54 protein-coding genes (2 of these 54 cut by a window edge) are annotated in these 56,058 nt (G+C 60.5%); 23 read left to right on the top strand and 31 right to left on the bottom strand.

Annotation, left to right across the window (positions count from 1 at the left end):
* The 4 genes in view from RGAI101_RS03125 to RGAI101_RS03140 are tightly spaced (at most 27 nt apart) and all read right to left on the bottom strand, a layout consistent with a single transcriptional unit that may run on beyond the window.
* Positions 1 to 136, bottom strand: the 5' portion of a protein-coding gene (locus RGAI101_RS03125) for a beta-ketoacyl-[acyl-carrier-protein] synthase family protein (RefSeq protein WP_008229447.1). 1,073 nt of this gene lie to the left of the window's left edge; the window shows 136 of its 1,209 coding nt (coding positions 1-136); the start codon lies at positions 134 to 136; its stop codon lies beyond the left edge, outside the window.
* Positions 137 to 139: 3 nt separating this feature from the next.
* Complete coding sequence (locus RGAI101_RS03130; protein ID WP_008228598.1) at positions 140 to 397, bottom strand: acyl carrier protein; 258 nt, start codon at positions 395 to 397, stop codon at positions 140 to 142.
* A 22-nt stretch (positions 398 to 419) separates the two neighbouring features.
* Positions 420 to 1,505 (bottom strand): UDP-3-O-(3-hydroxymyristoyl)glucosamine N-acyltransferase, encoded by a 1,086-nt coding sequence (lpxD, locus tag RGAI101_RS03135; RefSeq protein WP_008227799.1) that lies wholly within the window; start codon positions 1,503 to 1,505, stop codon positions 420 to 422.
* A 27-nt stretch (positions 1,506 to 1,532) separates the two neighbouring features.
* The gene (locus tag RGAI101_RS03140) at positions 1,533 to 3,140 is read right to left on the bottom strand and encodes a L,D-transpeptidase family protein (protein WP_037228953.1); all 1,608 of its coding nucleotides are present in this window, start codon (positions 3,138 to 3,140) and stop codon (positions 1,533 to 1,535) included.
* A gap of 355 nt (positions 3,141 to 3,495) precedes the next feature.
* Here RGAI101_RS03140 and RGAI101_RS03145 point away from each other — a divergent pair, with 355 nt between their 5' ends.
* Positions 3,496 to 4,041 carry a YcbK family protein gene (locus RGAI101_RS03145; RefSeq protein ID WP_008227349.1) on the top strand — a complete coding sequence of 182 codons (546 nt, stop codon included), beginning with the start codon at positions 3,496 to 3,498 and terminating at the stop codon, positions 4,039 to 4,041.
* 84 nt (positions 4,042 to 4,125) lie between these two features.
* Here the strand turns inward: RGAI101_RS03145 and RGAI101_RS03150 are convergent, their stop codons facing one another.
* The 3 genes from RGAI101_RS03150 to RGAI101_RS21850 form a co-directional block, all read right to left on the bottom strand.
* Complete coding sequence (locus RGAI101_RS03150; RefSeq protein WP_037227236.1) at positions 4,126 to 4,563, bottom strand: YqaA family protein; 438 nt, start codon at positions 4,561 to 4,563, stop codon at positions 4,126 to 4,128.
* A 265-nt stretch (positions 4,564 to 4,828) separates the two neighbouring features.
* A complete protein-coding gene (locus tag RGAI101_RS03155; RefSeq protein WP_008225520.1) occupies positions 4,829 to 5,047 on the bottom strand; it encodes a DUF1127 domain-containing protein in 219 nt (72 codons plus the stop codon).
* Between the two features lie 86 nt (positions 5,048 to 5,133).
* Positions 5,134 to 5,301, bottom strand: coding sequence for an RSP_7527 family protein (locus RGAI101_RS21850; protein ID WP_198133738.1), 168 nt, complete (start codon positions 5,299 to 5,301; stop codon positions 5,134 to 5,136).
* A 281-nt stretch (positions 5,302 to 5,582) separates the two neighbouring features.
* Between RGAI101_RS21850 and RGAI101_RS03160 the strand changes: the two genes are divergently transcribed.
* Together RGAI101_RS03160 and RGAI101_RS03165 are read left to right on the top strand one after the other, a co-directional pair.
* Complete coding sequence (locus RGAI101_RS03160; RefSeq protein WP_037227238.1) at positions 5,583 to 5,915, top strand: TfoX/Sxy family DNA transformation protein; 333 nt, start codon at positions 5,583 to 5,585, stop codon at positions 5,913 to 5,915.
* Positions 5,916 to 5,971: 56 nt separating this feature from the next.
* Positions 5,972 to 6,382, top strand: coding sequence for a DUF4112 domain-containing protein (locus tag RGAI101_RS03165; RefSeq protein WP_008227465.1), 411 nt, complete (start codon positions 5,972 to 5,974; stop codon positions 6,380 to 6,382).
* 57 nt (positions 6,383 to 6,439) lie between these two features.
* On the opposite strand, the gene ndk is transcribed toward RGAI101_RS03165, so the two are convergent.
* Positions 6,440 to 6,862, bottom strand: a complete 423-nt coding sequence (ndk, locus tag RGAI101_RS03170) for a nucleoside-diphosphate kinase (protein ID WP_008227651.1) — start codon at positions 6,860 to 6,862, stop codon at positions 6,440 to 6,442.
* Between the two features lie 104 nt (positions 6,863 to 6,966).
* Here ndk and RGAI101_RS03175 point away from each other — a divergent pair, with 104 nt between their 5' ends.
* From RGAI101_RS03175 to RGAI101_RS03185, 3 genes are all read left to right on the top strand, one after another.
* Positions 6,967 to 8,829, top strand: coding sequence for an ABC-F family ATP-binding cassette domain-containing protein (locus tag RGAI101_RS03175; RefSeq protein WP_008228357.1), 1,863 nt, complete (start codon positions 6,967 to 6,969; stop codon positions 8,827 to 8,829).
* Between the two features lie 78 nt (positions 8,830 to 8,907).
* Positions 8,908 to 9,564 (top strand): MarC family protein, encoded by a 657-nt coding sequence (locus RGAI101_RS03180; protein WP_008226423.1) that lies wholly within the window; start codon positions 8,908 to 8,910, stop codon positions 9,562 to 9,564.
* A gap of 51 nt (positions 9,565 to 9,615) precedes the next feature.
* Positions 9,616 to 10,200 (top strand): retropepsin-like aspartic protease family protein, encoded by a 585-nt coding sequence (locus tag RGAI101_RS03185; RefSeq protein ID WP_008229192.1) that lies wholly within the window; start codon positions 9,616 to 9,618, stop codon positions 10,198 to 10,200.
* Between the two features lie 18 nt (positions 10,201 to 10,218).
* Here RGAI101_RS03185 and RGAI101_RS03190 read toward each other — a convergent pair whose 3' ends face one another.
* Positions 10,219 to 10,680 (bottom strand): DNA polymerase III subunit chi, encoded by a 462-nt coding sequence (locus RGAI101_RS03190; RefSeq protein WP_008226250.1) that lies wholly within the window; start codon positions 10,678 to 10,680, stop codon positions 10,219 to 10,221.
* Between the two features lie 3 nt (positions 10,681 to 10,683).
* On the bottom strand, positions 10,684 to 12,156 hold the full coding sequence (locus RGAI101_RS03195; protein WP_037227240.1) for a leucyl aminopeptidase: 1,473 nt from the start codon (positions 12,154 to 12,156) through the stop codon (positions 10,684 to 10,686).
* 136 nt (positions 12,157 to 12,292) lie between these two features.
* On the opposite strand from RGAI101_RS03195, the gene lptF reads away from it, so the two are divergent.
* From lptF to rsmA, 6 genes are all read left to right on the top strand, one after another.
* Positions 12,293 to 13,423 (top strand): LPS export ABC transporter permease LptF, encoded by a 1,131-nt coding sequence (lptF, locus tag RGAI101_RS03200; RefSeq protein ID WP_008229242.1) that lies wholly within the window; start codon positions 12,293 to 12,295, stop codon positions 13,421 to 13,423.
* On the top strand, positions 13,420 to 14,517 hold the full coding sequence (gene lptG / locus RGAI101_RS03205) for an LPS export ABC transporter permease LptG (RefSeq protein WP_008226223.1): 1,098 nt from the start codon (positions 13,420 to 13,422) through the stop codon (positions 14,515 to 14,517). Before lptF ends, lptG begins: the two co-directional genes overlap by 4 nt.
* A gap of 1 nt (position 14,518) precedes the next feature.
* Entirely contained in the window at positions 14,519 to 16,663 is a 2,145-nt protein-coding gene (locus RGAI101_RS03210) for an LPS-assembly protein LptD (RefSeq protein WP_008226267.1), read from the top strand.
* The gene (locus RGAI101_RS03215) at positions 16,651 to 17,886 is read left to right on the top strand and encodes a peptidylprolyl isomerase (RefSeq protein ID WP_008227289.1); all 1,236 of its coding nucleotides are present in this window, start codon (positions 16,651 to 16,653) and stop codon (positions 17,884 to 17,886) included. Before RGAI101_RS03210 ends, RGAI101_RS03215 begins: the two co-directional genes overlap by 13 nt.
* Positions 17,883 to 18,866: a 4-hydroxythreonine-4-phosphate dehydrogenase PdxA gene (pdxA, locus tag RGAI101_RS03220; protein ID WP_008226668.1), complete on the top strand. Its 984-nt coding sequence runs from the start codon at positions 17,883 to 17,885 to the stop codon at positions 18,864 to 18,866. The genes RGAI101_RS03215 and pdxA overlap by 4 nt, the downstream gene beginning before the upstream one ends.
* Before the next feature lie 82 nt (positions 18,867 to 18,948).
* The gene (rsmA, locus tag RGAI101_RS03225) at positions 18,949 to 19,791 is read left to right on the top strand and encodes a 16S rRNA (adenine(1518)-N(6)/adenine(1519)-N(6))-dimethyltransferase RsmA (protein WP_008228989.1); all 843 of its coding nucleotides are present in this window, start codon (positions 18,949 to 18,951) and stop codon (positions 19,789 to 19,791) included.
* A 93-nt stretch (positions 19,792 to 19,884) separates the two neighbouring features.
* On the opposite strand, the gene RGAI101_RS03230 is transcribed toward rsmA, so the two are convergent.
* The 7 genes from RGAI101_RS03230 to RGAI101_RS03260 all read right to left on the bottom strand — a co-directional run bounded on the left by RGAI101_RS03230 (position 19,885) and on the right by RGAI101_RS03260 (position 26,424).
* Positions 19,885 to 20,598 carry a DUF4167 domain-containing protein gene (locus RGAI101_RS03230; RefSeq protein ID WP_008228094.1) on the bottom strand — a complete coding sequence of 238 codons (714 nt, stop codon included), beginning with the start codon at positions 20,596 to 20,598 and terminating at the stop codon, positions 19,885 to 19,887.
* A gap of 216 nt (positions 20,599 to 20,814) precedes the next feature.
* A complete protein-coding gene (gene prmC, locus RGAI101_RS03235; RefSeq protein WP_037227242.1) occupies positions 20,815 to 21,657 on the bottom strand; it encodes a peptide chain release factor N(5)-glutamine methyltransferase in 843 nt (280 codons plus the stop codon).
* The gene (gene prfA, locus RGAI101_RS03240; protein ID WP_037228959.1) at positions 21,654 to 22,709 is read right to left on the bottom strand and encodes a peptide chain release factor 1; all 1,056 of its coding nucleotides are present in this window, start codon (positions 22,707 to 22,709) and stop codon (positions 21,654 to 21,656) included. The genes prmC and prfA overlap by 4 nt, the downstream gene beginning before the upstream one ends.
* Positions 22,710 to 22,861: 152 nt before the next feature.
* Positions 22,862 to 23,293: a DUF1499 domain-containing protein gene (locus RGAI101_RS03245; protein WP_008226194.1), complete on the bottom strand. Its 432-nt coding sequence runs from the start codon at positions 23,291 to 23,293 to the stop codon at positions 22,862 to 22,864.
* A 52-nt stretch (positions 23,294 to 23,345) separates the two neighbouring features.
* Positions 23,346 to 24,293 (bottom strand): agmatinase, encoded by a 948-nt coding sequence (gene speB, locus RGAI101_RS03250; protein ID WP_037228962.1) that lies wholly within the window; start codon positions 24,291 to 24,293, stop codon positions 23,346 to 23,348.
* Positions 24,290 to 25,255: an agmatinase gene (speB, locus tag RGAI101_RS03255; RefSeq protein WP_008226096.1), complete on the bottom strand. Its 966-nt coding sequence runs from the start codon at positions 25,253 to 25,255 to the stop codon at positions 24,290 to 24,292. The genes speB (RGAI101_RS03250) and speB (RGAI101_RS03255) overlap by 4 nt, the downstream gene beginning before the upstream one ends.
* Positions 25,255 to 26,424 carry a M20 aminoacylase family protein gene (locus tag RGAI101_RS03260; protein WP_008225163.1) on the bottom strand — a complete coding sequence of 390 codons (1,170 nt, stop codon included), beginning with the start codon at positions 26,422 to 26,424 and terminating at the stop codon, positions 25,255 to 25,257. The genes speB (RGAI101_RS03255) and RGAI101_RS03260 overlap by 1 nt, the downstream gene beginning before the upstream one ends.
* Before the next feature lie 63 nt (positions 26,425 to 26,487).
* Between RGAI101_RS03260 and mazG the strand changes: the two genes are divergently transcribed.
* The 4 genes from mazG to RGAI101_RS03280 all read left to right on the top strand — a co-directional run bounded on the left by mazG (position 26,488) and on the right by RGAI101_RS03280 (position 30,226).
* The gene (gene mazG / locus RGAI101_RS03265) at positions 26,488 to 27,312 is read left to right on the top strand and encodes a nucleoside triphosphate pyrophosphohydrolase (RefSeq protein WP_037227244.1); all 825 of its coding nucleotides are present in this window, start codon (positions 26,488 to 26,490) and stop codon (positions 27,310 to 27,312) included.
* Between the two features lie 72 nt (positions 27,313 to 27,384).
* Positions 27,385 to 28,326 carry a nucleoside hydrolase gene (locus RGAI101_RS03270; protein WP_008228415.1) on the top strand — a complete coding sequence of 314 codons (942 nt, stop codon included), beginning with the start codon at positions 27,385 to 27,387 and terminating at the stop codon, positions 28,324 to 28,326.
* Positions 28,323 to 28,772: a GNAT family N-acetyltransferase gene (locus tag RGAI101_RS03275; RefSeq protein ID WP_008228343.1), complete on the top strand. Its 450-nt coding sequence runs from the start codon at positions 28,323 to 28,325 to the stop codon at positions 28,770 to 28,772. The genes RGAI101_RS03270 and RGAI101_RS03275 overlap by 4 nt, the downstream gene beginning before the upstream one ends.
* Positions 28,773 to 28,813: 41 nt before the next feature.
* Entirely contained in the window at positions 28,814 to 30,226 is a 1,413-nt protein-coding gene (locus tag RGAI101_RS03280; protein ID WP_008225684.1) for a protein adenylyltransferase SelO, read from the top strand.
* On the opposite strand, the gene RGAI101_RS03285 is transcribed toward RGAI101_RS03280, so the two are convergent.
* Positions 30,223 to 31,116, bottom strand: a complete 894-nt coding sequence (locus RGAI101_RS03285; protein ID WP_008225919.1) for a DMT family transporter — start codon at positions 31,114 to 31,116, stop codon at positions 30,223 to 30,225. The two genes, RGAI101_RS03280 and RGAI101_RS03285, sit on opposite strands and share 4 nt — an antisense overlap.
* A gap of 140 nt (positions 31,117 to 31,256) precedes the next feature.
* Here RGAI101_RS03285 and RGAI101_RS03290 point away from each other — a divergent pair, with 140 nt between their 5' ends.
* Entirely contained in the window at positions 31,257 to 32,078 is an 822-nt protein-coding gene (locus RGAI101_RS03290) for a DUF533 domain-containing protein (protein WP_008226501.1), read from the top strand.
* A gap of 61 nt (positions 32,079 to 32,139) precedes the next feature.
* Here the strand turns inward: RGAI101_RS03290 and mfd are convergent, their stop codons facing one another.
* Both mfd and RGAI101_RS03300 read right to left on the bottom strand, forming a co-directional pair.
* Complete coding sequence (mfd, locus tag RGAI101_RS03295; RefSeq protein ID WP_037227247.1) at positions 32,140 to 35,628, bottom strand: transcription-repair coupling factor; 3,489 nt, start codon at positions 35,626 to 35,628, stop codon at positions 32,140 to 32,142.
* Positions 35,629 to 35,660: 32 nt separating this feature from the next.
* Entirely contained in the window at positions 35,661 to 36,188 is a 528-nt protein-coding gene (locus tag RGAI101_RS03300) for a hypothetical protein (protein ID WP_008227198.1), read from the bottom strand.
* Positions 36,189 to 36,341: 153 nt separating this feature from the next.
* Between RGAI101_RS03300 and hemB the strand changes: the two genes are divergently transcribed.
* Both hemB and RGAI101_RS03310 read left to right on the top strand, forming a co-directional pair.
* A complete protein-coding gene (gene hemB, locus RGAI101_RS03305; RefSeq protein WP_008226617.1) occupies positions 36,342 to 37,340 on the top strand; it encodes a porphobilinogen synthase in 999 nt (332 codons plus the stop codon).
* 143 nt (positions 37,341 to 37,483) lie between these two features.
* Positions 37,484 to 38,050, top strand: coding sequence for a YSC84-related protein (locus RGAI101_RS03310; RefSeq protein WP_008226248.1), 567 nt, complete (start codon positions 37,484 to 37,486; stop codon positions 38,048 to 38,050).
* Between the two features lie 66 nt (positions 38,051 to 38,116).
* Here RGAI101_RS03310 and RGAI101_RS03315 read toward each other — a convergent pair whose 3' ends face one another.
* On the bottom strand, positions 38,117 to 38,980 hold the full coding sequence (locus RGAI101_RS03315; protein WP_037228964.1) for an NAD(P)-dependent oxidoreductase: 864 nt from the start codon (positions 38,978 to 38,980) through the stop codon (positions 38,117 to 38,119).
* 99 nt (positions 38,981 to 39,079) lie between these two features.
* Between RGAI101_RS03315 and RGAI101_RS03320 the strand changes: the two genes are divergently transcribed.
* The gene (locus RGAI101_RS03320) at positions 39,080 to 41,548 is read left to right on the top strand and encodes a penicillin acylase family protein (RefSeq protein ID WP_037227250.1); all 2,469 of its coding nucleotides are present in this window, start codon (positions 39,080 to 39,082) and stop codon (positions 41,546 to 41,548) included.
* The gene (locus RGAI101_RS03325) at positions 41,545 to 42,108 is read left to right on the top strand and encodes a pseudouridine synthase (protein ID WP_008227372.1); all 564 of its coding nucleotides are present in this window, start codon (positions 41,545 to 41,547) and stop codon (positions 42,106 to 42,108) included. The genes RGAI101_RS03320 and RGAI101_RS03325 overlap by 4 nt, the downstream gene beginning before the upstream one ends.
* Positions 42,109 to 42,178: 70 nt before the next feature.
* Here the strand turns inward: RGAI101_RS03325 and RGAI101_RS03330 are convergent, their stop codons facing one another.
* The 5 genes from RGAI101_RS03330 to trkA all read right to left on the bottom strand — a co-directional run bounded on the left by RGAI101_RS03330 (position 42,179) and on the right by trkA (position 47,316).
* On the bottom strand, positions 42,179 to 42,580 hold the full coding sequence (locus RGAI101_RS03330; RefSeq protein ID WP_008227738.1) for a DUF2177 family protein: 402 nt from the start codon (positions 42,578 to 42,580) through the stop codon (positions 42,179 to 42,181).
* A 108-nt stretch (positions 42,581 to 42,688) separates the two neighbouring features.
* Positions 42,689 to 43,987 carry a GTPase HflX gene (gene hflX / locus RGAI101_RS03335; RefSeq protein ID WP_050763172.1) on the bottom strand — a complete coding sequence of 433 codons (1,299 nt, stop codon included), beginning with the start codon at positions 43,985 to 43,987 and terminating at the stop codon, positions 42,689 to 42,691.
* A complete protein-coding gene (gene hfq / locus RGAI101_RS03340) occupies positions 43,984 to 44,223 on the bottom strand; it encodes an RNA chaperone Hfq (RefSeq protein WP_007119530.1) in 240 nt (79 codons plus the stop codon). The genes hflX and hfq overlap by 4 nt, the downstream gene beginning before the upstream one ends.
* Before the next feature lie 140 nt (positions 44,224 to 44,363).
* On the bottom strand, positions 44,364 to 45,899 hold the full coding sequence (locus RGAI101_RS03345; protein ID WP_008229139.1) for a TrkH family potassium uptake protein: 1,536 nt from the start codon (positions 45,897 to 45,899) through the stop codon (positions 44,364 to 44,366).
* 40 nt (positions 45,900 to 45,939) lie between these two features.
* Positions 45,940 to 47,316 carry a Trk system potassium transporter TrkA gene (gene trkA / locus RGAI101_RS03350; RefSeq protein WP_037227254.1) on the bottom strand — a complete coding sequence of 459 codons (1,377 nt, stop codon included), beginning with the start codon at positions 47,314 to 47,316 and terminating at the stop codon, positions 45,940 to 45,942.
* Positions 47,317 to 47,451: 135 nt separating this feature from the next.
* Between trkA and RGAI101_RS03355 the strand changes: the two genes are divergently transcribed.
* The gene (locus RGAI101_RS03355) at positions 47,452 to 47,922 is read left to right on the top strand and encodes a hypothetical protein (protein ID WP_037227257.1); all 471 of its coding nucleotides are present in this window, start codon (positions 47,452 to 47,454) and stop codon (positions 47,920 to 47,922) included.
* Positions 47,923 to 47,933: 11 nt separating this feature from the next.
* Here RGAI101_RS03355 and ntrX read toward each other — a convergent pair whose 3' ends face one another.
* From ntrX to dusB, 5 genes are all read right to left on the bottom strand, one after another.
* Entirely contained in the window at positions 47,934 to 49,346 is a 1,413-nt protein-coding gene (ntrX, locus tag RGAI101_RS03360) for a nitrogen assimilation response regulator NtrX (RefSeq protein WP_008226985.1), read from the bottom strand.
* The gene (locus tag RGAI101_RS03365) at positions 49,339 to 51,561 is read right to left on the bottom strand and encodes a sensor histidine kinase NtrY-like (RefSeq protein WP_008226583.1); all 2,223 of its coding nucleotides are present in this window, start codon (positions 51,559 to 51,561) and stop codon (positions 49,339 to 49,341) included. Before RGAI101_RS03365 ends, ntrX begins: the two co-directional genes overlap by 8 nt.
* Before the next feature lie 132 nt (positions 51,562 to 51,693).
* Entirely contained in the window at positions 51,694 to 53,061 is a 1,368-nt protein-coding gene (locus RGAI101_RS03370) for a response regulator (protein ID WP_008228528.1), read from the bottom strand.
* A gap of 1 nt (position 53,062) precedes the next feature.
* Positions 53,063 to 54,178 (bottom strand): two-component system sensor histidine kinase NtrB, encoded by a 1,116-nt coding sequence (locus RGAI101_RS03375; RefSeq protein ID WP_008226540.1) that lies wholly within the window; start codon positions 54,176 to 54,178, stop codon positions 53,063 to 53,065.
* A complete protein-coding gene (gene dusB, locus RGAI101_RS03380) occupies positions 54,175 to 55,161 on the bottom strand; it encodes a tRNA dihydrouridine synthase DusB (protein ID WP_008226681.1) in 987 nt (328 codons plus the stop codon). The genes RGAI101_RS03375 and dusB overlap by 4 nt, the downstream gene beginning before the upstream one ends.
* A gap of 179 nt (positions 55,162 to 55,340) precedes the next feature.
* Here dusB and RGAI101_RS03385 point away from each other — a divergent pair, with 179 nt between their 5' ends.
* Positions 55,341 to 56,058: the 5' portion of a bifunctional 2-C-methyl-D-erythritol 4-phosphate cytidylyltransferase/2-C-methyl-D-erythritol 2,4-cyclodiphosphate synthase gene (locus tag RGAI101_RS03385; protein ID WP_008225974.1), read on the top strand. 422 nt of this gene lie beyond the right edge of the window; the window shows 718 of its 1,140 coding nt (coding positions 1-718); its start codon is at positions 55,341 to 55,343; its stop codon lies off the right edge, out of view.

Genomic DNA, 56,058 nt, shown 5'->3' on the forward strand with positions numbered 1-56,058 from the left:
TCGACAGGCGTTCGACATCACGAAATTCAAGCGGACCAATGCCGCAGACGCCTTCGCGCATCGCGGCCAGCGTGGCGGGCACAGTCAGGCCAAGCGCGTTGATCGTGCCGGCCCCGGTAATGACCACACGTTTCATTTGTTATCCCTGCTCGGCCTTCAGCCGCTGAATGCCCGCGACAATGCTGGCCACGCTTGAGATGTCGAAATCCGATGCGTCAGGTTGATTGGCGTTGAAAGACACCGAGATATCAAAGGTTTCCTCGATGGCAAAGATGCTTTCCACAACGCCCATGCTGTCAATGCCCAGCTCGCTCAGCGTGCTGTCGGGGGTGACATCGGCCGGGTCAAGCATCGCCTGTTGCGCGATGATTTCTATGACCTGGGATTCAATCTGCATATTTTACCTCGTAAATCCGATCTTAGGCATCCGTGTCGGGGAACTGCTTTTTCAGCGCGGCCATGTCGCGGATCAGGCGGGGCAGACGGCGCAACGCCTTATAGCTTTCGATCTGTTTGGACATTTCGGTGCCGGGATAGCCCAACATGGACCGGCCCGCTGGCGCGTTAGACATAATCTTGGTGCCGCCGCCTGCAATCACGCCGTCGCCTATGAAAATGTTGTCGCTGACCCCGACCTGCCCGCCAAGCACGACGTTGTCGCCAATCGTTACCGACCCCGCGACGCCCACCTGACCGCACAGCAGACAGTTCCGCCCGACCACGACGTTATGCCCCAGATGCACCAGGTTATCGAGCTTGGTGCCGTCGCCAATCACGGTGTCGCGGATCGTGCCGCTGTCAATCGTGCAGTTCATCCCGCATTCCACGTCATCGCCAATGGTCACACTGCCCAGCGAATGGATACGCGCCCATTGTTGCGCTTTTGTGTCGCCACGATCACCAAGGGTCTTGCGGGTCTGTTCAACGGTGCTGGGTTCCGGCGTGACAAAGGAAAACCCGTCGCCGCCAATACGCGCGCCGGGCTGTGCGATAAAGCGGTCACCGATCTGGACTCGCGCGCCGATGCTGACATGATCGCGCAGATAGGCGTTTGTACCCAAGACGGCATCGGTTCCGATATGGCATTGCGGCCCGATGACGCTGCCCGCGCCGATCCGTGCGCCCGCGGCGATGATCGTCAGGGGGCCGACCGACACATCGTCTGCAAGTGTCGCGGTCGGATCAATGATGGCCGAGGGGTGGATGCCAGCGCCAAACCCCTGCCCCGGATCCATCATTCGCGTCAGACCCGACATCGCATAGCGTGGCCGATCCGGCAGGATCGCTGCCTTCAGGCCCAAAGCTTCCCAGTCTGCGTCTGTCCAAAGCATCGCCGCCTGTGCCGAACCTTCCGACAGGGCCGCAGCGTATTTCGGGTTCATCGCCAGGGCGAGATCGTCGGCCCCCGCTTGGGCAGGTTCCGCGACCCGCGTAATCATCAGCGATGTATCCCCGACGGCGGTCGCGCCCAGAGACGCGGCGATCTGTTCGATGGTATAGCGCATTGGCTGTCTCCCCTTGTCGGGGATGGATTACCCCTGAACGGCCCCCAATGCCACCCCTGCCTTGCTGAGGGCATTCCAGATCTTGGCATCGCGGCCATAGATATCGGCGCGATATTGCGTATGCCCCCGAGGCGTGGTGAAGGCTGTGCGATAGATCAGGTGTACCGGCAATTCATTGTCCAGATGGACAAAGGTTTCCCTGCCTGTCGCCAGCTTTGATTTGAAAAACCCAACCGGATCAGAGGTTTGCGCTGCCAGCAACGTATAGGCGAAATCAAACGGATCGGCCAGCCGCACACAGCCATGGCTGAAGGCGCGCATGTCACGGGCGAACAGGCTTTTGGAGGGCGTGTCATGCAGATAGATGTTGTATTTATTGGGAAAAATGAACTTTACCAGCCCCAACGCATTGGACCTGCCCGGGCGTTGGCGCATCGAAAACGGAAACGTCTGCTCGGTATAGCTGCTAAAGTTCACGGCTCCGCGCGGGACGATACGGCCACTGCGGTCGATCAGATCAATGTGACCCGCCGCATTGGGATTGTTCTTCATCGAAGGCAGATATTCCTTGGTCACGATGGACCGCGGCACATTCCATGTCGGATTGATCACGATATATTCCATCGTGTCCGAAAACTCCGGTGTATAGCGACCGTCCTTGGTGGCCCCCACGACAGACTTTGTTTCAAAGGTGACGCGCCCGTTGTCGATGATCGCGGCGGTAAAGGCGGGGATATTGACCAGAACATGACGCGCGCCACGTTCTTTGTTCAGCCAGCGTTCCCGCTCCATCGCGACGATCACGGATTTCAGCCGCGTCTCGACGCTTTTGTTCAGCTCGGTGATGGTGCCGGACCCGGCAACGCCATCGGTGTTCAGCCCGTGGTCCTTTTGGAATTCGCGAACCGCGGCTTCCATCGTGGCGTCATAGCTGATCCCGTTGGTCCGCTTGAGGTAGCCCATTCTGATCAACCGGTTCCGCAATGACACGACCGCAGCACCCTGCGCGCCGGGTTTGAGCGTCGAGGCCGATACAACGGGCCCCCATCCGCCAGTCGCCAAAAGCTTTTCCATCTCCAGCTTTTCACGCATCAGCGCGTTATATTCCATTGTCCGTGGCCGCAGGTTGCGCAGGAATGGCATGGGGTCGGATTTGATGAAATCGGTAAGATACGCCTGACGGTCGCGGTATGGCACTTCGCGCACCATCGACGAATCTATGCGCGACGGGATCAGGATGCCGGTTTGCAAATCGCGCGCGTATTGCAGAAAGACGCGGGTCATCTCGACCTCGGCCAAGCCACGGTCGCGCGGGGTGCGCGCGGCAGCAAGTATGTTCATTAAGCCTTGGGGATCATAGCGCGCGACTGGCAGCCCGTGCAGGTCAGCCGCCTTGATCGCGGCCATCAAAGCGGCGCGGCGGTCGCGCTGCGTGTCATTGGCGTCGGTCCAGATCGGGGCATAGTCGCTGCTCCGGTAATGGGCTGCGATATCTTCGTCCCGTGCTGCCGCCTCGGCGACGGCCTGTTTGAAGGCGGTGACCTGGGCAAATGCGGGCCCAGGAGCGGCGAAAAGCATTGCGGCCGTCGCGGCAGCCCCTGCAAGTAGAGAGAGTTTTACATAAATACGTGGCATGACATCGAACATCTTTAACATCGAATCCCTCGAAACTACGGGTCTAATAGGTCCACTAAGGCCAGATGCCACCAGATCTTGTCCAATAACATTGTCTGTGAGGTCGCAACTAAGGAAAGGATGATGCCTATTGGCATCGCCTGTGTTGCAAAAATGTCTGCGCATCACCCTCTGCGCAAATTTTCGCCTAAATTTGTTGTCACTTGGAACCTTTTCGATTCAGCGCTTGGTTAAGGAATCGGCCTATGCAATAAAACCGATGCATATGGGGATAGGCGAAAGCTTCCGTGTAACATCATGGAACAACAGGCAGAAACGGGAAATTAGACATATGACTGGTATAAATTCTTCGGGCATGACCCGCCGCGCTTTGCTGGGCGCTTTCGCGGCAACCACAGTTGCAGCGGCACCAACTTTTGCAAGTGCGGCAGGTTTCTTGCGCGGCGCAGGCGATATTCGTCGGATCAAGATGTTTTCCGGACGTACCGGCGAACGCATCGACATGATCTATTGGATCGAAGGCGATTATGTTGCCGACGCGGTCAAGGAAGTGAACCATTTCATGCGCGACTGGCGCACCGACGGGATCAAATCCATTGATCTGCGTACCATCGATATCATGGCGGCTGCGCATAACCTGATGGATGTGAACGAACCCTACATGTTGCTGTCCGGCTACCGCAGCCCCAAGACCAACGCGATGTTGCGGTCTAAATCACGCGGTGTTGCAAAGAATTCACTGCACATGCGGGGACAGGCGGCTGACGTGCGATTGGCCTCGCGTTCGGTCAATCAGATGGCAAAAGCCGCTGTTGCCTGCCGCGGCGGTGGTGTCGGGCGATATTCCGGATCAAACTTTGTCCACATGGATTGTGGCCAGGTCCGCAGCTGGGGCGGTTGAGCGCCGGAAATTGAGTGAGATCAAAGCGCCATTTGGCGCTTTTCTCTTTTTTAGAGGGTCCCTGCTGCCCCAACGTGCAGGTCGTCATGCGGGTGGAAACCACGCCAGCGTCAGCACCGCCAACGCCAGATAGCGTAGACCTTTGGCGATTGTGATGATTGCCATGAACGACCACAGCGGTTCACGCAAAACACCGGCGATGACGGTCAGACCGTCCCCGACGATTGGAAGCCAGCTGGCCATTAGCGACCAACGGCCATAGCGGCGATACCAGTTTTCGGCGCGCGCCATCTGCGCGTCGGTGGCAGGAAACCAGCGTTTGTGCTTGAAGCGCAGGGCCACCCGCCCGAGAATCCAATTCACGACCGATCCAAGAACATTGCCGACCGTCGCGACCAACAGCAGAATCGTCAGGGAATGCTGGTTGTTCAACATCAGCGCCACCAAGAGCGCTTCGGATTGCATGGGCAGAAACGTCGCTGCGATAAACGCCGCTGAAAACAACCCGAGATAGGCAATCATCGGCGTGCCATCTGGATTGAACTCGTGGTGTTTTGCGTCAAGCGCCGCGCTCCTTGCTTGTGTCGTCTGTCCTAAGGTTTGTGGTACCGCAGCCCGCGCCCAACCGACACCCCTCAAACCGCCGCAGGGTCTATTGCGTCCCGATAGTGTGGTCACTGACGCATTGCGTCACCTGAACGGGATTAAAGATAAGGTGGCCCACAAAATAAAACCGCCGCAAAACGGCGTGTTTTGCGGCGGCGAATGGCTTGGGAGGAAGCTGTTCTTAGCGCAGGGCTTTGGCCTGCGATGCGATGTGGCGGATTTCACCGCGTGCGACGCCGATATCGGCAAGGTCGCGATCGTTCATCGCGGAAAGTTCTTTATACGTCTGGCGCACTGCGCGCTGATCGGCGCGGTGGCTGTTGTAGGCCTCGAACGCGTTGCCAAGTTTGGCCATCAGGCCGGCGGCGCGGGGGGCGGAATATGTTGTCGTGTAGCTCATTTTCTTTTCTCTTTCTCGGTTTCACGGTGGCATACCCACCGTGATCGGATTGTTTTAGGTATCGGTATCAGGCTGCCTGCTAAGGCTTAAGCGGCAGCTGCCTGACGTGGTGCGCGCCGGAATGGTGCGGCGACCTTGCGTGCCAGCGAACCGGCAAAGGCTGCGATGTAGGCGCTACGCAGGGCATGTGCTTCGCGCAGGATGCGGTCTACTTCGACGGGTGTGGCGGTCTCGTTATCAAGTACGTAGTTCATTTTCATTTTTCCGTTTCTGGGCTTCATTGCCCGTGACCGTCATATGTGCCTGATCCTCCGCTGGTGCAAACCATAGGCGGTATGCGCCCGGTGCATGGCTTTAGCCCCCGTGAGGGCCGCCCATTTGGCGTGCCATTGAAGTCTTTGCGAAACATGTTGAACCAGCCTGAGAGCCTTACAGCCCACCCATCGCGGTCCCGCGCGCCCGATCGGCCGATATTTACCACATTCGGCTGCATCTGAAAGTGACAGACGCGCAGCCTGCCGATAAGACTGACGCCATGACCGATCCTGTTTCCTCCATCCGCAATCTTGGCCCCGCGTTCGAAAAATCCTGCATCAGCGTCGGCATTACCACGGCGCAGCAACTGCGGGATCTGGGCGCAGATACAGCCTATGAGATGCTTCTGAAAGTTGGGCAGCGCCCTCATTTCATTGGATATTATGTGCTGGTCATGGCACTTCAGGGCCGTCCCTGGAACGATTGCAAAGGCGCTGAGAAGAAGGCGCTGCGGGTCAAATTCGACGCGCTCAAGGCCCGTGCCCATGACCCGCAGGCGTCCGAATTTGAACGCATGATGGATATGATCGGCGTGCGCAGCGCCAAGACCTAGGAACCCAATGGCGCTGACGGGGTTAATGTTCCAACGCACAACCCGTTAGGAACACAATGCCCGTATCCCATGACATCGACCGTGACCTTGACCGGTTGCAAGCGCTCGCCCGCCGGATGGACTACGCCTTTCGCATTCCGCTGCTGGGCGTCCGGCTGGGATGGGATTCGATTCTGGGTTTGATCCCGGGCGTCGGCGACGCGCTGGCGCTTGCCCCGGCGGGATACATCATGAAAGAGGCGCATCGCCTGGGTGCCAGCAAATCCGTTCTGGCCCGCATGGGCGCAAATGTCGGCATCGACCTTGTGATCGGGGCGGTCCCATTGGTCGGTGACCTGTTCGATATCGGCTGGAAATCGAACTCGCGCAATGTTGCCCTGCTCAAGGACCACCTTGGCCGTCAACCGGCCGCCGCGATGGATGCGCAGGGTGAATTGTCCTCGCATCACCCTACCCTGCGCGGCTGAGGCATAAAAAAAGGGCCGCAGTTTCCTGCAACCCTCTTTGTCTTCGAAGCGGTTGGATTAACCGACCAGTTCCAGACCCGAGAAGAAATACGCAATTTCTACTGCGGCGGTTTCAGGTGCATCCGACCCGTGGACCGAGTTTTCGCCAACTGATTCAGCAAATTCGGCGCGGATTGTGCCGGGGGCTGCGTCTGCTGGGTTTGTGGCACCCATGACTTCGCGGTTTTTCGCGATGGCGTTGTCGCCTTCCAGAACCTGCGCAACGATCGGCGCGGAAGCCATGAATTCGCACAGTTCGTCATAGAAAGGACGCTCGGCGTGCACTTTGTAAAACTCACCGGCTTGTGCTTTTGTCAGGTGGATACGCTTGCTTGCGATGATGCGCAGGCCTGCGTCTTCGAATTTCTTGGCAATCGCGCCGGTCAGGTTGCGGCGTGTTGCGTCTGGTTTGATGATCGAAAATGTGCGCTCAAGGGCCATGATAGCTCTCCTAATGGGGGTTGATTTGGGCGCTCCCTAACATGGTGCCTGCCCCATGAAAAGCCGTGATTGACGCGGGGCGAGACATGGTTCACACCGCGCCCATGTTACGCATTTCAGAAATCAACTATTCCGTCGAAGGCCGCCCCTTGTTTGAGGAAGCCAGCGCCGTCATTCCCGAAGGTCATAAAGTGGGCCTCGTCGGCCGCAATGGCGCGGGCAAAACAACCTTGTTCCGGATCATTCGCGGCGAACTGGGGCTGGACGCAGGCGACATATCGCTGCCATCCCGGGCCAAGATCGGTGGCGTCGCCCAAGAGGTGCCCTCCTCCGATGTGTCGCTGATCGACACGGTGCTGGCCGCCGACGTGGAACGCGCATCCCTGATGGCCGAAGCCGAAACGACCAAGGACCCCGCGCGGATTGCCGAGGTACAGACCCGCCTTGCCGATATCGACGCATGGTCCGCCGAAGGGCGCGCGGCTGCGATCCTCAAGGGGCTCGGCTTTGACGATCACGACCAGCAACAGCCTTGTTCGGCCTATTCCGGCGGCTGGCGCATGCGCGTCGCCTTGGCGGGCGTCTTGTTCGCGCAGCCCGATGTGCTCCTGCTCGATGAACCGACCAACTACCTCGATCTTGAAGGCGCGCTGTGGCTGGAGAACTACCTGTCCAAATATCCGCACACCGTGATCATCATCAGCCACGACCGGGGCCTGCTGAACCGTGCCGTCGGTGGCATCTTGCACCTCGAAGACCGCAAGCTGACCTATTACCAGGGCAACTACGACCAGTTCGCCAAAATGCGCGCTGAAAAACGGGCGCAGCTGTCCGCCGCCGCGAAAAAGCAACAGGCGCACAAGGCGCATATGCAGGCTTTCGTGGACCGCTTCAAAGCCAAGGCATCCAAGGCAAAGCAAGCGCAATCGCGCATGAAAGCCATTGAAAAGATGGTGACAATCACCCCGCCCGAGGAAGCGGCGCGCAAGGTGTTCACCTTCCCGCAGCCTGACGAACTGTCGCCACCGATCATCAGCATCGAAGGTGGCTCGACCGGCTATACCGAAGGCCAGCCCGTCCTGTCGCGCCTCAACCTGCGCATCGACCAGGACGACCGCATCGCCCTGCTGGGCCGGAACGGTCAGGGCAAATCGACCCTGTCGAAACTGCTGTCCAACCGTCTGGTGTTGTTCGAAGGCAAGGCGGTGAACTCCAACAAGCTGCGCATCGGGTTCTTTGCCCAGCATCAGGTCGACGAACTGATCATCAACGAGACACCGTTGCAGCATATGATCACCGCCCGTCCCGGGGTGATGCAGTCCAAGCTGCGCGCGCAACTTGCCGGTTTCGGCCTTGGTCCCGACCAGGCAGATACCGAAGTAGGCCGCCTGTCCGGTGGTCAAAAGGCCCGCCTGTCGCTGCTGCTTGCCACGCTAGACGCGCCACATTTGCTGATCCTCGATGAACCGACCAACCACCTCGACATCGAATCCCGCGAGGCCCTGGTCGAAGCGCTTACCCGCTACTCCGGTGCCGTGATCCTTGTCAGCCACGACATGCACCTGCTGTCGATGGTTGCCGATCGTCTGTGGCTGGTATCGGACGGGACAGTCAAACCCTACGAAGACGATCTCGAAGCCTATCGCAAGATGCTGCTTACAGTCGAAAAGCCTGTCAGCAAGAATGCCAAGCCGATCAAAGAGGTCCCCAAACCCAAACGGGCATCGCGCGAAGACATCCTTACCCTGCGTTCGGAAGTCCGGACAGCCGAAGCCCGTGTGACCAAGATCAACGACATGCGCGACAAGCTGGCCAAGAAACTTGCCGACCCTGCCCTTTACGAAAAGGAAAAAGTCGGCGAACTTGAAGTCTGGAACAAGAAATACGCCGAAGTCATGGCCGCGCTCGAACGTGCCGAATCCATCTGGATGGCCGCACTCGAAAAACTGGAGACAGCCTCAGCCTGACACCTAATCTAATTCCGGCCTGGCTTCTCTGGCTCACAAATATCCCGGGGGTCCGGGGGCTGGCCCCCGGGAATACATATGTTGACACTCGACATCGCCTTCATGATCACGGCCTTCGCCACCATGATCGTCATCATCGACCCTTTCGCGATCGGGCCGATGTTCCTGGCGCTGACCCCCGGCATGACACCGGTCCAACGTCGCCGCATCGCATGGCGCGGTGTTTTTATCGCAGGTCTGATCCTGCTTGTTTTTGCTGCCTTCGGCGAAGCCGTCCTGGGATTTATCGGCATCTCGATGCCCGCCTTTCGCGTCGCTGGGGGGGTCCTGTTGTTTCTAACCGCGCTTGAAATGCTGTTCGACCGCCGGACCAAACGGCGCGAGCAAAACACCACCGACCCCGATCACGACCCTGACGATCATGATCACGACGATCCATCGGTCTTTCCGCTGGCGATTCCGCTTATTGCGGGTCCGGGTGCTATCGCCTCTGTGATCCTGCTGACAGGTGAAAAACCGGGCGTCGAAGGGTTCATCACCGTGATGGGCATCACCTTCGCAGTATTGGTTCTGATGGGGATCACAATGCAGGCCAGCGGGTATCTGGAACGCGCCTTGGGCAAGGTTGGCATCAATGTCATCACCCGCCTGCTTGGCATGTTGCTGGCCGCACTGTCCGTGCAATTCGTGCTGGATGGGCTTAGCGCATTTGGTTTTGGTCCCGGCGCGGGCTGACAAGTCCCATATCAGCCCCCATATAGATGCTGTGCAAAGAGGGGTGCCACCATGCCAGAGTTCGAAACAGGCCGTCTGATCTATCTCTTGCTGCTGTTGTTGATGGTGGCCGGATGGTTTTTCATGCAAAGCCGCGAGGGGCTGAACAAGACGCTGCAACAGGCGGCTGTCTGGGGCATGATCTTTGTCGGCGTCGCAGCGGGCTACGGGCTTTGGGGCGATATCAGCCGCAGTTCGGCCGTGCCGCAGCAAAGCTACGAGGCTGGCATCGGCAGCGTCACCATTCCGCGCGCGCGCGACGGGCATTATTATCTGACGGCACAGATCAACGGCGCGTCTGTCCGGTTTGTCGTCGATACCGGGGCCACGGATATGGTGCTGACGCGAGCAGATGCGCAGCGCGTGGGCCTGTCGCCGGATCAGCTGAACTATCTTGGGCGCGCCAGCACGGCCAATGGCGAAGTCCGCACCGCCTTTGTGCGTCTGAAAGAGGTCCAGCTTGGCGAGGTGCGCGATTTTGACGTGTCGGCGGTGGTAAACGACGGCGAGATGCAGCAAAGCCTGCTTGGCATGGGCTATCTGCAACGCTGGGGCCGGATCGAGATCGCGAATAACGAACTGATCCTCACGCGTTAAGATCACGCCGTAACCCGTTCATGTTTCTGCTTTTTTCTCCCACCGGCCGGATTCCTCCGACCAGTATTGGGCCGATGCGCCCGCGGCTTTCAGCGCTTTCCACTGGCCCCGTGCCTTGTTCAGGGCGATGTCATCTTCGCCATCGAACAGGATGCAGACCCGATCCAGTGCTGCAACCTCGGCCGCCGAAACCTCGGCCCCGTGGATGGAAAACACGCATGAGGCACCGTTGGGGATATCAGCACTGGTGGTCAGCAATATCGGCTGTGCGGCGTCATGCGGTCCCCCGGCCATCCCGTGCGGCAAGAACCCGTCTTCGGGCCCTTGCCGCCAAAGTGCTGCATCCATCTGCGCCAGGACCGCCGCATCCGTACCCCGCACCGCGACACGCCAGCCCGCCCCTTGGGCCTTGCCCAAAAGCATGGTCAGCGTTTCAACCAAAGGGCGTCGGGTGAGGTGATAGAAATAGGCGGCCCCCATGGTTTACTCGGTTTCGAAGTTGTCGGAAATCAGTCGGTTCAGCGATGCAACGCCCCAGCCCGTTGCCCCCACGGGTGCCAAAGCCGTCTCGTTTTTGACAGAGGCAACACCGGCGATATCCAGGTGAATCCAGGGCGTTTCATCCTTGACGAACCGCCCCAGAAACTGCGCTGCAGAGATTGAACCGCCCGCGCGTCCGCCGATGTTCCTCATATCCGCGATCCGGCTTTTCAGCAGCTTGTCATAGCCGTCGCCCATCGGCATGCGCCATGCGCCTTCGTTTTCGGTTCCGGCGGCTTTCAAAAAGGCGTTGCACAGCGCGTCGTTGTTGGAAAACACGCCGGCGTTTTCATGGCCCAGGCCGATGATGATCGCACCTGTGAGGGTCGCCAGATCAATCATCCCCACCGGTTTGAACCGCTCTTGCGCGTACCACATCACATCGCACAGCACCAAACGGCCCTCGGCGTCAGTGTTGACCACCTCGACCGTGTCGCCCTTCATGGATTTTATCACATCGCCGGGGCGCGTGGCAGCGCCGGACGGCATATTCTCGACGATGCCCACCAGCCCGACCACATTGGCCTTGGCCTTGCGCAGGGCAAGGCTGCGCATCACGCCTGCCACGACGCCCGCGCCGCCCATGTCCATCGTCATGTCTTCCATGCCCGCACCGGGTTTCAGGCTGATCCCGCCGGTGTCGAACACCACGCCCTTGCCGACCAGCGCCAGCGGTGCCGCGTCTTTTTCGCCGCCGTTCCATTTCATGACAACCACATAGGACGGGCTGTCCGAGCCCTGCCCGACCGACAACAGCGTGCGCATCCCCAGTTCTTCCAGCTTGGCGTCGTCCAACACCTCGACTTCAAGCCCGATGGATTTCATTTCGGCCAGACGGTCGGCAAATTCCGTGGTGGTCAGGAAGTTCGCAGGCTCGTTTGTCAGATCGCGGGTCATGAAGGCACCGTCGGCGATGGCCAGCAGCGGTGCGGCGGCGGCTTCCACTTCTTCCGGTTTGCTGGCCATGACGGTCACGGCACCCTTGCGCGGCTTGCCGTTGCTCTTGCGATCTTCAAAGGTGTAGTCGCGCATCGCAAGGCCGAAACACAGCTCTGCCGCCTTGCGCAGACCGCCAGCCAGCACCAGCAGGTCCGACGTGCCGCGTTTCTTGGCGAGGTTGGCACCTGCCTTGCGCAGATCCGTCACATCGGCGTTGTTGGCAAGCTTCACCACATCGACGGCTTCGGCGGCCATACCGGTGGGGTATCCCATGCTCAGCACATCGCCGGATTTCAGCTCCGCGAAGGCGGCGCTTTGCACCAGACGTTCCAGCGCGCCCTTTGTCAGCTTGTTGATCCGCCGCGCGGCCGGGTTCATCTTGCCGGTCGCGTCCACGGTCACGGCCACCCGGCCATCATGATCGGCGATCTTTTCGATGTCGGTCTGCGCGAAGGTCATTGGCGTCAATGAAGTCATGGGGGCACCTTTGTTATCTGATTTGCCCACAGACCTAGCGCGCCATGCACGGTAAGGCCAGATAGCAGTTTTCGCGGCTGGAGTTTTCCTTTATCATCACTGAAAAATGGCTGTGCAAAGATCCAAGGGAAGCAGATTGTCAAAGTTTGACCGCTATATGTTGTCCCAGTTTCTGACCCTGTTCAGCTTTTTCGCGCTGGTTCTGGTGGCGATTTTCTGGATCAACCGTGCCGTTATCCTGTTTGACAGGCTGATCGGGGATGGCCAGACCGCTCTGGTATTCCTTGAATTCACGGTGTTGGGATTGCCGCGTCTGATCACCACCGTCCTGCCCATCGCGACATTTGCGGGGGCCGCCTATGTGATAAACCGGATGACCAGCGAATCTGAACTGACGGTCTTGCAGGCCACCGGTACCGGTCCTTGGCGCTTGGCACGGCCGGTTTTTGCCTATGGAATTTGCGTCGCGTTGATGATGTCGGTGCTGACCCATGTGCTGGTGCCGATGACCAAGGCCGAGTTGAACCAGCGCGAGGCCGAGATTTCACAGAACGTCACTGCCCGCCTGCTGACCGAGGGGACGTTTCTGCATCCGACTTCCAAGGTGACCTTCTACACCCGTCTGATCGGCAATGACGGCGTGCTGCGCGATGTTTTCCTGTCGGACCGGCGCAACCCGGACGAAGGCGTGATCTATACCGCCGCAGAGGCTTATCTGGTGCGCAATGGCAATGGGACCACGTTGATTATGGTGGACGGTCTGGCGCAGCGGTTGCAGGTCGAGGGCAAGCAGTTGGCGACCGCGAAGTTCAGGGATTTTTCCTTTGATATCTCGGCGCTGGTCAGCAACAGCACCGATGAAAGCCAGTCCATCGACAGCATGGTGACGTTTGATTTGCTGAAAAACTGGGATGATCTGGCCGCGAAAACCGGACAGACCCACGGCGATATCGCCGAAGAGGTCAACGCCCGTTTTGCCGACCCCCTTTTCTGCATCATCGCGGCGATGATTGGCTATGCGACGCTGATCATGGGGGGATTTTCCCGCTTTGGCGTCTGGCGCGAGATCGTGATCGCCTTTGGCTTGCTGATCGCCATCGACGGTTTCAGCAGTACCCTTGTCGAGACGGTGCGCCAAGATGCCAGCCGCTGGCCCGTATTGTATGTTCCCAGTCTGGTCGGTGCCATGCTGGTTCTGGCAATGATCTGGCAGACTGCCCATCCGGGTTGGACAAAGCGCCTGCGCGCACCAAAGGTGGCCCCATGATCCTGCATCTCTATTTCGCGCGGCGTTTCGTGACCGGATTTGTGCTGATCTCGGCCGTTTTGTTCGCGCTGTTGATCCTTGTGGATATGGTCGAACAGGCGCGTAAATTCGCGGAGCATGACATCGGCTGGCAGCGTCTTTTCGGCATGACATTGCTGAACACGCCCGAAACCCTGAACCTGATTTTACCGTTGATCATGATCCTGGCCACGGTGGTCTTGTTTCTGTCTTTGGCGCGGTCGTCGGAACTGGTGGTCACCCGAGCCTCGGGGCGTTCAGCGCTTAGTGCGTTGCAGGCACCGGTCTGGGTGGCGTTCATCATCGGGATCATGGCGGTGGGAATGCTGAACCCGATCGTGGCGGCGACGGCGAAACGCTATATCCAACTGTCCGAAAGCATCCGCGCCGGTGGGGTATCCACCCTGTCGATCAGCGACGAAGGCCTGTGGCTGCGTCAGGGCGGCGATCAGGGCCAGACAGTCATTCGGGCGTGGCGGTCCAACGCGGATGCATCGGTGCTGTACGATGTGACGTTTCTGACCTACGCGGCCCAGGGCGGCCCGATCCGCCGGATCGAGGCATCAAGCGCTGCGTTGGAAGACGACGGCTGGGTGCTGACCGGGGCGAAATCCTGGCCGCTTGAACTGGGCGTGAATGCCGAAGGCAACGCAGAAGTGTTTGAAACGCTCACCCTGCCCTCGACCCTGACGCTGGACCGTATCCGCGAAAGCATCACCGACCCCGGCGTCGTGTCGATTTATGACCTCCCCGGATTTATCCATCAACTTGAACTGGCCGGGTTTTCGCCGCGTCGACACAAGGTCTGGTTACAGACGGAACTGGCGCGCCCGTTCTTTCTGGTGGCGATGGTTCTGGTTGCGAGCGCTTTCACCATGCGCCATACGAGGTTCGGCGGCACAGGCGTTGCGGTGCTGGCGTCGGTACTGTTGGGGTTCGGTTTGTATTTCATTCGCAGTTTTGCGCAGATTCTGGGTGAGAACGGCCAAATCCCTGTGGTTCTGGCCGCTTGGGCACCGCCTGTTGCATCGATCCTGCTGGCCATTGGCCTTCTTTTGCACGCCGAGGATGGCTAGAATGCGCCTGATTGCTTTCATCGTACTGACATTGCTGCCCCTGCGGGCCTTGGCACAAGACATGACCGAGCCGGCCGCGATGCTGGTGGCGGATGATCTGTTCATCACCCGCGACCGTGTTCTGGTGGCCCAGGGCAACGTCGAGGCCTTTCAGGGTGACATCCGTATCCGCGCCCAGGCGATCCGCTATGACGGCCAGACAGGATCGCTGATCATCGAAGGACCTATCGTGCTGAATGACGGGTCGGGCACGGTAATCTTGGCAGACGCCGCCACCTTGGATCAAGGCCTGCAAAACGGTTTGTTGCGCGGCGCGCGGATGATCCTGAACGAACAGCTTCAACTGGCCGCCGTGCAGATCGACCGCGTCGATGGCCGTTACAGCCAGCTCTATAAAACTGCCGTGACGTCGTGCAAGGTTTGCACCGACGGCGAAGTGCCCTTGTGGCAGATCCGGGCGCGCCGCGTGATCCATGACGAGGCGGCGCAACAGCTTTATTTCGACGATGCGACCTTTCACATCCGGTCCGTCCCGGTGTTCTATCTACCCCGCCTGCGGCTGCCCGACCCGACGCTGGACCGCGCCACGGGGTTCCTAGCCCCCCGCGTGCGGACCACCTCGCAGCTCGCGACCGGCCTGAAAATTCCGTATTTCATCAAGCTGGGTGAAAGCCGCGACCTGACCCTCACTCCCTATATCTCAACCGCGACACGGACCCTGGAATTCCGCTACCGGCAGGCTTTCACCAGCGGCCGGATCGAATTCAACGGGGCCTATTCCCGCGATGACCAGCTTCCTGACGAGAGGCGCGGCTATCTTTTTGGCACGGGCGCTTTCGACATGGGCGGCGATTACAAGCTGAGCTTCACCATCGAGACCGTCAGTGACGAGGCCTATTTTACCGAATACGGCTATTCCGACGAAGACCGCCTGCGCAGCGATGTGACCCTGTCGCGGACACGGCGCGACAGCTATTTCCGCACCAGCTTGTACAATTTTGAATCGCTGCGCCCCGGCGAGGTGAATGCCACCCTGCCCACACTGGTGATCGACAGCGAATTCGAACAGCGGTTTTTCCCCAAATCCGTTGGCGGAGAAGTCCGCCTGTCCCTGCAGGCCCACAGTCACCGGCGCAGCTCCGACCGGGATACCGACGGGCCGGATGCGGATCTGATCACCGACGGGCGCGATATGGCGCGGATCAACGGCAAGCTCGAATATCTGCGCCGTTTCACCCACGGATCAGGTGTCGTGATGGATGCGCGCACCGGTGCGACGTTCAACTTCTTCGACATCAGCCAAGACCGCAGCTTTGCCCAGAACCACTATGATCTGGCTCCTTTCGCGGCGCTCGCCCTGAGCTATCCGATGGTCCGGCGCGGTGCCGGGGATGTCACGCAGGTCCTGACCCCGCTGGCGCAGATCGGCTGGACGGGGGGCGACCGTCTGGACATCCCCAATGACGAAAGCAGTCGCGTTGAATTTGACCAGGGCAATCTGCTGACCCTGTCCCGCTTTCCCCGCCCTGATCGCCGGGAACGCGGTGCCGTGGCCGCTGTCGGCGTCAGCTGGTCTCGGATCGATCCGGCCGGTTGGGATGCGCATCTATCGGCGGGTCAGGTGTTTCGGGATATTTTTGACCCTGCGTTCTCTGACACTTCAGGGCTGTCCGGTACCCGCTCCGACGTGTTGCTGGCGGGTCAGATCCGCAACAGCGCGGGCATGTCCCTGACCGCACGTACACTGATCGATACCGATTTCGAGATTTCCAAGGCAGAGCTGCGCGGCGCATGGTCGTTCAATAAAGCCAGCCTTGCGGGGACCTATGTCTGGCTCGAGGCCGACCCCGATGAAGACCGCGCGCTGGCCGTGTCTGAGGTCTCCCTTGATGGGACCTATGACATCGGCAAGCATTGGACGGCCAGTGCCGATCTGCGCTATGACGTCGAAAACAACGACGCCGCGACTGCAGGGCTGGGGCTGACCTACAACAACGAATGCGTCAGCGTCGACCTTTCGGTCCGCCGGCGCTATACCTCTTCAACAAGTGTTGAGCCCTCGACAGATATCGGGTTTAACATCGGTCTGCGGGGCTTCTCGGCCTCCAGCGGAACAGAAAGATATGTGCGATCATGTGGGAAGTAACCAAGATGAACCTGAACCGTCTGACACGCAGCATCGGCCTGATCGGCCTTGCCCTGATGACAGCGACACCGCTTGCCGCGCAGAACCTCTTTGCGCCTGTCGCGCGCGTCAATGAATCTGTCGTGACAGAATTCGAGGTCCAGCAACGCCAGCGCTTCTTGCAGCTGCTCAATGCGCCCGGTGCCACGCGCGACGGGGCGCTGACGTCGCTGATTGACGAACGCCTGCGCAACGAGGCCGTGGCCGAGGCCGGTATCGCCCTGACCCCCGAAGGGATCGAGGACAGCCTGACCGAATTCGCCGCCCGCGCCAACCTGAGCACGGCGGAATTCACCTCCGCCCTGGAGCGGTCCGGTGTGGCCAAAGAGACGTTTCGCGATTTCGTCGTGAATTCCGTCGGCTGGCGTGAATTGATCCGCGCGCGTTACAATGCGCGGGTGCAGATCACCGACGCCGAAATCAATCGCGCGCTTGGTGCCACCCGTGGGGGCGGCGTGCGCGTGCTGCTGTCCGAGATCATCATCCCCGCCCCGCCCAAAGATGCGGCACGGGTAAACGCACTGGCTGAACAGATCGCACAAAGCCGGTCCGCGGCCGAATTTTCTGGCTTTGCCAGCCGTTACTCCGCGACCGCATCGCGCGGCCGGGGCGGTCGGCTGGAGTGGCAAGACTTGTCAAGCCTCCCCCCGAGCCTGCAACCTTTGATCCTTGGCCTCGCACCCGGAGAGGTGACCGCACCGCTGCCGATTCCAAACGCCGTCGCCTTGTTCCAACTGCGTGATATTCAGGAAACAGGGGCCGCGACACCGGTCTATTCCGCCATCGAATATGCGGCTTATTACATTGCAGGTGGCCGCAGCGAGGCTGCCTTGGCTCAGGCCCAGACCCTGCGCGGTCGCGTCGACACGTGCAATGACCTTTACGGGGTTGCCAAGGGCCAGCCTGCAGAGGTGCTTGAGCGCGTTACCAAGGCACCTGCCGAAATCCCCCAGGACATCGCGATCGAATTGTCCAAGCTGGACCCGGGCGAGGTCTCGACGGCCCTGACCCGTGCGAACGGACAAACCCTGATGTTCCTGATGATGTGTGACCGCACCAGTGCTTCCAATCAGGATACGTCGCGCACCGATGTGGCCAACGCCCTGCGTCAGGAACGTCTGTCGGGCTATGCCGACCAGCTTTTGGAACAGCTTCGGGCGGACGCGCGCATCGTGCGCAAATGACGTCGCCGGACAGTTTTTCCGACAGACCTGTCGTTATCTCCTGCGGAGAGCCGTCGGGCATCGGTCCCGAAGTGGCCGCCCGCGCGTGGGCAAAACTTGCCGGAGAACTGCCCGTGGTCTGGTTGGGTGATCCGCGTCATCTGCCCCGCGACATCCCCCATGTGGTGATCGACCGGATGGATCACGCGCTGAGCGCAGGCAAGGACGCGCTGCCGGTCATTGCCCACCCTTTCATGGCCGACGCCGTTCCCGGCCAGCCCGATCCGGCCAATGCCCAGGGCGTCATCGACGTGATTGCCCGCGGTGTGGCCATGGTACGGGCCGGTCAGGCCTGTGCGCTGACCACGGCTCCGATCCATAAAAAGGCGCTCAAGGACGGGGCCGATTTCGCCTATCCCGGGCATACTGAATATCTCGCGGCTCTCGCCGATATCGACGATGTGGTGATGATGCTGGCATCGGATCAGTTGCGCGTGGTACCTGCCACCATCCACATCGCCCTCGACCAGGTCCCGACGGCGCTGACCCCTGCCCATTTGCGCCGCGTGATTGAAATAACCGCCGCAGGCCTGCAACGCCAATTCGGGATTGCCAAACCGCGCCTTGCCATCGCGGGGCTGAACCCGCACGCAGGCGAAGGCGGCACCATGGGCCGGCAGGAATGCGACTGGATGATCCCTCTGATCCGGGACATGCAGGCCGAGGGCTATGATCTCATCGGTCCCTTGCCCGCCGACACGATGTTTCACGCCGCCGCCCGCGCGCGCTATGACGCTGCAATCGCAATGTACCATGATCAGGCCTTGATCCCGATCAAGACCCTCGACTTTGACCGCGGCGTAAACGTCACCCTTGGCCTGCCCTTCATCCGCACGTCGCCTGATCACGGCACGGCCTTTGACATCGCAGGCCAGAACATTGCGAACCCCAGCAGCATGATCGAGGCCATTCGCCTTGCATATAAGATGGCGCAGTCGTGATGCTTCTCTGGCTCTTAAATATCCTCGCCGAAGGCATAAATCCCTTCTGGCGCACGCTTTCCTCAAACACATCAGGCGACACATGAGCACCATAGACAGCCTGCCGCCCCTGCGCGATGTGATCAACACCCATGACCTCAAAGCGCGTAAATCGCTGGGCCAGAACTTCTTGCTTGATCTGAACCTGACCGCAAGGATCGCGCGCCATGCAGGCGACTTGACCGCCTGCGACGTGCTGGAAATCGGCCCCGGCCCCGGTGGCCTGACCCGGGCGTTGCTGTCCGAGGGCGCGCGCCATGTGCTGGCGATTGAAAAGGACGCGCGCTGCCTGCCTGCGCTGGCCGAAATCGCCGATGCCTATCCCGGTCGCCTGACTGTGATCGAAGGGGATGCGCTTGATATTGATCCGCTGGCCCATCTAAAGCCGCCGATCCGGATTGCGGCGAACCTGCCCTATAACGTTGGAACGGAGTTGCTGGTCCGCTGGCTCACCCCGCCGGACTGGCCGCCGTTCTGGGAAAGCCTGACGTTGATGTTCCAGCGCGAGGTGGCCGAACGGATCGTGGCCAAGCCGGGGTCCAAGGCCTACGGTCGCCTGGCACTGCTGGCGCAGTGGCGGGCGGATGCGCGCATCGTGATGCACTTGCCCCCCGAAGCGTTCACCCCCGCGCCAAAGGTGTCTTCGGCCGTGGTGCATCTGACTGCCTTGCCAGAGCCCCGCTTTCCTGCGGACCCCGCCATCTTGTCGCGCATCGTCGCCACCGCGTTCAATCAGCGGCGCAAGATGCTGCGGTCCGCGCTGAAGGGCGTTGCCCCCGACATCGAAGACCGCCTGATCGCAGCGGGTCTGAAACCTACAGACCGCGCCGAACAGATCCCGCTTGAGGGGTTCTGCGCTTTGGCCCGCGAAATTGCGAAGCTCTGAAGGGGTCAGTAGACACTCCAGCGCGCTCAAATGCAAAAAGGCCCCGACAATCGTCGGGGCCTTTTTGCTGTCGTTATGTAAAACCGAAACGGATTATTCGGCGGCCTTGGGTTGATCGCCTGTCGCTTGATCAGCGCCTGCCCCGTCACCACTGTCACCTTCCGCCTTGGGTTGCGGCTTGCGGCGTGGCGCGCGGCGGGGTTTCGGCTTGCTTTCCGGCGTATCGACCAGATTGCTTTCCTCTGCGCTGCTTTCATCCGATGTGCTTTCAGACTGGCCGGCGTCCTCTGCGGGCTTGGAGCGGCTGCGGCGACGCTTGGGCTGCTCGGCTTGGTCCTTTGGCGCGTCTGGTTGCGCGTCACTTGGTTGAGCATTCACAGGCTGATCGCTTTCATCATGGCCCTGCTGATTCCCTTGGCCCGCGTTTGCAGCCTCACGTTCCTGACGTTCGGCACGCTCGCGGTCACGTTCCGCCTGACGTTCCCGGTTCTGGCGTTCCTGTTCTTCCTGACGCTCGCGCTGCTGGCGCTCCTGCTCCTCGCGGCGCTGGTCGATTTCGCGCTGCGCTTCGGACAGCATGCGCAGGTAATGTTCGGCATGTTGTTGAAAGTTTTCAGCCGCCACGCGGTCATTGCTCAGCTGTGCGTCGCGTGCCAGCTGGTTATATTTCTCAATGACTTGTTGCGGCGTGCCGCGCACTTTGCCTTCGGGGCCAGAACTGTCGAACACGCGGTTGACGACATTGCCACCCTGCGGTTGACGGTTGCGATTGTTCTTGGACCGGGACCGTGATCTGGAAGATTTCATGTAATCAGTTCAGCCTTGTTATGCTGGGCTTCGATAAAAAGCTGCCGGATACGTCCGTATCCTACGAGAGCGAGCCTTACGGTTTGTTGGGCTTAACGCCGCGCGGGACCACCAAATGGCATCCACCGCTGCAACACCCTTGAATAAACACGGCTGTGGTTTTGGGGCAAGTGTAAACTGCGCAAAATCTGACCGAACCGCGATTTTTTGCCGCGTTTATGCCGGAGTGTCCGCCCAAAGGACACGGTCGCGCCCGTCGAGGTCTGGCAGAATGCGCACACGGCCCCAGCCTGCGTCCCTGAAAATCTGTGCAACGTCCGGCCCCTGCTGCCAGCCGATTTCGGCCAAAACCCGTCCCGTGGCCGTCAGATAGCCTTGCGCCTGGGATGCGATGACACGGTAGGCGCTTAGCCCGTCCAGCCCATCGGTCAGGGCCATTTCGGGTTCATGCAACCGCAATTCGGGTGCGACGCCTGCCATTTCGCTTTTCGCAAGATAAGGCGGGTTCGCCACGATCAGATCAAAGCGGCCTTCGGCGGCGGCAAACCAGTCTGATTGCCGGATATCAGCGCGCGCCGCCACACCGTGCAAGACCGCATTGGCGCTGGCTTGCAGGCAAGCCGCCTCGGACAGATCAAGGCCCAATCCGCGTGCCTCTGGGCGTTCGGCCAGAAGCGTCACCAGAATGCAGCCTGATCCCGTCCCAAGGTCCATGACGGTGTCAAACGCTTCGGACAGGGCCAGTTCGATCAAGGTTTCGGTCTCAGGGCGCGGATCCAGCACATCGCGGCTGATCTTGAAATCGCGCCCGTAAAACGCGCGTTGCCCGACCAGATGGGAAACCGGCACCCGAACGGCGCGCAAGGCGATCAGGGTTTCAAAGCGTTCGGCGATCTCGGGAGCGATTTCTTCGGGGGCAATCAAGGTAACACGTGACGCATCGACCGACGCCGCATGGGCCAGCAGAATCCGCGCATCCCGCGCAGGGTCCGGCACCCCGGCGGCGCGCAACCGTGCGGCAGCCGATGCCATGGCCTGGGCTGCGGTGGGCGCGCTCACTGTCCCATCTCCGCCAGCATGCGGGCCTGGGCGTCGGCGGTCAGCGCATCGATGATCTCGTCCAGATCGCCCTGCAGGATCGCATCAAGCCGGTAGAGCGTCAGATTGATCCGATGATCGGTCATGCGCCCTTGGGGGAAGTTATAGGTGCGAATCCGCTCTGAGCGATCGCCAGATCCCACCTGCGCCGCCCGGTCGGCAGATCGTTCGCTGTCCACGCGCTGGCGTTCGGCATCATACAGCCGCGCCTTGAGCACCTGCATCGCGATCTCGCGGTTGCGGTGCTGGGATTTCTCTGACGAGGTCACGACAATCCCGGTGGGAATATGCGTGATGCGCACGGCGGAATCGGTGGTGTTTACGTGCTGTCCGCCGGCACCCGAACTGCGCATTGTATCAATCCGCAGGTCATTGGGATCGACATGAATATCGACATCCTCGGCTTCGGGCAGCACAGCGACCGTCGCCGCCGACGTATGTATCCGACCGCCACTTTCGGTCGAGGGGACGCGCTGGACGCGGTGCACACCGGATTCGTACTTCAACCGGGCAAAGACGTTCTGCCCCTTGATATGGGCGACGACCTCTTTGACGCCGCCAAGTTCGGTCAGTTGTTCCTCGATCAGGTCAAACTTCCAGCCCTGGGCTTCGGCATAACGCTGATACATCCGCAACAGATCAGCCGCGAACAAGGCCGCCTCGTCGCCGCCAGTGCCGGGGCGAATCTCGAGCATGGCAGGTTTGGTGTCAGCAGCATCCTTGGGCAGCAGCGCAAGTTGCAGGCTGGCCTCGGCCTTGGGAATCTCCGCCTTCAGGCGCGGCAATTCCTCTTCGGCCAGCTCTGCCATCTCGGGGTCCTTGAGCATGGCGCGCGCGTCGTCCATGTCCTGCAAAAGCTGACGGTACCCTTCGATCTGTTCCACAACGGGACGCAGATCAGCGTATTCCTTGGCAAGCTTGGCAAAATCCGCGCCGTCTGACCCGGCAGACATCGATGCCTCCAGAAACTGGAAACGTTGGGTAATCTGGGCAAGGCGGTCCATTGGGATCATCGCGTTTCTGTCGCTGATGATGACGGTTTGGTCAAGGGCCGCTTTGGGCCGGAGGTGCAATCAGCGGTCAGTTTCCAGCCTTTTTATGCCTGTTCGTTGATGCGCAACCATCGGCGAACACAGCTTTTAGCTGGGTCGCGCGGGCGGCTGCCCTAGGCCGCTAACCCGATGCTGGTCAAAACCTGTTCCAAACGCTTGCGGTTGACGCCCATATCCGACTGACCAAAGCGCAAGCGTCCATAGACCACGACGCGGGTTTGCGTGCCTGCATCCTCAGTCGCGATCGTGGTGAAATCGGGAAACCCCCACAGCAGGGACCGTGTGACATAGACGGTTTGTCCCTGCGCCTGCCCCAGCTTTTGCGTCCTTGGCAGGGCCAGCATCGCTTGGTCGAACTTCCGTGCCACGTCCGATCCGTCTCCGTCCACCAGTCGCACCGCCCTGAACCCGCCGGCAGACGGATAATCCCCGGGCGCATCGGGGCTTTCCGAGACGGTCCAGTCTGCAGCCTGCGCCGGGGCAAGCCGGACATAGGCCTGCAAGCCTACGAAGACCGCCACGATAATCCAAAACAATACCATCATACTCTTTCCCTTCATTTTGCCCTGAAAACTCCCCGCGGAGTGTCCCGTCTGTTCAGCGGTATGCAACGCCGGGCAGAACACACAAGATTTCAAACAGGATATTCGCCCCCGTCAGCGCGGTATTTCCTGAGGTATCATAGGGCGGTGATACTTCGACCAGATCTGCCCCGACAATGTTCAACCCCTTGAACGCCCGTATCAATTCCATCGCCTGCGGCGTGGTCAGGCCACCAATCTCCGGTGTGCCCGTGCCGGGCGCAAAGGCCGGATCAAGGCTGTCGATGTCATAGGTGATATAGACTGGCGCATCGCCGATATCGCGGCGGATTTCAGCGCCCAGGGGCGACAGGCTGCGGTGCCAAAGATCATGCGCGGGGAACTGCTGAAATCCCCAACCGGCGGCTTCGGTGAAATCATCCGCACCGTACCCGGTCCCCCGCAGACCGATCTGATAGGTCTTTTCCGGGATGATCAGCCCTTCTTCATGGGCACGGCGGAACACCGTACCGTGGGTTTCACGTTCGCCGAACATCTCGTCATTCACATCCGCATGGGCGTCGACGTGGATCAGCGCGACCGGCCCGTGCCGTTTCGATATCGCGCGCAGGATCGGCAAGGTGATCGAATGGTCGCCGCCAATCGCCAGGGGCATCACGTCGTAGTCCAGGATCGCGTCGTAACTGTCTTTGATGATGGTCAGACTCTCAGACAGCGAGAAAGTGTTGATCGCCAGATCGCCGATATCGGCCACCTGCAATCCGTCAAAAGGGGCCGCCCCTGTGGCCAGATTGTAGGGCCGCAGCATGGCGCTTTCCGACCTGACCTGTTTGGGGCCAAAGCGCGTACCCGACCGCCAGGATGTGCCGATGTCCAGCGGAACGCCCAGAACAGCGACGTCCAACCCCTTGAGATCATTTGCCGACGGCAGCCGCATAAAGGTGCTTGGCCCCGAAAATCGCGCCAGATCGTTGCCACTGATTGGTTGGTTTTTGTCGGTCATGCGGTGCGCATCCTCCATCCCAGCAGGCAAAGAATTTCCGTCGCCACATGCGCGCCTGCAATCGCCGTGGCTCCGGTGGTGTCGAAGGGCGGCGATACTTCGACCACGTCCCCGCCCACGATGTTGATGCCCGCCAGATCGCGCAGCATCATCGCGCATTGTGCTGACGTCAGCCCGCCCCAAACCGGCGTCCCCGTGCCCGGCGCAAAAGCCGGATCAAGCGCGTCGATGTCAAAGGTGAGATAGCAAGGTCGGTCGCCAAGTATCTGTTTTATCTTTGAAACTGCCGCTTGTGGACCTTTCTCGTGAACCTCGCGGGCGTCAATCGTTGTCACCCCCAGCGTGTCCGGATTTGTTGTCCTGATCCCGACCTGAACCGATGTATGCGGGTCAACGATCCCGGATTTCACAGCCTTGTAGAACATGGTGCCGTGGTCGATCCTGTCCATGTCATCATCTGGCCATGTGTCAGAATGCGCATCGAATTGCAGCAGGCTGATCGGCCCGTATTTTTCGGCATAGGCTTTGAGGATCGGAAAGCTGATGTAATGATCACCCCCCAGCACCACACTTGCGGCACCTGCGTCCAGTATCCCCTTGATATGCTTGGTCAAAGCGGCAGGAAACTGGCTGGTGTGGCCATAGTCAAAAGCCAGATCGCCATAATCCGCGATGGCAAATTCGCTTAGCACGTCGAAATCCCAGCCATAGGGCGGATCATAGGGTTGCAACGTCGACGCCTCGCGGATCGCGCGCGGCCCAAGGCGGGTGCCGGTGCGGTTGGTTACCGCCTGGTCGAAAGGCACGCCCGTCACGGCGATGTCGACGCCGGTCAGGTCCTTGGTATAGCGGCGACGCAGGAAGGATGTCGCCCCGCCAAAGGCGTTCTCAAAACTTGGGCCCTTTAACTCTTCACGGGTAAAGGCCTGATCTATCTGTGTTTTTGCGTCTTCAAGAGCCATTAGTGACCCGCCGCCGGTTGAAGCTGTTCGACCAGCTGCACAAAGAACGAGGCCCCCACGGGGGCAACATCATCGTTGAAGTTGAATTTAGGATGGTGAAGGCCCGCACCCTCGCCAGCGCCCAGAAACAGATAGGCCCCGGGGCGTTCTTCCAGCATATAGGCGAAATCCTCGGCTCCGGCTACACGGGCGAATTCCGCGTCGACATGCGTATCGCCCACGATACTTCGGGCCACATCGGCAGCCAGTGCCGTCTGCTCGGGGGCATTCACGGTGCTTGGATACCCTTCTTCGTAATCAAGCGTCGCGGTCACGCCGTAACTTGCCGCCTGCCCCTGAATGATCGCTTCCATCCGCGTGCGGATCAGCGTTTGTACGTCCTTGTCGAAAGTTCGCACAGTTCCGTTGATCATGGCGGTGTCCGGGATGATGTTGCTGGCCGATCCGGTGTGGATCTGCGTCACCGAAATCACATGTTCTTGCGCCGACAGAACGTTCCGGCTCGAGATCGTCTGGATTGCCTGCACGATCCCGCAGGCCGCAACGACCGGATCGGCAGTCTCGTGCGGCATGGCACCATGTCCGCCACGCCCGTTGATCTGGATGGTAAAGGAATCGACCGCCGCCATGATCGGCCCCGGCGTGGTGAAAAACGCCCCGAATTCGGCCCCGGGCATGTTGTGGATGCCATAGACGTGCGCGATGTCGAAACGGTCCATCATCCCTTCGGCACACATCACCTGCGCCCCGCCGCCGTCTTCTTCGGCGGGTTGAAAGATCAGCGCCACGCGGCCTGCGAAATTGCGCGTCTCGACCATATATTTAGCGGCCCCCAGCAGCATCGCGGTATGGCCGTCATGGCCGCAGGCGTGCATTTTTCCGGGATGGGTCGATGCGTATTCGACGCCCGTTTCCTCGAGGATCGGCAGTGCGTCGAAATCCGCGCGCAACCCGATCGTCGGGCCCGCACCGGTCCCGTTGATGATCGCCACAATGCCCGTCTGCGCGATGCCTTCGTGAATTTCATCAACGCCGAATTCTTGCAGCCGTTCCTTGATAAAGGCGGCGGTCTTGGGGCAGTCAAAGCCAAGCTCCGGAATCGTATGCAGATGTCTGCGCCATTCTGCCATCAAAGGGGCAAAATCAGCGATGCGGTTGACGACGGGCATTGGGTGGACTCCTGCATGTATCTTGGTCAGGTTGCATCTGACACCAGACACAAGGGCGCTGCAATGGGCGAGAAGACGAAAGATGCATTGATCCACGATCAAAGCGCGGGAATTGAGCGGTTGTTGGAGATCATGCGCCGGTTGCGTGACCCCGAGACAGGTTGCCCCTGGGATATCGAGCAGGATTTCGGCAGCATCGCCCCATATACCATTGAAGAAGCTTACGAAGTTGCCGATGCGATCGAACGCCGCGACTGGCCCGAGCTGGAGGGGGAGTTGGGCGATCTGCTGCTGCAAACCGTCTATCACACAGCGATGGGCGAAGAGGACGGGCATTTCACCTTTCAATCAGTGGTGCGCAACATCAGCGACAAGATGGTGGCGCGACATCCACATGTGTTTGGCGATGAATCGCGCGACAAATCGGCGGACCAGCAGACGGCGGATTGGGAAAAGATCAAGGCGGCTGAACGCGCTGGCAAGGCCCAAGGCGGCGCGCTGGACGGGGTCGCCGTGGGGCTGCCCGCCTTGCTGCGTGCGTACAAGCTGCAAAAGCGCGCGGCACGTGTGGGGTTTGACTGGCCGGATACCGGCGATGTCGTCGCAAAAATAGCCGAGGAAGCCGCTGAACTGGTCGAAGCCCGCGACACCCTGACCCAGGCCGAGGTCGAAGAGGAATTCGGCGACCTGATGTTCGTGATGGCCAATCTGGGGCGGCATCTGGGCCTTGACCCCGAAGCGGCCTTGCGCGCCGCTAACGCCAAATTCATTCGCCGCTTTGAAGGGGTCGAAGCACGGCTGTCGCAGATCGGCAAGTCCCCCGCCGACAGCGATCTGGCCGAAATGGACGCATTGTGGGATGCGGTGAAACGGGCGGAACGCAGCTAGCCGCACGGGACCTCGCTGGACAAGCACGCCGGCTTGCGGCATGGCGTTGACGAACGACAGGAGACCAATTTTATGACCCCGCGCAAGATCATCATCGACACCGACCCCGGCCAGGACGACGCCGTCGCGATCCTCCTGGCGTTCGCCAGCCCCGAAGATATCGAGGTGTTGGGGATCACCTGCGTTGCGGGCAACGTGCCGCTGGATCTGACCACGCGCAATGCCCGGATCGTCTGCGAATTGGCGGGCAAGACAGATGTAAAGGTTTTTGCCGGCTGCGACCGTCCCCTGGGCCGCGAGCTGGTCACGGCTGAACATGTGCACGGCAAGACCGGCCTTGACGGGCCCGTGCTGCCCGAGCCCACGATGCCGCTTCAGGACGGTCACGCCGTTGATTTCATCATCGACACACTGCGCGACCATGCCCCCGGCACGGTGACACTGTGCCCGCTGGGGCCGCTGACGAATATCGCCACCGCGCTGGAAAAAGCCCCCGATATCGCCAACCGCATTGCCAAGATCGTTCTGATGGGCGGCGGCTATTTCGAAGGTGGCAACATCACGCCAGTTGCCGAATTCAACATTTACGTCGATCCGCAAGCCGCTGATATTGTGTTTAAATCTGGCGTTCCTATTGTGGTCATGCCGCTGGATGTCACCCACAAGGCGCTGGTTACCGCCGCGCGCAACGATGCCTTCCGCAATATCGGCAGCCCCGTGGGCGTCGCCGTGGCAGAGATGACCGAATTCTTCGAACGGTTCGACAAGGAGAAATACGCCTCAGAGGGTGCACCGCTGCATGACCCTTGCGTGACCGCCTATCTGATCCGGCCCGACCTGTTCACCGGCCGCCATGTGAACGTCGAGATCGAAACGCAATCGGAACTGACCATGGGTATGACCGTCGCCGACTGGTGGGGCGTCACCGACCGCGTGCCCAATGCGACCTTTATGGGTGACATCGACGCCGACGGTTTCTTTGGCCTGCTGACCGAACGGCTGGCCCGGTTGTGAGCGCTGCCTTCACCCTTGCCAAACCCGAGCATCTGGATCGCCTGATCGCGCTTGTCGCGGCCTTTCACGCCGAGGCGGGGATCCAGCAGACCGACGAGGCGCGTCGTGCTGGCCTTGCCCCGCTGGTCGACGGCATCCCGCATGGCATCGCGTATCTGATCGGCCCTGCCCGTGCGCCCATCGGCTATGTCATCATTACCTTTGGCTGGTCTGTGGAATTTGGCGGTCTGGACGCGATTGTCGATGAAATCTATGTGCGCCCCGGCGTGCGTGGCCGCGGGATTGCGTCCGAGGCGCTGTTGGCCCTGCCCAATGCCCTGTCCGGTGGCGGTGTGAAGGCTGTCCATCTCGAGGTGGACAAGAGCAACGAAATCGCCCAGAAACTTTATGCCCGCGCCGGGTTCAAACCCCGTGACAACTACATGTTCATGACGCGCAAACTCTGATCGGGCTGGCGAAGCAGGCCACTGGCCCCTATATCTAGGCCATGACATTCAGCGCACCCTTTGATAACAGCTTTGCCGCCTTGCCGGCCGGCTTTTATACCCGCATCACCCCGACCCCCGTGGCCGACCCCAAGCTATTGGCGTTCAATGACAGTTTGGCCAAAACTCTGGGGCTGGCCGATGCCGGGGCCGACGATCTGGCGTTTACCTTCGGGGGCAACGAACTGCCCCAAGGTGCGGACCCGTTGGCCCAGCTTTACGCCGGCCACCAGTTCGGCAATTACAATCCGCAGCTTGGCGATGGTCGCGCGATCCTGCTGGGGGAAGTCGTGGACAGTGACGGCAACCGTCGCGACATCCAGCTTAAGGGGTCAGGCCCGACGCCTTATTCACGCGGCGGTGACGGGCGGGCGTGGCTTGGCCCCGTGCTGCGCGAATATGTGGTGTCCGAGGCCATGCACGCCCTTGGCATCCCGACCACCCGCGCCTTGGCCGCCGTCGCCACGGGCGAGGATATCTACCGCGAAACCGCCCTGCCCGGTGCCGTGCTGACCCGCGTCGCGTCCAGCCATCTGCGCGTTGGCACGTTTCAGGTGTTTGCCCATCGCGGCGAAGTTGAAAACCTGCGCACTCTTACCGATTATGCCATCAAACGCCACTATCCGCAGGCCGACGGGCCCATGGGGCTGCTGCGCGCCGTCTGTGCGGCGCAGGCAGACCTGATTGCAGCATGGATGTCCGTGGGCTTTATCCACGGGGTGATGAACACCGATAACTGTTCAATTTCAGGCGAAACGATTGATTATGGCCCCTGCGCCTTCATGGATGCGTTTCACGCCAACCGCGTGTTCAGTTCGATTGACCGTCAGGGGCGCTATGCGTTTTCAAACCAGCCGCAAATCGCGGTGTGGAACATGGCGCAGCTTGCCACCGCGCTGATCCAGCAGATGGACGTGGCAGATGACGCCATCGCCGAGGCAACCGAAATCGTTCATGCCATGCCCGGTCTGATCGAGGCGGCCTGGTTGAAACGGTTTGCGGCCAAGATTGGCATCGCAAAGGCGGAACCCGATGATGCCGCCCTGATCGAAGACCTGCTGGCCCTCATGCAAAGGGACGGTGCGGATTTCACCAATGCGTTTCACGCGCTTTCCGGCGATGCAGCCCAAGATCAGTTTGCCGACCGCGACGCCTTTGCCGTCTGGCAATCGAAGTGGCTCGCGCGCATTGCGTCGGAACCGGATCCAAAGGCGGTGATGCAAGCCGCCAATCCGGCGATCATCCCGCGCAACCACCGGATCGAACATATGATTCAGGCTGCGGTTGCAGGCGACATGGCCCCGTTTGACCGGCTGTTGAAGGCGCTCGCGACACCATTTGAGACGACGGATGCCGATCTGCATACCCCGCCGACGGAACAGGAAATCGTGCCTGCCACTTTCTGCGGTACCTAGGCGTTTGGCAGGCGGGGCTTTCGGTTGATCAGGTAGATACCCGCCGCCACCAACACCAGCGCCGCCCAGACCGACCATGCCACATGTTCGGACAGCAGCAACCATCCCAGGATCACGGAAAACACCGGTGACAGGAAACTGAACGATGCCACGCTTGAGGCGGGATAGACCGACATCAGCCAGAACCATGCGAGAAAGCCAAGGCTCGCCACGGCGATGATCTGAAACCCCAGCCCCGCCAGATGGATCATCTGCACATCGCGGATCAAGGGGCCGAACAGCGGGGCGATCAGCACCAGAATGGGCCCGGAGATCGCAACCTGACACATCAGTTGCTGCGCAGGCGGCACCTTTTCAAGCGGGGTTACCCGCACCAGCAGCGCAATGCCCGCCCAGCAAAAGGCCGATGTCAGCGCCAGCAGATCCCCCGTCCAGCTGACATGTCCGCCGCTGCGATCGCTCAGGGCGACGGCGACGCCGGACATCGCCAGAATGAGGCCGATGATCTTGAGCCGCGTCAACCGTTCACCGGGGATCAGGAAGTTCGCCGCAATCGTCAGCCAGACCGGCATCGAATAAAAGATGATCGAGGCGCGGCTGACGGTCGTGCCGTCCAATGCCATGAAAAGGCACGTAAATTCAAAGGTGAACAACAGTCCCGATACGACGGCCCAGCCTCTGGCTGACTTTGGAAAGGCAAAACTGACACCGCGCAGCTTCATCCAGATCACCAGAACCACAATCGCGCCAAGCGATCGCAGACCGGCCGAAAAAACCGGGTTAAAGCCACCATTGGTGACCTTGATCACCACCTGATTGAAGGCAAGGTTCAGCGCGAAGGCGATTAGCGCGAAGGCTCCGAAAGTATCGATATGCGTTTTACGTTCCATCCGATCAAAAGCGCGGGTTGGCGGGGGCTTGTCAATCGGTTTGACGCGATCCCTACGGCAACCTTGCGTCTATTCGGTTGTGTCGCCCCTTACATTCCAACACACTCGCGCTAGAATTTTACCCAAAGGGGACACGTGAAATGAGCTTGATGAAAACATTAGCCAAGGTCGCCATCGGCGTTGCCGTGGCCAAAGGGGCCAGCGCGATGATGAAAAACAAAAGCGCCAGCGCAGGCGGGTCCTCATCGGGGGGCAGCTTGCAAGACATGTTGGGCGGCCTTTTGGGCGGCGGCACAAGTGCTGGGTCCAGCGGTGGTTTGGGTGGTCTGCTGAACCAGTTGGGCACCCGCAGGGGCACCTCGACCGGTGGTCTGGGCGGGCTGCTGGGCCAGATGACCGGCAGTTCGGGAAACAGTGCCGGTGCTTCTTCCGGTGGATTGGGCGGTCTTTTGGGAGGATTGGCGGGTGCCGCAGGTGCAGGCGGTTTGCTGGCCGGCCTTGGCGGGGCGACCGGCGGCAAGCCCGAACGCGAAGAGGCCGATTTCGGTGCCGTATTGAATTCGCAGTTCGACAGCAATTCCTCCCCCGCGATCACACCCTCGCAGGATCAGGAGGTGCTGGCCGCGCTGATGATCGCCGCGATGATCCAGGCTGCGAAATCCGACGGTACCTTTGACGAGGCTGAGCGTGAAAAACTGTTGAACCACCTTGGCGATGTCGATGCGCAGGAAGCGGCCTTTGTGCAGGCGCGAATGGATGCGCCGATTGATATCGACGGGCTGGTTGCACAAACCCCCGAAGGCATGGGGCCACAGATTTACGCGATGTCGCTGCTGGCAATTGATCTGGATACCCAGGAAGAGGCGCAATACCTGCACAAACTCTGCCAGGCCTACGGTATGGCACCTGCCGAAGTGAACGAAATTCACGCGCAGATGGGTGCGCCGTCGCTCTATACCTGACGGGTGCAAAGCATCAGGCTTGAGACTGTCACACCGGACCTAAGCCGGAGCCCGCAACGGCTCAGGCTTTTGCTTTTTTCTTCTGCTTTTCCTTGGCGATGACATGTTCCGCCAGATCGCGCGCGATGGCAAAGGCCCCTTTGATCTTGTCGGCGTCGGTCGCCCAGTCCCGCTTGACCACAATCTTGTTGTCCTTGACCTTGGCCAAGCCGCGCTGGTCCTGGATAAAGCTGACAAGCCCCTCGGGCGATGCGAATTTATCGTTGTGGAACTGGATCGTCACGCCTTTCGGTCCGCCGTCCAGCTTGGCGATCCCTGCCCGTTTGCACATCGCCTTGATGCGCACCACCAGCATCAGCGTGTTAACCTCGCGCGGCAGCTTGCCAAAGCGGTCGATCAGTTCGGCGGCAAAGCCTTCGAGTTCAACCTTGGTGCTGAGGCTCGACAGGCGGCGGTACAGTCCCAGCCGCACATCCAGATCAGGCACATAGGTTTCCGGGATCAGGACCGGCACGCCCAGATTGATCTGCGGGGCCCACTGGCCATCATCGTCGATCACACCCTCAAGCTCGCCTGCCCGGATCTTGGCAATCGCGTCTTCCAGCATGGACTGGTACAGTTCAAAGCCGACATCGCGCATCTGGCCGGACTGTTCTTCGCCCAGCAGGTTGCCGGCACCGCGAATGTCCAGATCCTGAGACGCTAGCGTGAACCCTGCCCCCAGCGTATCCAGACTGCCCAGGACCCGCAGACGTTTTTCGGCGGTAGCGGTCAGTTTGGCGCGCGGCTTGGTCGTCAGATACGCATAGGCGCGGGTTTTTGAACGCCCGACACGACCCCTGATCTGGTAAAGCTGGGCCAGACCGAACATATCGGCGCGGTGCACGATCATCGTGTTGGCGGTCGGAATATCCAGACCGGATTCCACGATCGTCGTGGCCAGCAGAATGTCGTATTTGCCGTCATAGAACGCATTCATCCGGTCATCCAGCTCGCCCGCAGCCATTTGGCCATGGGCGACCAGATACGTCAGTTCCGGCAGCTGCGCCTTGAGGAAGGCTTCGATCTCTGCCAGATCGCTGATGCGTGGAACTACATAAAACGACTGCCCGCCGCGATAATGTTCGCGCAAGAGCGCCTCGCGCAGGGTCACGGTGTCGAATTCGGACACATAGGTGCGGATCGCCAGACGGTCCACGGGCGGTGTGCCGATGATCGACAGGTCACGCACCCCCGTCAGGCTAAGTTGCAGCGTCCGCGGGATCGGGGTGGCGGTCAGTGTCAGCACGTGGATGTCCGTGCGCATCGCCTTCAGCCGTTCCTTGTGGCCGACGCCGAAATGCTGTTCCTCGTCGATGATCAACAGCCCGAGATTGTTGAACTTGATGTTCTTCGCCAGCAGCGCATGGGTGCCGATCACCACGTCGACGGTGCCCTTTGCCATGCCCTCACGGGTGGCACTGGCGTCTTTGGTCGACACAAAGCGCGACAGTTGACGAACCTCCAGAGGGAAGCCGCGAAAGCGTTCGGCGAAGGATTTGTAGTGCTGGCGCGCCAGCAAGGTGGTCGGCGCAATCACGGCAACCTGCAGGCCCGACATCGCCGCCACGAATGCGGCACGCATCGCGACTTCGGTTTTGCCAAAGCCGACGTCGCCGCAAATCAGACGGTCCATCGGGTTGCCAGACGTCAGATCGTCGATCACATCGTTGATGGCGGACATCTGGTCGTCGGTTTCGGTATAGGGGAAGCGCGCGGAAAACGCGTCCCACATGCCCGGTGGCGGGTCCATGATCGGCGCGCGGCGCAAGGCGCGCTCAGCAGCAATACGGATCAGCTTGTCCGCCATCTCGCGGATGCGTTCCTTGAGCCTGGCCTTTTTCGACTGCCACGCACCGCCGCCCAGCTTGTCCAGCAGGCCTTCGTCATGGCCGTACTTGGACAGCAGTTCGATGTTTTCGACCGGCAGATACAGCTTTGAATTCTCTGCATATTCCAGCAGCAAACATTCATGCGCAGCACCAGCGGCGGTGATCACCTCCATCCCCAGATAGCGGCCAATGCCGTGGTCGACATGGACGACCAGATCGCCGGGGGTCAGAGACTGTGTTTCTGTCAGGAAGTTTTCAGCGCGGCGCTTGCGTTTGGCCGACCGGATCAGCCGTTCGCCCAGAACATCCTGTTCCGAGATGACCGTCAGTCGGCCGTCTTTACCGGCGTTCGTCCATGGGGCCTCGAACCCGTGCTCCAGCGCCCAAACCGCCAGATGCAGGCCCCGCTTGTCGATGCGCGTGCCGTTGGGGATCGCGATCACCTCGGACAGGCCTTCGTCTTCGATCAAGCCGGTCAGGCGTTCGCGCGCACCCTCGGAATAGCTTGCGATGACCACGGGGCCGTCTTTCAGCTTTGCCTTGATATGGGTCGCCAAGGCCCCGAAAAGGCTGATGGATTCCTGTTGACGCTCAGGGGCGAAATTGCGCCCGATCCGCCCGCCTGCATCCAGCACATTGGGGCCGGTGGGCTGCGGCAATGGCTTGAACTGAATGACGCGTTTGCCAATCAGCGCCTGTTCCCAGGCGGTATCGGCCAGGTAAAGCCCTTCGGGTGGCGCGGGCTTGTAAACGCTGTCCATTTTGGAGCGGTTGGCCATGGCGATGCGCCGGGTTTCATATTGATCGGCGATGCTTTCCCAGCGGGCCAGACGCTGCGGCGTCAGTTGATCATCCAGCGTGACGGTGGCCTTGGGCAGGTAATCGAACAGCGTTTCCAGCTCTGCGTGGAAAAACGACATCCAATGTTCGGCACCCTGATGCTTGCGCCCTGCGCTGATTGCCTCATAAAGCGGATCGTCGGTGCCCGCGGCGCCGAATTCGATGCGATAGTTCTGTCTAAAGCGCGTGATCGCGCCCTCGTCCAGAATGACTTCGCTCACGGGGGCCAGTTCGACCTGATCAAGCTTTTCTGTGGTGCGCTGCGTCGCCGCGTCAAAGCGGCGCGCGCCGTCCAGCGTGTCCCCGAACAGGTCCAGCCGTACCGGGCCCAGATCACCGGGCGGGTAGATGTCGATAATGCCGCCCCGGATCGCATAGTCGCCCGGTTCGGTCACCGTCGGGCTTTGCACAAAGCCCATGCGGACCAGAAAATTGCGCAAGGCCGCTTCGTCGATGCGGTCGCCGACACGCGCCGAAAACGCGGCATCGCGCAGGATGTCACGGGCGGGCAAGCGTTGGGTCGCGGCGTTCAATGTGGTCAGCAGGATGTATTTGTCGGGCATCCCGTGCACCAGACCCGCCAGCGTTGCCATGCGCTGCGCCGAAATATCGGCATTGGGCGACACACGGTCATAGGGCAGACAATCCCAGCCCGGAAAGGTCACGACAGGAACGTCGGGGGCAAAAAAACGCAGTGCCGATTGCATTGCGGCCATGCGTTTATCATCGCGCGCCACATGCAGGACTGGCACGTCATGTTTGCCAAGCTCATCCAGCAGCGCGCGCGCATCAAAGCCTTCGGGGACGCCTGACAGCGTGATATAAGAGGAATTCGCCATGGCCTTGTCACTTGATCCTTGGGGCGGGTTTGTCAACCGCCGAACGGACCCACGTACAGGTTTTGGTACATGCCCCACATAGAGGTGATGAAGATAGACACCATGCCGATGATCTGGGTGTAGATACGGTGGCGTGTCAGACGTTTGTACAACAGGTCGCCGGTGGCGGATTCCTCGTGAATCTGCTGCGCGGTTGACAGTCTCAGGACCGTGATGATGCTGATCGGGGCCGCCAAAAGCAGCACAGCCTGCGCGAACTGGAAGCCGTAGAACACCGCCAGAATCACCAGCATGGTCAGGAAAAAGCAGCTGAAGCCCAAAATCCAGATGCCCGAGACCTGAGCGATATACAGAATGCGGTTCACGTTGATGCGGACCATGTCCTCAAGATCGACCTGCGCCTGTTCCCCGTGGCGACGGGCGCGCAGCACCATGTCATAGGGTACACCCAGAACCCAATGGCTGGCCGACGACCAGACCACGGCAAGTGCAATCCAAAACCAGAGATTTGAGAAGGATCGCATGTCGATCACTTCGAAGATTGTCTGATACCAGTCCAAGGGGCGCTCATCTTTGATCCGAGAAACATTGCATTAAGACGTGCTGTCCTGCAACTTTTGCCAGTCTTAACGACGGATTGCAGCAATTCCTAGCCTTGAGCCACGCAAAAATACATGCCAAGCGTTGTCCATCCCTATCCGAGGACATTTTGCATGAGACCCACCCAAGCTTCCTTTCCTGCCAGCCGCCTGCGCCGGACCCGTCAATCCGAAGGCGTGCGCGCCCTGGTGCGTGAAAACGCGCTCTCTGTCGGTGATCTGATCTGGCCGGTTTTCGTGCGCTCCGGTGAGGGTATCGAGGAACCGATCCCCTCCATGCCCGGTGTATTCCGCCGCAGCGTCGACAAGATCGTGGAGGCCGCGCGCGAAGCCGCCGATCTTGGCATCGGCGCGATGTGCATCTTTCCCTATACCGGAATCGAGGACCGCACCGAAGACTGCGCCGGTGCTTGGGACCCCGACAACAACCCCAACCGCGCAATCCGTGCGATCCGCGCGGCCGTGCCGCAGATGGTGATCATGACCGACGTGGCGCTGGATACCTACAACATCAACGGCCATGACGGATTTGTCGAAGACGGGATCATCGTCAATGACCGCACCGTCGAAGCGTTGGTCAAGATGTCGCTGGCACAGGCCGATGCAGGTGCCAACATCATCGGGCCGTCGGATATGATGGACGGGCGCATCGCGGCGATCCGCGACGGGCTGGAAGGCGCGGGCCATTCCGACGTGATGATCATGAGCTATGCGGCCAAATATGCCTCGGCGTTCTACGGTCCGTTCCGCGATGCCGTGGGCGCGGCGGGCGCGCTGACGGGGGACAAGAAAACCTATCAGATGGATTATGCCAACAGCAACGAGGCCCTGCGCCTGATCGAACGCGATCTGCGCGAGGGGGCCGATATGGTCATGGTCAAACCCGGCCTGCCCTATCTGGACATCTGCCAGCGTGTGAAATCGACCTTTGGCGCGCCCACCTTTGCCTATCAGGTGTCCGGCGAATACAGCATGATCAAGGCCGCAGCCCAGAACGGCTGGATCGACGAGGAACGGATCATGATGGAAACGCTGATGGGCTTCAAACGCGCCGGTTGTGACGGCGTTCTGACCTATTTTGCCCCTGCTGCGGCACGCCTGTTGAACGGCTAAGGCCGGTTTTTCGCATAAAATCAACGAATGGGCGGCAGATCACCGCCGATTCGATCCCTTAACCGGTGACATTGCCGAATATTCGGCATAAGATCGCCTGCAAGTCGGGGTAAACCGGCACAGGTAATTACGGGCAATATAACATGAGCAATTCTAGACTTTCGCGCCGCGCATTTGCGTTGGGCGCGCTGGCCAGCGCAGGTGGTGTGGCGGCCTGCGGAAACGGTGTCGGCAGCAGGGGCAGCGCGATGATTGATGCGCGCGTCAATGCAACTCTCGAAGAAATGTACCGCCAGTTCCCCAACACCCGCCAATTGGCGGAACGGTCAAGCGGGATGCTGGTGATGCCACTGGTCACCGAGGCCGGTCTTGGTCTTGGCGGCGCTTACGGGCGCGGTGCCTTTCGCATCGACAACGTGACGGTGGATTACTATTCGGTCACCAAGGCGACGGGCGGCTTGCAGATCGGTGCGCAGCAATATGCGCATGTTCTGTTTTTCATGACGCAGGACGCAGTCAGCAACTTCCGCCGTGCGCCCGGTTGGGCTGCAGGTGCCAACGTGGAATATGTGATCTCGGACAAGGGCGAAAGCGTCAATGCCGATACCACCACTGCGCTGTCACCGGTTTTGGCCGTGGTGTTTGGCCGCGCTGGCCTGCGTCTTGGCGCGACGCTCGAGGGCAGCAAATACTCGCGCATTATACCTTAATTTCGCTGCGTAGGTAACTGAATTTATGTAGATAACCGGCCCGCCATGCGCGGGCCGGATTCGTTTTCAGCTAAAGCGTTTGATCAGGCTTGATGTATCCCAGCGGCCACCGCCCAGCTTTTGCACATCCTTATAGAATTGATCCACAAGGGCCGTGACCGGCAGGCTTGCCTGGATCTCATCCGCGGTATCCAGACAGATCCCCAGATCCTTGCGCATCCAGTCCACGGCGAAACCGTGATCAAACTTGTCGTCCAGCATCGTCTCGTAGCGGTTGGACATCTGCCAGCTTCCGGCGGCCCCCTGGCTGATCACCTCGACGACCGCGCGGCCATCAAGACCGGCTTTCTGGGCGAAATGCAGCGCCTCGGACAGGCCCTGAACCAGCCCTGCAATCGCGATCTGGTTGCACATCTTGGTCATCTGACCGGCACCGCTGTCACCCAGACGGCGGCAGATCTTGGAGTAAACCTCCATCACGGGCAAGGCGCGGTCGAACGCCCCCTGATCGCCGCCACACATGATCGACAGCTGGCCGTTTTCGGCCCCTGCCTGCCCGCCCGAGATCGGCGCATCGATAAAGCTGATCTGCGCCGCATCCGCAGCGGCGTAAAGTTCGCGCGTGACGGCTGCGGATACCGTGGTGTGATCCACAAAGATTGCGCCGCTGGTCATCCCTGCAAATGCACCGTCATCGCCCAGCGTGACCGTGCGCAGATCGTCGTCATTACCCACGCAGGACATGACGAAGTCTGCGCCTTCGGCGGCTTCGCGCGGGGTCTGCGCCATCTTGCCGCCATAGGTTTCCGCCCATTGGCGGGCCTTTTCGCCGGTGCGGTTATATACTGTTACTTCATGACCTGCCTTTTGCAGATGTCCGGCCATCGGGCCTCCCATGACTCCCAGTCCCAGAAATGCGAGTTTTGCCATCGTCTTTTCCTTATCCATCAGTTGCGCTATTGGCTGGGACTACACCTATCACCCTGCGGGCTTTGGTCAATCGCACGCGGGTTTCAACAGGAGCGTCAAATGGCAGTGATTTTCCGGTGGCTCATGCGGGTGACCGCCTTTTTGATCGTTCTGACGGTTGTGGCCTTCGCCGGGGCCTACTGGCTCGCATCGCGGTCGCTGCCTGATTATGACGATACCGTTGTCGTGCCGAACCTGCGCGCCGAAGTCGAGATCGTGCGTGACAATGCAAACGTGCCCCATATCTTTGCCCAAAACGATCTTGATGTGTTCTATGGTCTTGGTTTTGCCCATGCGCAGGACCGGTTGTGGCAGATGATCGTGATGCGCCGCACTGTTCAGGGCCGCCTGTCCGAAGTTTTCGGCAGCAGAACAGTGCGCATCGACCGGCTGTTGCGCCGCTTTGATCTGGCCACGCTTGCGGTGCAGTCGGTTGACGCGCTTGATCCGCAAACCCGCGCCTCTCTGGATGCCTATGCGGCTGGGGTGAACGCCCGCCTTGACCAGATCAACTCCGAAGCCTTGGGCCGTGGTGCCCCTGAAATGTTGCTGTTCGACACGCCTGTGGCCCCGTGGCGTGCGGCTGATTCCGTGGCCTTGGTCAAACTGCTGGCCTTGCAACTGTCCGGCCATCTGGACGCCGAGGTCAAGCGCGCGCGGACCTCGCTGGCGCTGCCCGATCTGGACCGTCTGGTCGATATATTGCCCGATTCGCCCGGCAGCGGCATTGCCGCGCTGCCCGAATATGCCGCTCTTGTACCGGGCGTCCCGCAATTTGCCGAGAATATCCCGCTTGACCCGTCCCCGCTGTCGCCGTTCAAAAGCTTTGATCTCGCGGGGGCCTCCAACGCCTGGGCGGCTGCGCGCGACCGGTCAGCCTCGGGGGGGACGCTTTTGGCCAATGACCCGCATCTTGGCTTTACCGCGCCTTCCGTCTGGTATCTTGCCCGGCTGGAACTGCAATCAGGCGGTGTGATCGGCGGTACGATCCCCGGCATCCCCGTGGTGCTGACGGGCCGCAGCGCCGCACTTGGCTGGGGCCTGACCTCGTCCTATGCCGACGACCAGGACGTCTATATCGAGGAACTCAACCCCGACAACAGCGAGGAATACCGCACCCCCGACGGGTTCAAGGCGTTCGTCAAACGCGCTTCCATCATCACGGTCAAGGATGCGGATCCCATCACCCTGACCTTGCGCTGGACCGACAACGGCCCCGTGCTTCCGGGCAGTCACTACAATCTGGCCGCCATCACGCCGCCGGGCCATGTTGCCTCCCTGAACTGGACCGCGCTCAGCCCCAAAGACACGTCCATCGCCGCCGCCATGGCCATGATGGAGGCGAAATCGGTTCGAGAGGGCATTGCGGCCTCGGCCAGCTATATTGCGCCGTCGCAGAACGTGACCTTTGTAGACCGCGAAACGATCGCGATGAAAACGATCGGTGCGCTTCCTGCCCGCGATCCCGGCCATCAAAGCCAGGGCCGTATGCCCACACCCGGCTGGATTGCGGAAAACCGCTGGCAAGGCACCCTGCCTTTCAGCGCCAATCCTGAATTTATCGCGCCCCAGGGCGGTATCCTGGGTAACACCAACAACAAAACCGTCGAACGCCCCTTTCCGAACCACGTGTCCTACGCCTGGGGCGACACGCAGCGCATCCAACGGTGGCGCAACCTGATGCAGCGCCGCCAGGTCCATACCCGCGACAGTTTCATCGAAGCGCAACTCGACACGGTCAGCTTCACCGCCCGCGGCTTGCTGCCCCTGATCGGGGCAGAACTGTGGTTTACCGGCGAAACCGCCCCCGAAGGCACGGCCGAACGGCAGCGGCAGCGGGCCTTGGTTCTGTTGGCAGGATGGTCCGGCGAAATGAATGAACACATGCCGGAACCGCTGATCTATGCGGCGTGGCTGCGCGCCCTGCAAGCACGCCTGATTCAGGACGAGCTTGGCCCGCTGGCGGCGGAATTCGACCACGTGGAGCCATTGTTTATCGAACGGGTCTTCCGCAATGTCGACGGTGCTGCGGTCTGGTGCGACGTGCTGCAATCCGCACCGGTTGAGACCTGCCCCGAAATGGCGCTGCTGGCCCTTGACGACGCCCTGATCTGGATCAACGAAACATGGGGTGGCCAGCTGGAATCCCTGCGGTGGGGCGATGCGCATCAGGCGACCCATGACCACCAGACCTTGGGGAATGTGCCGTTGCTGCGCTATTTCGTGAACATCCGCCAGTCCACGTCCGGCGGCGACAACACCTTGCAACGCGGACGGACGGCGGGCAGCGGCCCTGATCCTTTCTTTAACGTTCATGGTGCCGGGTTCCGGGGCGTCTATGATTTTGCCGATCCGGATTCATCGGTTTTCATTACATCGACCGGCCAATCGGGCCACTTCCTGTCTCGCCACTACGACGATCTGGCACAGCTTTGGCGGCGTGGCGAATACATCCCGATGTCTCTGGACGAAGGTCTGGCCCGCGCCGCTTCGGTCGGGATCACAAAACTGCTGCCGGCTGCGCCATGAACCGCGTCATTCTGTTCAACAAACCTTTCGGCGTGCTGTCCCAATTCACCGACAAGGGCACCGAAGGGTCTCCGCGTCCGACCTTGTCGGGTTTCATCGATGAAAAAGGGTTCTACCCCGCTGGCCGGTTGGACCGCGACAGCGAAGGGCTGATAGTGCTCACCGACAATGGTGCGCTTCAGGCCCGCATCTCACACCCTAAATACAAACTGGCCAAGACATATTGGGTCCAGGTTGAAGGGACACCGGATGACGCCGCTATCAACGCGCTGCGCCAAGGCGTTACTCTCAAGGATGGCAAAACGGCTCCGGCAAAAGTGTCGTTGATCGACACGCCCGCTGGCTTGTGGGACCGCGATCCGCCGGTGCGCTTTCGCAAATCCGTGCCGGATGCCTGGCTGTCCATCACGATCACCGAAGGCCGGAACCGGCAGGTGCGCCGCATGACTGCCCATGTCGGCTTGCCAACCCTGCGCCTGATCCGCGCCCAAATCGGTGACTGGCAGCTCAACGCGATGCGCCCGGGCACCTGGCGGTTTTCTTCAGAAACGGGCCGTTGATTCCAAATGGAAAACTATCCCGGGGGGCGGCAAAAGGCCGGGGGGGCTGGCCCCCCATCCCGCTGTCGCGCTAGGCAATGACCCGCGTTATCCAGACCCCTGCCGTGGCCGATACGCCGGTTAAAAACACACCCCAGCTAAAATCCGTTGCGACCATCTGCGGGGTCCAGTCCTTCAATGTCGCAAGGTTGGTGAATTCATACGTGCCATATCCCAAGGCCCCGATCAGCGCGCCGTTGAAAAACACCCACAACAGGCTCTTGTCTTGCGCAAGGCCGGGCATCGACACGAAATAAAGCAGCACGGCGATATAGAACGCATAGAAGACGAATGCGGGCAGCAGCCGAAAGCTGTCCAGCAGCAAGGGACCGATGTCGCGGGCAAAGACGGGTTTGATCAGAAAATTCAGCCCCAGAAAATCAAGCCCTAGAAAGATGGCAAAGGTCACACAGTAAAGGATGATGATCGTCATAAGGCCTCCCGCCGATGAGTTCTTGACTACATATGCGGCCGGACGCGGAAAATTCGAATTTTCCGGTCAATTTTTTTCAAAAAAATTAGCCCGCCCGCAACAGGCGCTCTACAAACGCTGGAACTGCGCCTCTTGCTGGGCTGACCAACGCACGGTCAGAACAAAACCGTCTTCGGTTTGTTCCTCGTTCAAAACGACCTCTTGCTCAAAGAGCCACGCGCGCTTTTTACCCTGATCATAGCCCAGTACCAGATCAGCCTCGCGGACCACGCCTTGCAGCGCTTCGGCAATCACCGATTGCATCTGCTCCAGCCCCTCGCCCGTGATGGCCGAGATCGCCAATACGTTGGGGTCACGCTCGGCCCGCGCGCGCACGGCATCGGCGCGGTCGGGGGCCAGCAGGTCAAGCTTGTTCCAGACTTCAAAGCTGCGGGTTTCCTTGGGCACGCCCAAGGACGCCAGAATATCGCGGACGTTCTGTGCCTGCTCTTCCGTTTCGGCATGGGAAATATCGCGCACATGGCAGATGATATCTGCCGCCAGCACTTCTTCCAATGTCGCCCGGAAGGCGGCAACCAGTTCCGTGGGCAGATCAGAGATGAAGCCGACGGTATCGCTCAGGATGATCTCGGGGCCGTCGGGCAGCACGAGGCTGCGCATGGTGGGGTCAAGGGTGGCAAAAAGCATGTCCTTGGCCATCACATCGGCACCGGTCAACCGGTTGAAAAGGGTCGATTTGCCTGCGTTGGTATAGCCGACAAGGGCCACAATCGGGTAAGGTACCTTGGCCCGGGCGGCACGGTGCAGCGCGCGTGTTTTGACGACCTTGTCGAGCTGACGGCGCAGGCGGACCAACTGTTCGTCGATGGCACGGCGGTCGGATTCAATCTGGGTTTCGCCGGGACCACCGACAAAGCCAAGCCCACCGCGCTGACGCTCAAGGTGGGTCCAGGCGCGCACAAGACGCGTTCGCTGATAGTTCAACGCCGCCATTTCAACCTGCAGTACGCCTTCGCGGGTCGCGGCGCGGTCGCTGAATATCTCGAGGATCAGACCGGTACGGTCCAGCAGTTTGACGCCCCAGGCTTTTTCCAGGTTGCGTTGCTGCACCGGGGTGACGGCCCCGTCGACCAGAACCAGTTCGACCTCGGCGGCTTCGAATTTCTGCTTCAGCTCTTCGATCTTGCCGGAACCGAACAACATGCCTGCGCTGACCGTCCGCAGCGGCACGACGTCGGCACCTGTCACTTCAAGCTGCGGCAAGGCTTCGGCCAGGGCGACTGCTTCCGCCAAGGCGGGTTCCGCGATTCGGCGGTCATTGTTGCTTTTGATGTCAGGGTGCAACACCCAAGCCCGCGTAAACTTGGGCCCATCGGTGTCGTCGATCTGAAAAGGTGGCCGGCTCAAGAGGCGTCTTCACCCTCGTAAAGCGAGATCGGCTGGCTTGGCATGATGGTCGAAATCGCGTGCTTGTACACAAGCTGCGACTGCCCATCCCGGCGCAAAAGCACGCAGAAATTGTCGAACCATGTGATCACGCCTTGCAGCTTGACCCCGTTGATCAGGAAGATGGTGACTGGCACCTTGGTTTTGCGCACGTGATTCAGGAATGCATCCTGAAGGTTCTGTCTGTCAGACGCCATAGTGGTCTCGCCCTTGTTCTTGCTGTTATTCTTGCTGGTGTCCGCGGATCGAACCCCCGTTTGATTTAACTATGGCGGCCTGCGCACAGAGATTCCACCCCCAATATGGTCAGGCCAGGTGCGACAACGTGCCTATCGTGTCACGCGCGCCACAAATCCGGGGTCAGTAGCGCAATAATCGCAAGTGTTTCGAGCCGTCCCAGCACCATTGCACCGGATAGGATCATTTTGGCGGTATCGCTCAGCTGGATCAGGGCGATCGGGGCATCGGCTGCAAATTCGATCAGCGGGCCGGTGGTGGTCAGGGTGGCGACGGACATCACCAATGCATCTTCGAACGGTGCACCGACGAAGGTCAGCAACAAGGTCACGCCAGCCAGCGACACAGCAAACAGCATAAAGAAGATCCACGCGATGAAAGCACCGTTGCTTTGCAGACGGCGGCCCACGACCCCCGCACCGGAAACCGAGTTCGGATAGACCAACCGTTCAAGTTCGCGCGCCCCGTTGCGGTAAAGCGCGAAGACCCGCAGCAGTTTTACACCGCCCGCGGTGGTCGCAACGCCACCCCCGATCAGCGCAAGGCCCATCAGGATCAGACCGGGCGTGTCCAGCCCGGACCAGCTTTGGGCCTGTCCCCAGGATGCGCTGACGAAACCGGTCGTGGTCAGGAAAGACGTCACCGTGAACACCGCCCCCCACAGTGCCCCAAAGGTCTCCTGTCCTTCGGCGCTGGCCGCCACATCGAAAGCGCCGATGAAATGGCGGGCAAACAGCATGATCGGCACACCGAATATCAGTGCCAGCCCCATGCGAAATTCGGGGTCCGTGCGCAGCCCGCCTTGGGTGGCGGTAATCGTATCCTTGGAAAACGTCAGCCGGGACAGGGAAAACAGCATGAATAACATCATCACGAATTCCGCGCCGAAACCGACGCCGGTGTCGTGTGTGCCACCCAGTGGCGAGATGCCCGAGGTCGCCATGACCGACATCGCATGGCACAGCGCCACCAGCGACCGGTCCCCGTTTGCCAGCAACAAGACCCACAGCAACAGCGTGAGCGCCAGATAGGTCGGGGCCAGCGCCGCCGCCGTCCGCAGCAGTCGCAAGCGCGGGTTGACCGGGGCCGTCGTGCTGCGGCGAGCATCGGGGTTGCCCGGCTCTGCCTGCGCGGTGACCTCGAAACCGCCAAGGTGCAGCGGTGCGAGGATGGCCGAGGCCGCGATCCACATCAAGAGCCCGCCCATCCACGCCACCTGCGCGCGCCATAGGTGCAAGCTGTCGCTCAGGCGTCCGGGGTCTTCGAACATGGAGGCACCGGTGGTCGTGATGGCGCTGACCATGTCGAAATAGGCGTTGATAAACCGGGTGGTCGGCAAGGCCTCGAGAAAGGGGATCGTCAGAAGTGCGGGCAGCAGCAAAAAGCTGGACAGCAGTGACAGCAGCGGGCCCAAGGCCCCGTGACGGGTCTTGCGCCCGGAATGGGCGATCCCGATCAGGGTGAAAACCACCATGCCCAGAATACAGGAATAGAAAAATGCCCGCGATGCCAGATGGTCGCGGGTCACCACCGCATAAAACGCCGGGATGATCATCGAGGCGCAGAAAATGCCGAAGATCAGCAAGAACAACGGCAATTCCACGAAACCGGCCCTGATCTGGCTTTTGCGTCTCATGCGGTGTCGCCCCGTTCTTGCATTGGAACCTGTCGTTGCATCAGAAAAAGTCGATCGAGACCTGCATCAACTGTTCGACCTGCGGCACATCCTTGGCCAGACAGAAAACAGCGATCACGTCACCTTCTTCGATACGGGTGCTGCCAAGAGGCCGGATCACCTGATCGCCCTTGCGGACCATCCCCATCAGCGCCCCTTCGGGGAAATCAATCTCTGAGACACGTCGGCCGGCGATCGGCGATGTGGACAACACTTCGGCCTCGATCACCTCGGCCTCGGCGTCGCCGATGGAATAAACCGACCGGACGCGGCCATGCCGGATATGGCGCAGGATCGAACTGACGGTGGTGGCGCGCGGGTTGATGTAGGCATCAATGCCCAGCGGTTCCATCAAGGGGACCAGCGTCGGGTCGTTGATCAGGGCGATCACATAGGGGCACCCTTCGGCCTTGGCGCGCACGCAGGCCAGCATGTTGGTCTTGTCGTCGTCGGTGATGGCCATCATGGCGTCGGCACGGCTGATCCCTGCTTCGGCCAACAAGGACGCGTCCAGACCGTCGCCATTCAGCACGATCGTGCGTTCCAGCGCTTCGGCGGCAAGTTCTGCAATGGCGCGGCTTTTCTCGATCATCTTGACGCGCACACGCTTTTCGCGCTGCTCAAGGCTTTGAGCCACGGCAAGGCCCACATTGCCCCCGCCGACCAGCACGACGCGTTCCAGCTTGCTGGTGGTCTTGCCGAAAATCTCCAACGTGCGCGGAATGTCCTCGCGGTGGCTGAATACATAGCAGGCGTCGCCGACAAACAGCTGGTCCTTGGATTCCGGTGCAAACAGCGTGCCATCACGGCGCACACCGACGACCACGGCGCGCAGGGTGGAAAACAGGTCGGTCAGCTGGCGCAAGGGCGTGTTGACGACGGGGCAGTCTTCTTCGATCTGGATACCGATCAGATGGGCCATCCCGTCCATGAAAACTTCGGTGTCGAAAGCGGCAGGTGCCGACAGGCGTTGCAGGGCCGCGGCCGCAACTTCCTTTTCGGGGCTGATCACCACGTCGATGGGCATGTGATCGCGGCGGTACAGGTCGGAATAGATCGCGGTCAGATAGGATTGGCTGCGCAGGCGCGCGATCTTGCGGTTGATGCCAAAGACCGAATGGGCAACCTGACAGGTCACCATGTTGACCTCGTCGGAATGGGTGGCAGCAATGATCATTTCGGCGTCGCGGGCCCCGGCGCGGTCCAGCACATCGGGATAGCTTGCAAAACCGGCGATGCCCTGAACATCCAGCGTATCAGTCGCACGGCGTACCAGATCGGCGTTGCTGTCCACGATCGTGACGTCGTTGCGTTCCCCGGACAAATGGCGCGCAATTTGCCAGCCAACCTGACCTGCGCCACAAATAATCACTTTCATGAAGGGTTCCTTTGGCTTCGTGCCCGATGGCCCAAACAAGGGTAAACACCGGATGGACCGTCATTTTGAATGACAGATGGCTATGCAAGGGTCAATTCAAATGTCAAAATGGGGATAGCACAAGGGGTGGGAACGATGAGGATTCGACTGATTTTCACAAGCGGCCTGCTGGCTGTGTCGGCGTGCGCGCCCTTGAACATCTATTACAAGCCCGGTGCCAGCGTTGCCGTCGCGCAGCGCCAGACCACTGCCTGCAAGGTCGATGCCTTGGCCAAGGTCCCTGTCTCGACCCAGATTGTCCGCGAACCGCCCTATTATGTTCCGCCACGCCTTCAGTGCAACAACGAGGGGCAATGCGTGGCCATACCGGGGTATTTCGAACCGGGCGAGATCTATACCGTTGACCGCAACCTCGGTCTACGCAAGCAGGTCGAAGTGCAATGTATGGCGGACGCCGGTTTTGCGCCCGTATCCATCCCCCCCTGTCCGCAGGGCGTGGCCAAGGCCGCCCCGGTGCGGGCAACTGCCACCCTGCCCCCGTTATCCGAAAAATCCTGCGTAATCCGAAATCGGGACGGCAGTTTCCAGATCGTCAACCAAGGCTAACGCCGCTCAGGTCAGGTCACCGCATCGGCGTCCTCGTCGACATGGGCGATGCGCGTGCCGGACTTGGCCGAGGTCACGACCCCGAGGCTTTTCAGCTTGCGGTGCAGCGCCGACCGTTCCATGCCGACAAAGTTCGCGGTGCGGCTGATGTTGCCACCAAACCGGTTGATCTGGGTCAGAAGATATTCACGCTCAAACGCCTCGCGGGCTTCACGCAATGGCAGGGTCGCCAGCGCACCGGACAGAACGACGCGGCCGTCTTCGTCGGTGTTCTCATCCTCCCCGGGCAATTCGCGCGCTTCGATCGGGCCGGACCCGTCGCCAAGGATCAGCACCCGTTCCACGAGGTTTTTCAACTGGCGCACGTTGCCGGGCCAGATCATGGTCTGCAGCAAGGCCACGGCGTCATCGGTGAATGACCGCAACGGCAGCCCTTGGGACGCGTTGAAATCATTGATGAAATGTTCTGCCAGAACCGGAATGTCCTCGCGCCGGTCTTCGAGGGACGGCACCGAAATGGGCACCACGTTCAGCCGGTGATAAAGCTCCTGACGGAAGGTTTCCGCACGGATTGCAGCATCGAGATCCTTGTTCGTGCTGGAAATTACCCGCAGATCGACTCGGATTTTATCGGCCCCGCCGACGCGGGTGAACTGCTGATCCACCAGCACGCGCAAAATCTTCGACTGGGTGCCAAGCGGCAGATCCGCGACCTCGTCAAAGAAAATCACACCGCCATGGGCCTGTTCCAGCAACCCCGGTTCAACGCCTCGCTCGGGGGTTTCACGGCCAAACAGCACGTCTTCCATCCGGTCGGGTGCAACGCTGGCGCAGTTGACGGTGACAAAGGGCGCAGAGGCGCGCGCGGAATTGGCATGGATATAGCGCGCGGCGATTTCCTTGCCCGCCCCGGCAGGTCCGCGCAGCATCACCCGCCCGTTCGATTTCGTGACCTTGTCCAACTGCCCCATCAACGTCTTGAAAGCGGTCGAGGTACCGATCATTTCGGTGCTGGTCACGTCGCGCCGCTTGAGGCTCTGGTTTTCGCGGCGCAAGCGCGAGGTTTCCATCGCCCGGCGGATCACCACCAGCAACTGGTCAATGTTAAAGGGTTTTTCGATGAAATCATACGCGCCCTGCTTGATCGCTGCGACGGCAATTTCAATGTTCCCATGCCCCGAGATGATGACCACCGGCACATCCGGATTGTCCCGCTTCACGGATTTCAAGATGTCGATCCCGTCCATCCGGCTGTCCTTGAGCCAGATGTCCAGCACCATCAGCGCAGGTGCTTCGGCATTGATGGCGTTCATCGCCTCGTCCGAATTGCCAGCAAGCCGGGTGGCATAGCCTTCGTCCTCGAGGATATCGGAAATCAATTCCCGAATGTCGCGTTCATCGTCCACGATTAGGATGTCACTCATCTTGGGTCTCCAATGCGTTGGGCTGAGAGGTTGGGGCCAGGGGCAAGGTGATGATTGCCATGGCACCGAAATGGGTCTGGTTGGCGAAGGTCGGGGCGTTTTCCAGCGTCAAAGTGCCGCCGTGTTCTTCGATGATCTTCTTGACGATGGGCAGGCCAAGGCCGGTACCTTCGCTGCGGGTCGTCACATAGGGCTCGAACAGGCGGGCGCGGTCTTCGGGAAGGCCGATGCCGTTGTCGGCGATGGTGATTTCGACGGTTTTTTCAGTGGTGCGCAGCTTGACCTCTATCTGCGGGTCCAGATCATCAGGGGCCGCGTCTTTCTGAAGGCTTTCAATGGCTTCGCCGGCGTTCTTGATCAGGTTGGTCAACGCTTGTGACATCATCGTGGCGTCGATCTGCGCGATCACAGGTGCGCTTGGTTGATCGACGGTGATCCTGACGCCGGGCTGCCCGGCCTGCTGCAACATGACGGCGTCGTGCACCAGCTTTGTCACATCCTGAAGCGATGTTTCAGGCTCCGGCATCCGCGCAAACTTTGAGAATTCGTCGACGATGCGCCGCAGGTCGCCGGTCTGGCGGATGATCACGCCGGTCATCTGCTCAAGCTTCGCTGCGTCATCGGGCAGTTTGGGGCCGAATTTGCGCTGGATGCGTTCCGCGCTCAGCTGGATCGGGGTCAGCGGGTTCTTGATCTCGTGGGCGATGCGACGGGCTACGTCGCCCCACGCCGCCATTCGCTGGGCGCTGACCAGATCGGTCACGTCATCGAAGGCGACCACATAGCCTTCCAGCCTGCCTTCGTCCGTGCGCCGCGTGGCGACGCGCACCAGCAGGTTTTCCATCCGGCCTTGACGCGATACCTTTACCTCGCCTTGCGCCACCTCGCCCCGGCCTGTCACGACGGTATCGAACAATGGGCCGAATTCGGGCACGGCGACTGAAATCGCAAGCGATTGCTGGTCTTCTTCCCAGTCCAGCAAGCGCATGGCAGAGCGGTTGACGAAGGCCACACGCCCCTCCGGGTCCAACCCGACAACGCCTGATGTGACTGAACTGAGCACGGAATCGAACAGGCGACGGCGGCGTTCGATCTGGCGGGTGTTGTCCAGCAACGTCTCGCGCTGGCCCTTCAATTGCTTGGTCATCTGGTTGAAATAGCGCCCCAGCATCGCGATTTCGTCGTCGCCCTTTTCTTCGCGCACCTGCACCTCGAGGTCGCCTGCCCCGACCTGCTGCGCCGCACCGGTCAACCGCCCTACGGGGCCGGACAGCCGTTCGGCGAACCACAGGCCCAGCCAGACGGCGGCCAAAATCAGGATCAAAGCAAAGCCCACATAAAGCAGGCCGAATTCGAACAGCAGCTTGCCGCGCTCGCTTTCAAGCTGTTGATACAGCCGGACTGTTTCCTTGGTCTCGTCCAGCAGGGACAGGATTTCACCATCCACATCGCGGCTAATGTAAAGGTAGCGATCCAGATAAGAGCCCAGCAGGATAAGCGCGCGAAATTCGTTGTTGGGCCAATCTTCGATGACCACCGGGGACCCCTCGTTGGAGCGGGCTTCGGCGATCTGCTCGGCCGTGGGCGCATCGTAGTCAAACAGGTAGGACCTGTCCCCCCGCGCCCGAATTTCTGCTGTGCCATCAATCAGATAAGCCTCCCGCAGGCCACGCTGAATCTGGCGCTGGCCTTCGGCCAAAAGTTGCGTGTCGGGAATGTTGACCCCTTGGGCGCGGGCGGCTTCGATCGCACGTGCAAGGGTGACGGCATCGGTGCGCAGATCGTCGCGCTGTTCGAATTCGTAGGCTTCGGCAGCGGCCAGTGAATTGCCCACCACGCTGCGCACTCGATCGGAAAACCATCCCTCGAGGCCGACATTGATCGTGAGCCCCGCAAAAACCGCAACGCTGACCGTCGGGATCAGCGCCATTAGCGCGAACACACCCGTCAGCCGCAAATGCAACCGTGATCCGGCTGACTTCGCCCGCCGCGCGGCAACCAGACGCGCGATCTGGCTAAAGACCAGGGCGGCGACCAGCAGAATATAAACAAGGTCGGTCAGCAGGATCAGCCGCAGGCTGGGCGTATTGGCCCCCTGCCCCAATGGCCCCAGCACCAGATAGGTGACAAGCGCCAAGATCGGCCCCAGGACCACAAGCCCGAAGGTCGCCAGATTGCGATAGCGCCGAACACGGCGTAACCGCTCCAGCCGCAATAGATAATAGCTGCGTGACCGGGTTAGCACCCGCTATCCTCACCGATGATGTGATGCATAACTGCACCAACCGCCCATTTATGTGGTCCTGATCAGGGTCTGATACCTGATGGCCACGGTTATGTGGCTCTTTTACATCATTTTGCGGCCGCGTGTAACCTCTATATCGAGATCTGTGATTTTTTTTCTCAAGGTATTGCGGTTGATTCCCAAGAGATCAGCACATTTAGCCTGATTCCCTGCCGTGGCGGAAAGGGCAATTTCGATCAACGGTGCCTCAATCTCGCGAAGGATCCGCGCGTACAGCCCCGGGGGCGGCAACATTGACCCGTGTTGGTCGAAATACCGGCGCAAATGCCGCTCGACCGACGCGCCCAGCTTTTCCGTGTTTGCCTGTGCGCGCAAAGGTTCGGGATCGGGCTGCGCGCCCAGCACCTGTTCGGCTTCGGTCTGGGTAATTTCAGGCGCGCGGCTGGTCAGCGCCAACTGCCGCATAGCGTGCTCAAGCTGGCGAACGTTGCCGGGCCATTGGTAGTTGGCAAAGACCTTCGCGGCCCCTTCGGAAAGGGCGCGCGGCGCGGTGTTGCCGGTTTCAGAACGCTCCAGAAAATGCGCCGCAAGCAATCCGATGTCTTCTACACGGTCGCGCAAGGCCGGCACATGCAACGTCGCACCGGAGAGACGGTAATATAGGTCGCGCCGCAATGTGCCGGCCTTCATCGCGGCGGCCAGATCGGACTGGCTGGTGGCCAGAAAACGCGGCGCATGGTCGCCGGGCGTGTCCATCATGCGGGCGATGCGGGCCTGAATTTCTTCTGAGAAATCACCGATTTCATCAATCAGCAACGTCCCCCCGCGCACCCGTGCAAGGACGCGCGCAGGCCCTTCAATATCCTGCAGTTCGGCAGAGTTGACGGTGACGAAGGGCAGATTGCGACGGTCCGAGAAGTCGTGAATGGCTTTGCCGATCAGGGACTTGCCGGTGCCCGATTCACCCCAGATCAACACGGGCAGATCGGTGTTCATCACCCGTGCGACAACGCGGTACAGCGCCTGCATCACCGGCGTGCGCCCCACCAAGGGCAGATCGTCGCGGTCGCCTGCGTCATTCGTTTCGACAACGCGGCGCGGTGCCCCGTTGCGCTCCAGCGCGCGGGCCGTGCGCTTCATCAGGTCGGGCAAGTCAAAGGGCTTGGGCAGGTAATCATAGGCTTCGGCCTCGGCGGCCTTGATCGCCGTCATGATCGTATTTTGCGCTGAGATCACGATCACCGGAAGGCCGGGACGGTCCTGGGCGATTTTCGGCAGCATCTCAAGGCCGTTGCCGTCGGGCATCACCACGTCCGAGATCACGACATCGCCTTTGCCTTCGCCCACCCACCGCATCAGCGTGGTCAGACTGGACGTGGCATGCACCTTGCACCCTGCCCGCGTCAATGCCTGGGTCAGAACGGTGCGGATTGTGCGGTCATCATCGGCGACCAGAACTGTACCATCCATGTTATCTCTCCTGTTGGGGGGCAAGGGGGGCGATTTGCGCGGCACCCATCTGCGCGGTATCGGCGCGGGGCAGCGAAATGCGGAATACGGTTTTGCCGGGGACCGAATTGACCGAAATCCAACCGTCGTGGTCGGAAATGATCTTGCTGACCAAAGCCAGACCAAGGCCGGTGCCGTTTTCGCGGCCGGAAACGAAGGGCTCGAAGATATCGGCGCGAATGCCTTCGGGCAAACCGGGGCCATCATCGATCACCTCGATCTGCAAGGGCAGCGACTGGCCCGTGCCATCAGAGCGGCGCATGCGGAAGGAATGTTCGTAATAACTGTGCAGGCGGATCGTGCCGCCCTGATCGCCCGCCGCCTCCGAGGCGTTTTTCAGCAGGTTCAGGATCACCTGTAGCAGTTGATCCTTGTCGCCCAAGGCGTGGGGCAAGGACGGGTCATAATCTTCGATGATCCGCATCCGCGCGCCAAACCCCAACAGCGCCGAACGGCGCGCGCGGTCCAGAACATCGTGCAGGTTCATCGATGTCCGCTCAGGCGGCATCAGATTGCCGAATTGCTCGACCTGCTCCAGCAGCTTCACGATGCGGCGGGATTCCGCGACGATCAGATCGGTCAACTCAAGATCTTCGGCGTTCAAGTTCATGCTTAGCAACTGCGCGGCACCGGTGATACCCGCCAGCGGGTTCTTGATCTCGTGGGCCAGCATTTCAGCCATGCCGATCGCGGATTTCGCCGCGGATTTGACCGAATTGTTCTGGGTCATACGCCCGGCAAGTTCGCGCGGCGTGATCATCATGATCATATCGCCGTCGGTTCCGGTCAGAGCCGCCAGATGCAAGGCGCATTGCAAGGGCGCGCGCTGGCCGCTGCCGACATCGACATCATTGACGAACAGCGGTGTGCCGTTTTCGCGGGCACGGGCAAAGGCTTCTTCCAGAGGGGCATCTACGGCGATCATGTCCCAGACCGGCATGCCCTTGGCGTATTTGGCCGAGGCATTCAGGAACCCTTCGGCTTCGGGGTTCATGTCGAGGATCTTGTCATCGGGACCGATCAGAACCGCAGGAACCGGGAGGGAGCTGAAAATGGTGTCATTCTCGATATCCATCATGCCGCCACCAGTTCCTGGCCGGGATGCATGGCCGACGGGATCAGGTGTTGGACGGTCTGCACATCAGGTGCCGTCAGCACAGAGCGGCGCAGATCGCGCGGCGTGGCGCACGTGTCCATGTACCAGCCCAGATGTTTGCGCGCGGCGCGCAGTCCGATGGTGACCCCGTAAAACCGGATGATTTCTTCATAATGATCCCCGACCATGCGCGCAAAGTCAGCGCCTTGCGGCACGACCGGTGCAGGAGTGCCATAAAGTTGGTGCGCAATCTCGGCCAGGATCCAGGGTTGCCCTTGCGACCCGCGCCCGACCATCACCCCGTCCGCGCGCGATTGGTTGAGCGCCGTGCTGGCGGAGTCAGTGTCGATGATATCGCCATTGGCAATCACCGGGATCGACACGGCGTCTTTTACCTTGGAAATCGCGGCCCAATCCGCAGCACCCTTGTAGAACTGGCAGCGCGTACGGCCGTGGATGGTGATCATCGTGATGCCGGCAGCTTCGGCGGCAGCGGCGATCTGGGGGGCGTTCAGCATCGCGTCGTCCCAGCCCAGGCGGGTTTTCAACGTCACAGGCACCTTGACTGCGTTCACGACGGCTTCGATCAGGGTCAACGCATAGTCGGGCGTGCGCATCAACGCCGATCCGGAATAGCCTTGCGTGACCTTCTTGGCTGGACAGCCCATGTTGATGTCGATGATCCGCGCGCCCTGTGCTTCGACCATCCGGGCCGCTTCGGCCAGCGGGGCGGCTTCGCGACCGGCCAGTTGTACGGCGGTCCCCTCGATCCCGAGGCCAAGCTCGGCCTTCTCGCGGGTGCCGGGGCGTGCGTTGATCATGTCTTCGCTGGCGACCATTTCGGACACGACAAGACCGGCCCCGAAAGACGCAACCAGATTGCGGTACGGCAAATCCGTGATCCCCGCCATGGGTGCCAGCAAAACAGGCGGGTCGAGGGTAAAGGGCAGATCAGGCAGGGCCAAAACGCTTAATCCTTGTGCAGTTGATCTTGGTGTATCCCCATGATGGGGTAAACTCAATCAATCCAAAGCAGATTGCGGGGTATTTACGCATCGGATGCTTAATTTTTAGGCGGCTCTGGCGGGGCGTTGCACCTGACGGTACCAATGCTTAGAAATATAGCGTGAAACAGGGGGCTCGGATGTCATCACCGCCAAGAATTGCCGCACTCATCGTTGCTGCCGGGCGTGGCACCCGCGCGGGTGGGCCTGTGCCCAAGCAGTGGCAGTCCCTGTGTGGTAAGCGGGTGATCGACCATACGCTGGCGGCGTTTCAGCGCCATCCGGCGATCAGCCAGATCATCGTCGTCCTAAGTCCGGCGGACATGGCCGAGGCACCGGGGTTTGCGGCGCAGGGCTGCGTAATCGCGCAAGGCGGTGCGAACCGCGCAGAATCAGTGCGCAACGGGCTGGCGGTTATGGCGGCGGATCAGGTGTTGATACATGATGCGGCCCGCCCTTGCGTTTCGGCCGATGTGATTGACGCCGTCATCGACGCGCTGAGGGACGTACCCGCCGCCGCCCCCGGCCTGCCGGTTACCGACGCGCTGTGGTTGGGAGAAGACGGAGAGGTTGCAGGCACCCAAGACCGCACCGCCCTTTTTGCCGCTCAGACACCGCAGGGGTTCGATGCGGATGCGATCCGGCTGGCCCATGCCACATTTGACGGAATTGCTGCCGATGATGTCGAAGTCGCACGTGCCGCGGGAATGGCCGTTGCCATCACCCCCGGCAGCGCCGATAACCTGAAAATCACCATGCCGGGCGATCTGACCCGCGCTGCCCGAATATTGGAGGCCTCATTGGACATTCGCACTGGCAACGGTTTTGACGTACACGCCTTTGGTCCCGGCGATCATG

Origin of the sequence: Roseobacter sp. GAI101, assembly GCF_000156335.1 — a bacterium.
GTDB lineage: Bacteria > Pseudomonadota > Alphaproteobacteria > Rhodobacterales > Rhodobacteraceae > Sulfitobacter.

What these genes read in the sequence shown, in the direction of transcription:
- RGAI101_RS03165 (WP_008227465.1), top strand. Translation starts at nt 5,972, where the DNA reads ATGCCCGTATCCCATGACATCGACCGTGACCTTGACCGGTTGCAAGCG.
- RGAI101_RS03270 (WP_008228415.1), top strand. Translation starts at nt 27,385, where the DNA reads ATGACCCCGCGCAAGATCATCATCGACACCGACCCCGGCCAGGACGAC.
- RGAI101_RS03330 (WP_008227738.1), bottom strand. Translation starts at nt 42,580, where the DNA reads ATGACGATCATCATCCTTTACTGTGTGACCTTTGCCATCTTTCTAGGG.
- RGAI101_RS03150 (WP_037227236.1), bottom strand. Translation starts at nt 4,563, where the DNA reads ATGATTGCCTATCTCGGGTTGTTTTCAGCGGCGTTTATCGCAGCGACG.
- RGAI101_RS03155 (WP_008225520.1), bottom strand. Translation starts at nt 5,047, where the DNA reads ATGAGCTACACGACAACATATTCCGCCCCCCGCGCCGCCGGCCTGATG.
- hfq (WP_007119530.1), bottom strand. Translation starts at nt 44,223, where the DNA reads ATGGCGTCTGACAGACAGAACCTTCAGGATGCATTCCTGAATCACGTG.
- trkA (WP_037227254.1), bottom strand. Translation starts at nt 47,316, where the DNA reads ATGAAAGTGATTATTTGTGGCGCAGGTCAGGTTGGCTGGCAAATTGCG.
- RGAI101_RS03290 (WP_008226501.1), top strand. Translation starts at nt 31,257, where the DNA reads ATGAGCTTGATGAAAACATTAGCCAAGGTCGCCATCGGCGTTGCCGTG.
- RGAI101_RS03210 (WP_008226267.1), top strand. Translation starts at nt 14,519, where the DNA reads ATGCGCCTGATTGCTTTCATCGTACTGACATTGCTGCCCCTGCGGGCC.
- RGAI101_RS03355 (WP_037227257.1), top strand. Translation starts at nt 47,452, where the DNA reads ATGAGGATTCGACTGATTTTCACAAGCGGCCTGCTGGCTGTGTCGGCG.
- ntrX (WP_008226985.1), bottom strand. Translation starts at nt 49,346, where the DNA reads ATGAGTGACATCCTAATCGTGGACGATGAACGCGACATTCGGGAATTG.
- RGAI101_RS03245 (WP_008226194.1), bottom strand. Translation starts at nt 23,293, where the DNA reads ATGATGGTATTGTTTTGGATTATCGTGGCGGTCTTCGTAGGCTTGCAG.
- RGAI101_RS03375 (WP_008226540.1), bottom strand. Translation starts at nt 54,178, where the DNA reads ATGATGGATATCGAGAATGACACCATTTTCAGCTCCCTCCCGGTTCCT.
- RGAI101_RS03345 (WP_008229139.1), bottom strand. Translation starts at nt 45,899, where the DNA reads ATGAGACGCAAAAGCCAGATCAGGGCCGGTTTCGTGGAATTGCCGTTG.
- RGAI101_RS03230 (WP_008228094.1), bottom strand. Translation starts at nt 20,598, where the DNA reads ATGAAATCTTCCAGATCACGGTCCCGGTCCAAGAACAATCGCAACCGT.
- RGAI101_RS03175 (WP_008228357.1), top strand. Translation starts at nt 6,967, where the DNA reads ATGTTACGCATTTCAGAAATCAACTATTCCGTCGAAGGCCGCCCCTTG.
- RGAI101_RS03215 (WP_008227289.1), top strand. Translation starts at nt 16,651, where the DNA reads ATGTGGGAAGTAACCAAGATGAACCTGAACCGTCTGACACGCAGCATC.
- RGAI101_RS03325 (WP_008227372.1), top strand. Translation starts at nt 41,545, where the DNA reads ATGAACCGCGTCATTCTGTTCAACAAACCTTTCGGCGTGCTGTCCCAA.
- RGAI101_RS03180 (WP_008226423.1), top strand. Translation starts at nt 8,908, where the DNA reads ATGTTGACACTCGACATCGCCTTCATGATCACGGCCTTCGCCACCATG.
- RGAI101_RS03140 (WP_037228953.1), bottom strand. Translation starts at nt 3,140, where the DNA reads ATGCCACGTATTTATGTAAAACTCTCTCTACTTGCAGGGGCTGCCGCG.
- speB (WP_008226096.1), bottom strand. Translation starts at nt 25,255, where the DNA reads ATGGCTCTTGAAGACGCAAAAACACAGATAGATCAGGCCTTTACCCGT.
- RGAI101_RS03280 (WP_008225684.1), top strand. Translation starts at nt 28,814, where the DNA reads ATGACATTCAGCGCACCCTTTGATAACAGCTTTGCCGCCTTGCCGGCC.
- prfA (WP_037228959.1), bottom strand. Translation starts at nt 22,709, where the DNA reads ATGATCCCAATGGACCGCCTTGCCCAGATTACCCAACGTTTCCAGTTT.
- mazG (WP_037227244.1), top strand. Translation starts at nt 26,488, where the DNA reads ATGGGCGAGAAGACGAAAGATGCATTGATCCACGATCAAAGCGCGGGA.
- ndk (WP_008227651.1), bottom strand. Translation starts at nt 6,862, where the DNA reads ATGGCCCTTGAGCGCACATTTTCGATCATCAAACCAGACGCAACACGC.
- RGAI101_RS03185 (WP_008229192.1), top strand. Translation starts at nt 9,616, where the DNA reads ATGCCAGAGTTCGAAACAGGCCGTCTGATCTATCTCTTGCTGCTGTTG.
- pdxA (WP_008226668.1), top strand. Translation starts at nt 17,883, where the DNA reads ATGACGTCGCCGGACAGTTTTTCCGACAGACCTGTCGTTATCTCCTGC.
- RGAI101_RS03315 (WP_037228964.1), bottom strand. Translation starts at nt 38,980, where the DNA reads ATGGCAAAACTCGCATTTCTGGGACTGGGAGTCATGGGAGGCCCGATG.
- RGAI101_RS03195 (WP_037227240.1), bottom strand. Translation starts at nt 12,156, where the DNA reads ATGACTTCATTGACGCCAATGACCTTCGCGCAGACCGACATCGAAAAG.
- mfd (WP_037227247.1), bottom strand. Translation starts at nt 35,628, where the DNA reads ATGGCGAATTCCTCTTATATCACGCTGTCAGGCGTCCCCGAAGGCTTT.
- RGAI101_RS03160 (WP_037227238.1), top strand. Translation starts at nt 5,583, where the DNA reads ATGACCGATCCTGTTTCCTCCATCCGCAATCTTGGCCCCGCGTTCGAA.
- RGAI101_RS21850 (WP_198133738.1), bottom strand. Translation starts at nt 5,301, where the DNA reads ATGAACTACGTACTTGATAACGAGACCGCCACACCCGTCGAAGTAGAC.
- RGAI101_RS03370 (WP_008228528.1), bottom strand. Translation starts at nt 53,061, where the DNA reads ATGGATGGTACAGTTCTGGTCGCCGATGATGACCGCACAATCCGCACC.
- hemB (WP_008226617.1), top strand. Translation starts at nt 36,342, where the DNA reads ATGAGACCCACCCAAGCTTCCTTTCCTGCCAGCCGCCTGCGCCGGACC.
- RGAI101_RS03190 (WP_008226250.1), bottom strand. Translation starts at nt 10,680, where the DNA reads ATGGGGGCCGCCTATTTCTATCACCTCACCCGACGCCCTTTGGTTGAA.
- speB (WP_037228962.1), bottom strand. Translation starts at nt 24,293, where the DNA reads ATGACCGACAAAAACCAACCAATCAGTGGCAACGATCTGGCGCGATTT.
- lpxD (WP_008227799.1), bottom strand. Translation starts at nt 1,505, where the DNA reads ATGCGCTATACCATCGAACAGATCGCCGCGTCTCTGGGCGCGACCGCC.
- rsmA (WP_008228989.1), top strand. Translation starts at nt 18,949, where the DNA reads ATGAGCACCATAGACAGCCTGCCGCCCCTGCGCGATGTGATCAACACC.
- RGAI101_RS03260 (WP_008225163.1), bottom strand. Translation starts at nt 26,424, where the DNA reads ATGCCCGTCGTCAACCGCATCGCTGATTTTGCCCCTTTGATGGCAGAA.
- RGAI101_RS03130 (WP_008228598.1), bottom strand. Translation starts at nt 397, where the DNA reads ATGCAGATTGAATCCCAGGTCATAGAAATCATCGCGCAACAGGCGATG.
- RGAI101_RS03310 (WP_008226248.1), top strand. Translation starts at nt 37,484, where the DNA reads ATGAGCAATTCTAGACTTTCGCGCCGCGCATTTGCGTTGGGCGCGCTG.
- RGAI101_RS03145 (WP_008227349.1), top strand. Translation starts at nt 3,496, where the DNA reads ATGACCCGCCGCGCTTTGCTGGGCGCTTTCGCGGCAACCACAGTTGCA.
- lptG (WP_008226223.1), top strand. Translation starts at nt 13,420, where the DNA reads ATGATCCTGCATCTCTATTTCGCGCGGCGTTTCGTGACCGGATTTGTG.
- RGAI101_RS03320 (WP_037227250.1), top strand. Translation starts at nt 39,080, where the DNA reads ATGGCAGTGATTTTCCGGTGGCTCATGCGGGTGACCGCCTTTTTGATC.
- RGAI101_RS03285 (WP_008225919.1), bottom strand. Translation starts at nt 31,116, where the DNA reads ATGGAACGTAAAACGCATATCGATACTTTCGGAGCCTTCGCGCTAATC.